The following is a 57,671-nucleotide window of genomic DNA, read 5'->3' as shown; positions in this document are numbered from 1 at the left end:
CCGGTCTTCGGCAGCGCGGGACTCTGCTGACCGTCACCGTCGTAGGCGAAGGCGTTCTTGTCGTACGAGGAGCGGACGTCGGATATCAGTGTGCCGCCCGGAGTCGCTCCGGCACTGGAGCAGTCTTGAGCCGTGGTGACGATCTCGGCCGGTACAACCAGGGTGTCGACGCTGCCGGTGAGGTAGCGGGTGTACGTGCACTTGGCGACATTTCCACTGGCTGCGGTTTCGCCACGGTCGTCGGCCTGCACGGGCATGCCGGTCGTCGCCTCGCCCAGGGTGGTGGTGTAGAAGGTGTCGGCTTCGGTCTTGCGCCAGCCGTACGAGGACGTCTGTCGGGTAAGGGTCTTGGCGGTGCGGGGCATCTGCGCCGTGAGGTCCGGCAGCCCGGTGCGGGATCGGGTGGCGGTGGGACCGATGATGGTGGGTACGGTGACTACGGCCTTGTCGAGACTGCCGCCCGCGGCGGTGTACGTATCGGTCTCGAAGACTTGGCCAGCCAGGGCGTCATTGTCGGCGACGGTGGCAGTGGTGCCGTCCTGACTGGTCAGCGCCGGCACCGAGCGGGTCTTGCCGCCGGGCAGGGTGTCGCCGTTCATGCCGAGGAAGTAGTAGGTCTTCGTCAGCGTCTTCTGGTCGTAGACCTTGGCACCGTTGGTTTTGTGGAAGACGGTCGGATCACCGGTGGTGACGTCCACCTCCGGATAGCCCCGGAACTGGCCCCAGGTCCGGTTCTTGGCCTTGACGACCTCGTTGTCGTCGTAGTGCCATCCCGGGTTGCCCTTGTAGACGTAGTCGGTCTCCAGCTTCGGCTCGGTGCCGTCCTCGTAGGAGTTGTTCGGGTCGATCGTGACGGCCGAGGTGACCTTGTACTTGTAGAACCAGTCCATCCACGGTGCCGGCTGCCCGGTCGGCGCCCAGTACACGGGGAAGCAGGACAAGGTGTTGGTCGACGCGAAGCCCTGCGCCGCCGCGTCCGCCGGGTCGTCGGGGTCGCTTGCCGGTGCACTGGAGCAATCCGGACGGTCATAGGTGACGGTGGTCTGGGCACCGGTCTCGCTGGTGACCGTCTGGATACGGTCGTGGTACATCAGAGGCATCTGCGGGATGGTGCCCACGCGGTTGGGCAGTTGCAGCGGCGGGTCGAAGCTCACTGCCGGTGTCGAGGTGCTGCCCGAAGCACCGCCCAGGGTGTCGAGGCCCATGCGCTGGATCGAGTCCAGCCACAGGGTGGGGGCGTGGTCGCCGCCGTCGGGAAAGGACTGGGTGAACGTATACTTGTCGACCTGCTTGGTCGTGCCACCGACCTGGATCTGGGTCGTGATCGCCGTCAGGCGCTTACGCGACCAGAAGCTGGGTCCGTGATTGGTGCAAGTCGAACCCGAAGTACAGTTGAGGTCGATCGGCACATCCGGCCAGTACGCCGCGTTGGCGGCGGTGAACTGGCTGTCCGCACAGGTGTTGCCCGACGGAGTACCGGCGATGCAGCGCTCCTTCGTGACGTCGAAGAGGATCTGTTCCGGCGCGGTGCCGGAGTAGACCGTCTCGGACGTCATGCCGTAGTCGATACGGGAGAGGGTGCCGCCCCGGGTGTAGGCCACGGCGGTGTCCTTCAGGTCCGCGCCGTAGTAGCCGGTCTCCGGCGCGTAGTACCAGGCCGTGGCGTTGCCGTGCAGGTCCACCGCGTAGTCCAGGTTGAACCGGTACCCGAGCGTGCAGCTGGTGGAGGCGAAGTCGGTGCTGTCCGGGCAGTCGGACACGCCGCTGTGTGCGTGGTAGACCGGTTCGGTCCAGACGGATTTCGTCTCGTCCTTGCCGCTGGTCCATCCCGGAAGGCGGTTGAGGCCGAAGAAGTACTGTACTCCGCCCTCGGTGACCTTGAAATACTCCCCGTTCTTGGTGCCGTTCGTGCCGTTGGCCAGATCTTCGATCTTGGTGGTGGAGTCGTCCGCGGCGGGATGAAATGTCTTCGTGGCGTCGTCGTAGACGATCTGCGTCGACTTGCCGTTCAGCGACAACGTCAGGATCTGTCCTGCCCAGCACTCGTCTCCGTCGCCCTTCGGAGCACCGGACGAGGAGTCGTCGGCGCACGCCTTGTACGTGCGCTCGACGTAGTTCTCCGTCGAGGACCAGCCGTCACCCAGCCATGAGGACTGGTTGTTGGTGCCCTCGGTACGCGCGTCTTCGCTCGACGAGTCGTACGACAGGTCTACGTTCGGGGCCGTGCCTCCGATCGCCGGTGGCACGGAAATGGGGTAGCTGTAGGTGAAGGCGCCGGTGTTTCCCGAGGTCGACCAAGTGCCGCCCGCCGACAGAGCGGTTGCCGAGTAGTCGCCAGAGGAACCGGAGGAGCCTGCGGCAGCGGCCAGCACCACCGTGGCCGTTGCCGCACTCGTCGCCGAGCGCGGAGCTAGCGCGGCGGCGGCACCCGTGAGGGAGGTGCCCGGGACAGCTACTTGTGCTGACAGTGGCTCACCCCGGGGCGTGCGTACCGGAGTCTGCGTCTGGCAGCGCGTCAACTTCGGGGTGGTCAGCGCACACTGAGGCATCTGGACCAGGTGGAGCCGCGAGGCGAAGTCACCGCCGAAGGCGTAGCGAAACGATGAGTCGTCCACCCGTAGCGCAACCTTCCCGCTGCCCGGGCTGGTGCGCTGCAACGTGAACAGCACACCGTGGACACCGGCGGCGCGAGTGGTCTTCTGGTCCAGCATCGTCACCCGCACACGCTGCGAACCGACGACAGCGGCCGGCCGGGGTTGCGCTCCTGCGGCGGCACCGAGCAGGACGGGTGTGGCCCCGGCTCTCACCTGGGGCGCCTTGACACTCACAGAGGTGGGCGCGGTGGGTAGCGTCACCACCGCGCTTCCCGGCGCCGGGAGCTTCGTATGCCCGGTGGGATCGAAGTGCTTGAACTGCTTCGGCGAGGAACGATGCTTAGGCGTGACACGAGTGAAGGGGATCCGCTTGTCGCGCGGAGCGGCGGGAGCCGACACATGCCGCTTCACCGGAGAGGCCGCTGTCGCGATGCCGGCGGGCAGCAGGCCCGCCAACAACACGCCTGCCGTCACCACTGCCGTACGTCGAACCCTCTGGGCGCCCCAAGCCGCCCAACCGCGTCTCCACCCCGTTGTCCGCGCCATGGTGTGCGTTCCCCTCCCCGATCCCAAAGCACCCAAGTCCCCCTCGACTTAGGCGGTTTGAGAGAACGTCAGAACGGAGGCACGCGTCGGTCAAGCCCCCGCGGAGGATCACGCTAGAGCCACAGGCCGACCCTGAAGGCAAAGCATCCTCCGAGGAAAAGCAAAGGAAGCGCACAGACTCAAACGCAATTTGACCTACAAGCATCAAAAACGGACTACACATGGGCACTTGTCGACCAATTGACGATGGACCGGGCTCACACCAGCCACACAGAATGCACACGGCGCGGGGCCCACGGGGGGAACCGCCTGACCCCTCGAAGGACCCCAACCTCGATGTCCTCCTCTCGCACACCCATGCGCGCTTCCAGACGTCCCGCGTCGAAACCGATCGCCGCCGCCATCGTCACCGCCCTGGCGGCGAGTTCACTTGCGGCCGCCGCACCCGCGAACGCTCTGCCGAATTCACCGGCCACATCGCAGAGCGACAATTCCCCGTCCGCCGCCAGGCGTCTCAACCTCACGGAGTCGGCGTCCGCGCAGGCCAAAGCAACAGGCCGGCCTGTGACCATCGGCCAGCTCACCGACACCAGCACGGAGGTGGTGGCCAATCCGGACGGGACCTTCACCTGGACCGAGTCCTCAATGCCGCAACGGGTGCAGCAGCAGGGCAAATGGGTCCCCATCAACACGACTCTGGTGCAGCAGACGGACGGGACCTGGACCCCCAAGGCCACCGTGACACCGGTGGCCTTCTCCGACGGCGGCTCCGGCGCACTGGTCACGATGCGCAGCGGGGCCGACAAGCTGGGCTTCTCCTGGCCAAGCGCGCTGCCCAAGCCGGTGGTCGCCAAGGACACCGCCACCTACCCGGAGGTGCTCCCCGGAGTCGACCTCCAGCTGACCGCTGACGCCTCCGGCTACTCCTCGATCCTGGTGGTCAAGACCGCCAAGGCCGCCGCCGACCCGCGCCTGCGCAGCCTTGCTCTCAACACCACCTCGACCAACCTCAAGCTGGCCACCACCTCCAACGGCGGCGCCCAGGCCAGCGACAGGAACACCGGCAAGACGGTGTTCCACAGCGACACCGCACTGATGTGGGACAGCTCCGGCCAGAAACCCAGCGGCACCACCCCCGCCCGGACAAAGACCGCCTCGGCCGCCCGCGCCGAACACACCGCGGCCGCCGAGGTCGGCAGACACCGCGCCCAGGTCCGTGTGACCCTCAAGAGCGGAAAGCAAGTGCTGGGCTTGGACCAGTCCCTGCTCACCGCCAAGACCACGACCTACCCCGTCTATGTGGACCCGGAATGGAGCGGCAGGCCGTCCCAGCTGGACTGGGCCCGGATCTCCGACAACGGGTGGAACGTCTACAACTCCACGTCCACCACAGGGGCGACCAACGCCCGCGAGGGATGGGACAACAGCACCCCCGGCAACGGTGAACGAGCCCGCACCTACTACCAGATCAACACGGGTGGCATCAAAGGCGCCGTGGTCAGCCACGCCTCCCTGTACGTGAAGCAGCTCTCCGCCGCTTCCTGCGCCGACACCCCGGCCGCCGTCTACGGCACCGACCGGCCCGCCGGGTGGGGGTCGTCCTCGCTGTACTGGGGCCACGAGCCCGGAGGACGCACCGGTGCCCTCGGCACCAACCCCAAGAGCCACGAGGCCGGCACCTGCCCGGTCACCGACGGCTCCAACTCCTATGTCAGTCCGCCGTCGTTGGAGTTCGACGTGACCTCCCGGGCTCAGAGCGCGGCGGCCGGCGGCTGGAGCAGCATGACGCTGATGGTCCAGTCGCCCGACATGAACGATGCCTCCCAGTGGAAGCAGCTCGCCTACGGCGGCGGCGCCACGATGTCAGTCACCTACAGCTACCGCCCGAAGCTCAAGAACGGCACGGGGACGCCCGCGATCAAGCCGTCGATTGTGAGCTCGGGCAAGACGATGACCACCACGCACACCCCGACTCTGTCCGCCCGCGCGGTCGATCCCGACCTGGCAGGTGGCAGCGAACTGCTCCGGGTCGACTACCAGGTCTTCAACTCCTCGGGCACCATGATCCACCAGGGCTACGGCCCGAACCTGGACTCCAGGAAGCGCGCACGCTACAACACCAACGGCAGCGACTGGACGACACCGAGCCTGCCGGACGGCACGTACACCTGGAAGGCCACAGCCCAGAACGCGGCCGGCTACTGGGCCGGCACCGGCTCCGGGATCTGGACCAAGACGCAGACCTTCACGGTGGACACCAGCGCGCCGCCCGCGCCGACGGTGACCTCGAGTCAGTTCCCGGCCAAGCAGATCGGCGCGGCCTTTGGTGACCAGGGCACGTTCGTCCTGGGCAACAACCACACCAACAACGTGACCGGTTACCTGTTCTCCTTGGACGCCACGCTCGGCAACACGGTGTACACCACCAGCGTCACCCACTGGGCGGCGGGCACCAAGATCGTGGCGGGCAAGGTCTATTACGCCACGTCCGACAACGGTTCCGGCACTGGCACCTCGGCCATCAACGGCAGCGCCTCCCCCGCGTTCGCGCCGGCCGTGGCGGGCCCCCACACCCTGTATGCCAAGGCGGTGGACCAGGCCGGATCGACGTCCATCTCCCAGACGGCCTACGCCTTCTACGCCGGAACGAGCACACCGACGTACGCCTACGGCGACAAGATGATCAGCGGCTGGACCGCGACCAACACGGACGGCACCAGCACCGTCGTACCGAAGGCCACGACCACCAGCTCCGGCGGCCAAGCGGTCAGCCAACCCGCCTTCAGCGGCTACGAGTTCGCCGACGGCTACCAGGCCATGCTCGGCAACAAGAGCGCCACGTCGAAGGTCGTCAGCGGCGACAGCGCCACCTTCAGCTTCGACATCCCCAAGGCAGGCCCCTGGGGATTCGGGGCCAACCTCACCAAGGCCAAGGACTACGGCATCTACCGCCTGGTCCTGGACGCGGGCACCAGCACCCAGTCCACCCTGATCAGCGGATTCGACGCCTACAACTCGTACACCACCACCCAGTTCCGCAACCTGGGCATCCCCAAGGACACCAACGGCCAACTGCTCACCCTCAAACAGGGTGTCCACACGCTGACCCTCACGCTCACCGGCAAGAACCCCAGCTCGGCGGGCTACCAGGCCGGCATCGACGTCCTGCGCCTCGCACCGGCGCTGACCTGCGCGATCAACTTCACCGGCAGCTGCCTGAACAACACAGCCACCAGCACCTTCACCACCACGACCAGTACGGCCGACGCCGACGGCTCCGGCGACAGCATCAACTCCGCCGATCTGACCAGCACGTCGGGCTGGCAGAGCGGCAAGACGGTGACCGTCGACGGCGCGACCATCGCCCTGCCGAAGTTCGGCACCGGCACGTACGACAACATGCTGGCCTCCGGCCAGACCGTCACCATGCCGGGCAGCGGAGTCGTGAACACCGGCGACGCCCTGGTCTTCCTCGTTTTCGCCACCGGCGGCCCTGCCAAGGGCGCCACCGGCACCATCACCTACGCCAAGAACAACTGCCTGGATCCCAACGGCGCCCCCTACGACCAGGGCTATCGGCTGGACACCGTGCCTGACTGGCTCTCCGGTCCGGCCTCGGCAGCCTCGATCACCCTGGTCCACGAGAACCACAGCAACAACACGCAGACCAACCCGAGTTCAGGCCCGAAGGTCTACGCAGTCAGCGTTCCACTGGACTGCCCCGGCTCGGTCATCAGCAGCATCTCCCTGCCACTGTTCACCAACGGCGTTCAGGCAGGCCAGCCCAGCCTGCACGTGCTCGGGCTGGGCGTGCGGCCGCTGACTGTCACCGGGAGTGGAACGAGCGCACAGCACTGGGTCGGGACCTGGTCCTCGGTCCAGGACACCGCCAAGGTGCAGCTCTCCAGCGGCAGCACCGCGACCGTCAACGGGCAGACACTCCGCATCCCTGCCCATGTCAGCGTCGGTACCGATGACGGCAACGGAGTGCGCATCCATCTTTCCAACGCCATGGGCACCGCCCCGGTGACCTTCGACGCGGCCTCCGTCGCCCTCCAGGACACCACCGCGGGCGGTGCCACCGCGGCTGCGGCCCCGACGGCACTGAAATTCGGCGGCTCCGCTTCCGTCACCATCCCGGCGGGCGGCGACGCCGCCACCGACCCCGTAACCCTGACCGTCGCGCAGCAATCGACCCTCCTAGTCAGCCTGCAGGTTCACGGCTCGGTATCCGCGATGCCCGGCCATGGCACGGCCCAGACTCCCGTCTGGACAAGCGACGCCGCCAACCGCACCGGTGACACCGCCGCCACCAACTACACTCAGACCACCTACACCGGCCTGCCCTACCTCGCCGGCATCGACGTCACCACACCCACCACCACGCCCACCGGCTCACTGGTCCTCTACGGCGACCAGAGCATCAACGGCGACACAGCAAGCGGCGACGGCCAACACCACCTCAGCGACGCCTTCACCGACGCCCTGGTCAACGACTCCGTCGGGGACAACTCCGTGGACTACGGCGTGCTCAACGCGGGCACCAACAGCTACAGCCTGAGCAACAACCTGCTTCCGCAGATCACCGGCGACACCCCTCCGACCAACGCGCTCAACCCGCAGGACCGCAATGTGCTGGCCCAGGGCAACGTGCGCACCGTCCTCGTGTCCACCGGCGCCACCGACCTGCTCAACTGCACCGGCGACGCCAGAACCTGCGCCACCACCGTGGAAAACGAACTGTCTGCGCTCAACAGCCAGCTCTCCTCGTACTACACCGACGACAGCCAGTCCTACGACGCCTCAGGCCAGCCCATCACCCAGAACGCCAACATCACCGTCTACCTCGCCACCATCCCGCCGTTCACCGCCGCCCACCCGGGCACGGCGACGCAGGAGGCCGCACGCGAGCAGGTGAACAGCGATCTGCCCAACAACTACCCAGGCCAGGTCATCGACTTCGCCTCGGCGGTCTCCACGGACGGCACCGCCACCTCCTCGACCGTCAAGGCGGCCGACCTGTCCAACGGCAACCCGGCCAACGCCTACTACGCCGACCTGGCGGCCCTGTACGTCAGCGACACCGACAACGACAGCTTCACCTTCGCGCCGAACCTGGTCGTTCCGCTCGCCACGGGCAGCGACACTCCCGAGGACGAATGGCAGCTGGACACGGACGGCACCGACAGCCAGACGGACAACCCGTTCACCGCTGTCGGCGGCGCGACGCTCGGCTCCGACGGCCCCGATGCGGTCAACGCCGGTTCCGGCTCGGCCTCCTTCGACGGCAGCACCGGATTCCTGGAGAGCGACCACACCGCCGTCAACACCCTCGGCGACTACACCGTCTCCGCCTGGGTGAAGATCAACTCGGCTACCAGCGCCACCGCCATCTGCCAGGGCACAAGCGAGCACCAGGCGTTCTACCTCGGCTACGACAGCGGCAACAAGGGCTGGATGTTCCAGACCACCACCACGAACGACGCCACCGCCGACTTCCCCACCGCGGAAGGGGACACCAACACCGGTGCCGTGGGCACCTGGGCCCATCTCCTGGTCACCTACACCGCCCCGGTCGACGGCGACTCCAACACCGGCGTGATGTCGATCTACCAGAACGGCAGCCTGATGGGCACGGCCGCCAACCTCACCCCGCAGTACGACTCCTCCATGCCCCTGACCATCGGCGGCTGCGTCAACAGCGTCGATACGACCACGCCGTACTCGGCCTTCCCCGGCTCCGTGGCCGACGTCCACCTCTACCCGTACGCGATGGAGCCGAGTCAGGCGAGCGCCACCAGCGTGATCGTGCCGACGGGTTGGGAGAACGGCATGCCCGAGGACGAATGGAAGCTCGCCGCCAACGGCAGCGACACCGCCACCCTCAACCCGTTCACGGCCTCCGGCAGCGCCACGTACGGAACCGACGCACCGAGCGGCGCCGCCGGCAGCGTCGCCTTCGACGGCAGCACCGGATTCCTCAAGAGCAAACAGAGCGCGGTCAACACCCTCGGCGACTACACCATCTCGACCTGGGTGAAGATCAACTCAGCACTCGGGACCACCGCCGTCTGCCAGGGCACCACCCAACACCAGGCGTTCTACCTCTCCTACGACAAGGCAAGCAGCGCCTGGATGTTCCAGACGACCACCACCAACGACGAGAACGCCGACTTCCCCACCGCAGAGGGAGACAACAACTCCGCACCGACCGGCACCTGGACCCATCTCGTCGCAGCCTTCCGCGCACCGGTCGCCGGAAGCTCCAACACCGGCAACATGGCCCTCTACCAGAACGGCACCCTGGTGGGGACAGCCACCAACCTCAGCCCCCAGTACGACTCCTCCATGCCACTGACCATCGGCGGCTGCATCAACAGCGCCTCCGCCACGACCCCATACCTGGCCTTCCCCGGCTCCGTGGCAGACGTCCACGTGTACCCGCGGACCCTGTCAGCAAGTGAGGTCGCCGCGCTGCACTGATCCCATCAGGCCATGAGCCCCGCCGGCTCCCACAGGGACCGGCGGGGCTCACCCGTCGTAACCACCCACAGCTGTCGGGCGTACATGGACACCGCGTCGCCCGCGCCCACAAGCAGGGTTCTCACTGGGGAGAATTTAGGGAGTCCGGACAGCGCTGGGGAGCGCGTGGGGAGAATCGACTGCGTATCGCGGGACGCGCCCGCTTCAGCTAGGGCGCAGGGAGCTATGCCTCGAACTGCTCGTCGGGCTCGCGCGGCTGGTCGTAGGAGCTCAACAGCCCTTCGATGCGCTGGTTGTTGATGGACTGCCGGTCGTACAGGCACTTCGCGTACCGGCTCAGCAGGACCTCGACGCTGTTGCCGGCCCGCTGGGCGACCTCTGCCGGATCAGCGCCCGCGCACAGCCAGGTGGGACAGCGCCGAGTGCCGCAGGTCGTAGGGCCGTTTCGCGAGCGGCGTGCCGGTGAGGGCGGGCGGCAGGGCGAGGTCGCGGCTCTCGTGCCAGACCCGGTGGTAGGTGCCGTAGCTGATGATCCGCCCCTGTTCGGTGAAGAACAGCCGGCCGTCGTCGGCCGTGCCGAACGTGGCGACGTGCTCGCGCCACTTCGCCACCAGATGCGGGGGCAGCGGCACCACCCGTGTCTCCCCCGGCGGGCGGTTCTTCAGCCCGCGCTCATCATGGAACTCGCTGCTGTCGGTCCACGGTTTGCCCGCCTGCGGCCGAGTACGGTGCAGGATCAACCGCCCCCAACCAGTGCTGGGCAGCCGGCAGTCCGGCAGCGCCACCGCGACCGCCTCCTCCGGACGCAGACCCGCGTAGTACATGCCGGCGAAGAACCCGACCAGCCGACGGCCGCGAGCCCTCCGGTAGCCGCCCACGTAGGAGACGGCATCCAGCAGATCCCGCGCCTGGTACGGATTGGCCACCACCCGCGGATCCACCGTGACCGCCGGTTTGGGCACCCGCCACCGGAGCCGCTTGAGCGGGTGGCTGCCCAACTCGCCCCGCTCCACTGCGTAGTGGAGCGCATGCACCAGCACCTTGCGCTTGCGGCGCATCGTCTCCACCGCCGCCTCACCCCCGTCCAGCTTGCGGCGCAGCGACTCCAGCACATCACGCGCCACGACCGGATCCTGCAGATCCACCAGGGGACGGGACGCCTTCGCCACCCACTGCAGCACCAGCCGATCCTGCGCCGGCATCTCCCCCTGTCCCGGCCCGGGCACAACGAACGCCCAGTGCCGCAAGGTACGGCGCAGCAGCTGTCCGTTCGGGCGCCCCGGAAGGTCCCACAGCATCGCCTGCGTGACGGCAGTCAACGCGTCGCTGACCTCGTCCCGGGTCTTCGCCGCCCGACTCGGCCAGTGAGCCCGCGCGTACTCGGCCGCGAACTCATACCAGCTCAGCTGCGACGGCCCCCGGGCCCCGTGACCAGAGCTGCTCACCTCGGCCAGGCCCACGCGGATGGCCCGCACCAGCTCCGCACCGAACTCGCCCGCCACGCCCGCGACCGCGCTGCCGCCAGCCGGCCGTCCATCTCCGTGCGGCTGGGCCGGGGGCGGGTACAGCAGCTCGCCGGCGTCCGGTGCAGCACCATCGTGACGGTCTTTCAAGTCCATGCCCGCCTCCTTCTGATCGGCGGGAGCATGACTTCCCGGCACATCCAGTCCAACATCCCCCTGCGAGAGGGCACTCGGGCGGCATTCGGTTGACGAGCGCGGATTGTAGGACCTTCGGCACGGCTTGCGTCGCCAGTGGTCGCACCTGGTCCCGGTGTGGCCGGTTGTGGTTCTTGGCTCACCATGCGCACTTGTATGCGCCCCAATGCCTCGAACTACCGTTCCCGGCCAGCCGGGGCACGCGGACACCGTGGGGGAATGTATGGCGAGAACCGCGCGACAGATCCTGAACGCGCTCGGCCGCTCAACGACCGTTCACGTCCACTCGAACGGCAGAGCTGGCCGCTCACGTGGACTACGCGGCGGCGGCCATTGAACCGCCCCGGGTTCGGTAGAGATCTCAGATTGTGGTTATGACCTGGGGTTCGTGGTGGTCAGGTAGTAGTTGGTCTCGTACTCGACGGGCGGGATGTGCCCTATCTCACCGTTGAGTCGGCGGTGGCAGTACCAATCGACCCACTCGGCAGTGGCAAGTTCGACCTGGGACAGCGTCCGCCAGGGTCTCTGCGGTTTGATCAACTCCGTTTTGTACAGACCGATCGTCGATTCCATCAGGGCGTTGTCGTGCGCGTCTCCGACTGATCCAATGCTTGCCGCGATGCCGGCAGTCTCCAGATGTTCGGCGAGCTTGAAACTCGTGTACTGCGAACCGGCATCCGAGTGATGTATCAACTCGCCTTTCTCGTAGGGGATTTGATCCCGGTCCCGTTGCCACAGGGCCATCTCCAGGGCGTCCAGGACGAGCTGGGTCTCCTTGCCGGTGGCGGCCGACCAGCCGGCGGGAGAAGGTGTCCACGACGAACGCGATGTAGACGACGCCGGACCAGGTCTTCACGTGAGTGAAGTCGGCGACCCAGCACCGGTTCGGCGCGCTCGCGACGAAGTTCCGGTCCAGGAGGTCGGGGGCCCGGTCGACCTGGCCGCCAGGGATCGTGGTGATGACCCGTTTGCCGCGGACCGCGCCGGTGATGCCGAGTTCGCGCATCAGTCGTTCGACGGTGCAGCGGGCGACCGGACGGCCCTGCCGGTTCAGTTCCCGCCAGATCTTTCTGGCCCCGTATACGCGGTAGTTGGTGGCGAATATTCCGTGGATGACCGGGTTGAGGTCCGCATCGCGCAGGGTGCGGAGCGAGGGCTCGGCCAGACGTTTATTGTGGGCGTAGTAGGTGGAAGGGGCGATCTTGCAGTCGTACTCGGTGAGCGTCCTGCAGATCGGCTCGACGCCGCCGAAGCGGGCCCGGTGCTCGTCGATGAACGCTACGAGCGTGTGAGTGGCCGGTCGAGCTCGGCCGCGAAGAAACTCGCCGCGGCCTTCAGGATGTCGTTCGCCCGCTTGAGTTCGGCGTTCTCCTTCCTCAGCGCCTTGAGCTGGGCGGACTCCTCCGTCGTCGTCCCCGGGCGCTGGCCCGCGTCGATCTCGTGCTGCTTCAGCCAGTTCCGCAGCGTCTCACGGGAACCGATCCCGAGCTTCTCGGCAACCGCCTGCAGAACAGCCGTCTCGGTCGGGTAGTCGTCGCGCACCTCGGCGACCATGCGCACCGCACGACGGCGGAGCTCAAGCGGGTAACGGGAAGGTCGTGCCATGACTCGATCCTTTCACGAAATCGAGTCTCCATTCGAAGCGGGGCGGTTCAATGTCCAGCCTGCGGGAGCCCAGAACGTCAAACGAGTGTCATGACGCACAGCACATCCCTCCTCTCCGGGACGGAACAGGCGTGCCTGCCGACGCACCGGGTGAAACCGTACCTTCTGCCTCCACCGAGAACGCCAGGGCCTCGGTTCTTCCAGGCTGACGGCTACTTGCAGAGGGACGATGAACCCTTGTCGGTTCGTGAGGCCGGCCTACCGGTAGTTCGCCAACTCCGACGGCGGGTGGATCGGGCCGGTGATCTGGGTCAGTGGCCGGCCTGTGCCGTGGTTGGCCCGGGCGATGATCTCCGCGGTGATGGAGACGGCCGTCTCCTCGGGTGTGGAGGCTCCGAGATCGAGGCCGATTGGGGAACGCAGCCGGGCCAACTGGTTCTCCGTGACGCCCTGCTCGCGCAGGCGGTGCATGCGTTCGTCGTGGGTGCGCCGGGAGCCCATGGCTCCGACGTAGGCGACGGGCAGGTCGAGTGCCAGGCGCAGCAGGGGGATGTCGAACTTGGCGTCGTGGGTGAGGACACATACGGCGGTACGCTCGTCCGCCTCGGTGCGTTCCAGGTAGCGGTGGGGCCAGTCGACCACCACTTCGTCCGCGTGCGGGAAGCGGGCGGGAGTGGCGAAGACGGGGCGGGCGTCGCAGACGGTGACGTGGTAGCCCAGGAAGCGGCCGGCCTGGCTGAGGGCCGCGGCGAAGTCGACGGCGCCGAAGACCAACAGGCGCGGCGGGGACGCGTGGACATGAACGAGGACGGACAGCCGTTCGGGACATTCGTCCGCCTGCCCGCCGATGTCGGTGCGGACGGTGCGGCCCGCCCGCAGCAGGGCCCTGGCCCGGTCGGCCACTGCCCGGTCCGCGGGGCCGCCGTCCACGCGCCCGTAGGCGACACGGCCGTCGTCGAGCACGCTCAGCGTGGAGCCGAGGAGGTGCTCCGGGCCGTCCACGACCTGTGCCACGGCGACCGGTCGCCCTTGAACGATCGCGGAGAGGGCCGTGGACAGGTGCGGCTGGGCTGCGGGATCGATGCGCTGGACGAAGACATCGAGTTCGCCGCCGCAGGTCAGGCCGACGGCGAAGGCGTCGTCGTCGGAGTAGCCGAACCGGGCCCGCCGCGGAGTGCCCCGGTCACGGAGCACCTGCCGGCACACCTCGTAGACCGCTCCCTCGACGCAGCCGCCGGAGATGCTGCCGACGACGTTGCCGTCCTCGTCCACCGCGACCGACGTACCGACCGGCAGAGGGGCGCTGCCGTGCACGTCGACGACGGTGGCCAGGGCGAAGGGGCGTGCCTCGCGGCACCAGCGGCGCAGTGTGTCCGCGATGTTCAGCATGGCAGTTCTCCACGGCGGGACCAGGGTCGGAAGGTGAGCGGGCCGCCGCCACGACGCGGGGAAACGTCACGCGGCGGCGGCCCCGGGAGGTCCGGCTGCCGGACGGGGGCCGGCTGCCGGACGAGCGGTGTGCGCACCGTCGGCCCGATGGCATGGATCAGAGATCAGAGCAGCGCCTCTGCGGTGATGGGTAGTTCGCGGACACGGCGGCCGGTGGCGTTGAAGACCGCGTTGGCGATGGCGGGCGCCACCCCGATCATCACGAGCTCTCCGAGGCCCTTGACGCCGAGCGGGTCGGCCTCGCGGTCGTCTCCGTCCAGGTAGATCGCCTTGAGGTCGGTTATGTCGGCGTTGACGGGGACGAGGTAGTCGGCGAGGTTGGCGTTGACGATGCGTCCGTCGCGGTGGTCGGTGACGGTGTGCTCCAGCAGGGCGGTGCCGATGCCGCCGACCATGCCGCCGAGGGCCTGGCTGTCGGCGAGCTTGGGGCTGATGATGCGGCCCGCGTCGTACACGCCGAGTACGCGCCGTACCCGCACCAGGCCCAGGGCCGCGTCGACGGCCACTTCGGCGAAGGTCGCGTTGTAGCCGTAGAAGGAGTGCCGCTCCGGGCGCGACGGCGGGGCGAAGGAGCCGTCCGCTTCCAGGTGGGTGCGGCCGGTGCGGGCCAGCAGCCGACGGTACGTCTCCCCGCGCACGGGATCGTTCTTCAGGTGCAGTCGGCCGTTGCGTACCACGACGTCGTCGGCCGCCACCCCGTACAGCGGCGACTCGCGGTCCTTGACGGCCAGTTCGATCGCCTGACGGCGGACCTTGTTGCAGGCGTCGAGGGTGGCGGAGCCGACGCTGGCCATGGTCATCGAGCCGCCGTGCGGTGGGGTCGGCGGGTAGAGGGAGTCCCCCAGCCGGAAGGTCACCGTGCGCACGGTCAACCCGAGTGCGTCGGCGGCGACCTGAGTCTGGGAGGTGTACGTACCCGGGCCCATGTCGGTGGCGGCCGCCTCGACGAGCGCGGTGCCGTCGGCGTCCAGACGGGCCCGGGCCTGGGCGGGCATGCGCGCGGTGTCGTAGACGCCGGCGGCCATGCCCCTGCCGATCAGCCAGTCCCCCTCACGCGTCGCGCGGGGCCTGGGGTCGCGGCGATCCCAGCCGAACTCGCGCGCGCCGACCGCATAGCACTCGCGCAGCCGACGGGTGGAGAACGGCAGCCCGGACGACTCGTCCTCGTGCGGCTCGTTGCGCCGCCGCAGCTCGATCGGGTCGACGCCGAGCTGGTGGGCGAGTTCGTCCATGGCCGACTCGATGACGAAGGAGGCCGTCTGGAAGCCGGGGCCTCGCATGTACAGCGGCGTGGGCAGATCCAGCGGCACCGTCCGGTACCTCTGGGTCACGTGGGGCATGCTGTAGAGCATCTGTCCGGCCGCCAGGATGGACTCGGTGAACGTCTCGTACGACGACGTCTCGGCGTCCAGCTCGTGCACCGCGGCGGACAGCCGGCCGCGGCGGTCGCTGCCGAGGCGCAGGTGGTACTCGTACGAGGGCCGGAAACCGGTACCGAGGTACATCTGCTTGCGGCTGAGGACCAGCTTGACCGGGCGCTTCGTCTCGCGGGCGGCCAGCGCGGCGACGACCACGTGTGGCCAGCAGCGCAGCGCTGTGCCGAAACCGCCGCCGACGAACGGTGAGATGACGCGCACCGCGTCCGTCCTCAGGCCGAACACCGCGGCGAGTTCGGTCTGCGTGCCCACCACCCACTGGGTCTTGTCCCACACGGTGAGCTGGTCGCCGTCCCAGCGGGCGATGGTGGCGTGCGGCTCCATCGGGTTGTGGTGGTTGCGGGCCGTGCGGTAGGTCAGGTCCAGCCGTACGGCTGCCGCGCGCAGGGCCGCTTCGACGTCGCCGCGCGCGTAACGGGTCGGCTCGTCCGGCTCGGCCTCGGTCAGGTCGGTCGAGGACTGTTCGGCGTCGTAGCCGACCTTGACCAGGCTCGCGCCGTGCTGTGCGGCCTCCAGGGTGGTGGCGACCACGACGGCGACGGGCTGGCCGTGGAAGCGGACGCGGTCGTCTTGGAAGACGCGGAGTCGCCGGCCGGGCGGATTGTTCGACCCGGAGTTGTCGCGGTACGGCAGCTTCGGCACGTTGCGGTGGTGGAGCACCTTGAGTACGCCCGGATGAGCTTCGGCGGCGGCGCTGTCGATCGACGTGAGGCGACCGCGGCCGATGGCCGCGTCGACGATGACGGCGTGCACGGACCCGTCGACCTCGTGCTCGGCGGCGTACAGCGCCTGTCCGGTGACCTTGAGCCGGCCGTCCACCCGGGACAGCGGCGCGCCCACGGCTGCCTGCGGCTGGGGGCTCACTTGGTACCTCCTACGACGCGCAGCTGGCGTTCGACGGTGCGCTTGAGCAGCTCGACCTTGAAGCGGTTGTGCCGCAGGGGACGGGCGCCGTCCGCCGCCTTCGCGGCAGCGGCCGACCAGAGGGCCCCCGAGGGGCGTTCACCGACAAGGTGCTGTTCGACAGCGGGCAGCTTCCAGGGCACCGTGCCCACTCCCCCTGCGGCGACCCTGGCCTCGCGGATCACCCCACCGCGTACGTGCAGCCCGACGGCCGCCGACGTCAGGGCGAACTCGTACGACTGCCGGTCACGCACCTTCAGATAGCCGGACCTGAGCGGCCGCGGAAGAGCGGGGATCTCCACTGCGGTGATCAACTCACCTTGCTTCAGGGCATGTTCGCGTTGCGGAGTGCTGCCCGGCCGCAAAAGGAAGTCGGCGAAGGGGACTTGGCGTGCCCCGTCCGGGCCCAGCAGGTGCACCCATGCCTCCAGAGCGGCGAAGGCCACGGCGGCATCGGACGGGTGCGTGGCCACACAGGCGTCCGAGGTGCCGAGGATGGCGTGCGAGCGGTTGACGCCGTGCAGCGCGGCGCAACCGGAGCCGGGCTCACGCTTGTTGCAGTCGGCGGTGACGTCCCGGAAGTACGTGCAGCGGGTGCGCTGCATGATGTTGCCGCCGATGGTCGCCATGTTCCGCAGCTGGGCCGACGCGCTCAGCTCCAGCGCCTCGGAGACGACGGGATACAGGGTGCGCACCTTGGCGTGGGCGGCGGCCTCGGACATGGTCACCAGGGCGCCGACGCGCAGGCCCCCGCGCTCGGTGACGGTGATCTCGCCCAGCGGCAGGCCGGTGATGTCGACCAGGGTCTCGGGGCGTTCGACGGTCTCCCGCATGAGGTCGACCAGGGTGGTTCCCCCGGCGATGTAACGCCCGCCGCGGCGACCGGCGTCGAGAGCTTCACGGGTGTCGGAGACACGGGTGTAGGAGAAGGGATGCATGGCGGCCGATCCTCACTTGTGGCCCGCGGTCTGCTCCACCGCGCGCACGATCTTGACGTAACAGCCGCAGCGGCAGATGTTGCCGCTCATCCACTCCCGGATCTCCTCCGGCGAACCGGTGTGACCCTCCTGGATGCAACCCACCCCGGAGACGATCTGCCCCGGTGTGCAGTAGCCGCACTGGAAGGCGTCCTCGTCGATGAACGCCTGCTGCAACGGGTGGAGTCGATCGCCGGCGGCCAGGCCCTCGATCGTGGTGACCTCGGCCCCCTCCAGACGCACCGCGAGCGTCAGACAGGCGTTGACCCGGTGGCAGTCGACCAGCACCGTGCACGCCCCGCAGGCCCCGGCATTGCAGCCCTTCTTCGAGCCCGTCAGTCCGAGATGCTCGCGCAGCAGGTCCAGCAACGAGGTGCGGTTGTCGACCGTCACGCTTTGGCGGGTGTCGTTGACCGTCAGGGAGACACGGCTGGACGGCGGCCTCTCGGCGGCTGCCGCCTCTTCCGCGCCAAAGAGGGAGGTCCCTCCGACGACACTCCCCGCGACGACCGCGCCGCCGACCACGGTACTCGTGGCGATGAAGGTGCGCCGAGTGGGCGAGGACTCGTCGGCTCCGGTGGGGGGTGGAGCGGCAGGTTCGGGGAGTTCAGTTGACATACGTACGCCTTCGTATCGCTGACGGATCGGCCGTACACATCAGCGGGACGCGAGAGTGGATCGTCGTCACCGCGGGGAAGCCGGCAACCGCGCGCTCTGGCAGCGGCTACCGGCCGCCTGGGGAGTCTTGCACCACCGGCAAGCTCGTGGCAGGGAGACTTTCCTCCCCCCTTGCAGCTCCGGCAGAAGTGACTGACCGACGTCATCGGGGGCACTTGCGCGCGCTGCAAGGCAGGCGGCAGTCCCCGGGACGCCGTGACGTCCTGAGCCGGGCCGCGCCGTCGGGAGCCAGGCGCCGGGCCGGCTCGGCGGGGGCGGGCCGCCGGGCGGGGTCCTTCGCGAGCCCCCGATGCGCGTGGGATGGGCCGGGGCTACTGGTCGCGGGTGCGGCGGGCGGCGCGGGTGGCCTGCTGGTCGGTGACCGGCTCGGCCCAGGTGGTCTCGGGGGTGCCGTCGCCCGTGCCCTCCCACAGGGCGATGTGCTCCATGAACCGGTCGGGGACGGCGCCGTGCCAGTGTTCCTCGTTCGGCGGACACGCGACGGTCTCGCCGGGGTGGGCCTCGAAGACGGTGCCGTCCCGGGTGCCGATCAGCGCGATGCCGGAAACGACGTGCAGGGTCTGGCCCACGGCGTGGGAGTGCCAGTTGGTGCGGGCGCCCGGCGAGAAGCGGACCATGTTGGCGCGCATCCTGGACGGGGCCTGGCCGGCCACGATGACGTCCCACCACACGTCGCCGGTGAACCAGTTGGCCGGCGCCTTGCTGCTGGGCTGCTGCTTGATGAATTCCATGGTGTCTCAACTCTCCTTGATGTGTGGGCTGTCGTCAGCGGGCGACGTAGCCACCGTCCACGGGCAGGGCGACGCCCACGACGAAGCCGGCTCCGGGGCTGCACAGCCACAGGACGGCCTGGGCGATCTCCTTGGCGGTGCCGAGCCGGTTGATGGGCTGGTTGGCCTCGGCCTCGGCACGGTCGAGTTCCCCCTTGTCGATCATGTCGCTGACCATGGGGGTGTCGATGGTGCCCGGGCAGACGGCGTTGATGCGGATGCCTCGCGGGGCGTATTCGAGTGCCGCGCTGGCGGTCAGGCCGATCACGCCGTGCTTGGAGGCGTGGTAGGAGGCGCGGCCGGGCAGGCCGACCAGGCCGCCCAGGGAGGAGCAGTTGACGATCGCGCCGCTGCCCTGTGCACGCATGTGCCGCAGCTCGTGCTTCATGCAGGCCCACACGCCGCGCAGGTTGATGGCGTTGACGCGGTCGAAGCGTTCGGCGGGCTCCTCGGCGGCGTCGCTGGGCGGGATCTGGATGCCGGCGTTGTTGTAGGCCATGTCGAGGCGGCCGAAGGTCTCGACCGTGCGGTCGACGGCGGCGGCGACCTGGTCCTCGTCGCTGACGTCGCAGGTGAGGGCGAGGACCTGGTGGCCGGCGTCGGTGAGTTCCTTCGCGGCAGCGTTCAGGGCCGCTTCGTCGATGTCGGTGAGGGCGACGGCGGCCCCGGACCCGGCGAACGCGCGGGCGGTCGCCAGCCCCATACCGGCGCCGGCCCCAGTGACGAGAGCGACCTGGCCGGTGAAGTCGTAGCTGGGATTCACGGGTGTTGCCCCTTCAGGTCAGGAGATGTGACGGCACGACTGATGTCAGGGGTGCCTGGATGAACTGCGGCGGCACGACGCCTTGCGACGACGCCGTCAGACGGTCTGGCCGCCGTCGACGACCAGGGCGTGGCCGGTGGCGAAGGACGCGGCGTCCGAGCAGAGCCAGAGCACGGCGGCCGCGATCTCTTCCGGTGTACCCAAGCGTCCTATCGGCTCGTCCGCGACCAGGGCGTCCCGTCCTCCGGGTGTGCTTTCGGCGAAGCGCTGGATCATCTCGGTGTCGATGATGCCGGGGCAGACAGCGTTGACCCGGACATTGGACGCCGCGTAGTCGAGGGCGGTGGAGCGGGTCAGGCCGATGACGCCGTGCTTGGCGGCGGCGTAGGCCGCCTGTCCCTTGATGCCCTTGACGCCGGTGCCTGACGAGGCGTTGACGATCGCACCGCCTCCGTGCTGGAGCATCAGGGGGATCTCGTGCCTCATACACAGGAACATGCCGGTCAGGCTGACGCCGACGACACGGTCCCACTCGTCCTTTGTGATATCCGCGGCCGATTTGACCGGCTGCTCGACGCCGGCGTTGTTGAAGGCGACGTCCAGTCGTCCGAACGCCTGGATGGTGTGGTCCAGCGCGGACCGCACATCGTCTTCGCTGGTGACATCGCAAGCGAGGGCCAGGGCCTGCCCGCCCGCTTCCTCGATGAGCCGTGCGGTCTTTGGGAGGCCGTCCGCGGACAGGTCGGCGAGTGCGACGCGGGCGCCTGCGCGGGCGAAGGCGACGGCAGTGGTGCGGCCGATTCCGGATCCGGCTCCGGTCACGAAGGCCACCTTCCCGGTGAAGCCCGTGCTGCTCACAGTCATGTGCGGATACCTCTCGCTTGCTGATACGTCGTCGGCCGTACGCGGATCCAGGCTTGAGTCAGTGCTGCGACGGCACCTGCGCGAGTTCGTCGTGTCGTCGTTGCATGGGAGAGCCGCCCCTGGCCACGATCCGGCCCTTGCGGGACGGGCCGTGGACGGCGAGGGCGATCAGGGGCAGCAGTGTGAGGGCCGCGATGACGGTGCCTACCAGGGGCGGGCCGGTCAGGCCGAGGGAGGAGTCCAGGGCCGTACCGGCTATCGCCGAGCCGGCGGCGACGCCGACGTTGAAGGCGGAGGTCGTCAGCGCCGAGGTGAGGGTAGGGGCGTCTCCGGCGAAGCGCATGGCCAGCGAGGTGACGACGGGGTTCACCGTGAATCCGGTCAGACCCATGAGGAAGACAAGGACGGTGGCCGTGACCGCGTTGCCGGAAAGCGGGATCATCAGGAGCAGGACCAGGGCGGTGGCCGCGGCGGCGGTGATGGTGGTGACCATCGGACGCCGGTCGCCCAGGCGGCCTCCCGTGGTGGTGCCGCCCAGGGCTCCGACGCCGAAGGCGATGAGGACGAGCGGTACGGCGCCTTCGGGGATGCCCGCGCGGTCGGTCAGCAGCGGCGTGATGTAGGTGTACGTCGCCAGCACACCCCCCATGATCAGCATCGCGGCGCCGAGCGCCAGCCACAGCCGGCCCTGCCGCAGAGCCCGGACCTCGGCCCGGAGGGACACCTCGGCACGCTGCTCCTGGGCCGGGATGAAGCGGCCGATGAACACGGCGGCGAGCCCGGAGAGGACGGCCAAGGCCCAGAAGGGGCCGCGCCAGCCGGTGAACTGGCCGGCGAACGAGCCGATCGGCACGCCGACGACGTTTGCCAGGGTCAGGCCTCCGATCATGACGCCCGTGGCGCGGGTGGCGTTGTGCGGGCCTGCGGCGGTGGTGGCGACGACGAAGCCGACGGACCAGAACGCTCCGGTGGCCAAGGCTGTGACGACGCGGGCGGCGAGGACGACCGTGAAGGACGTACTGAGGGCGGCGACGAGGTGACCGAAGCAGAACACGGACAGGGCCAGGATCAGCGTCTGGCGCTGCGGAAGCCGCAGGGTCGCCATGGCCATGGTCGGCGCGCCGACGATCATGCCGATGGCGAAGGCAGTGATCAGCAGGCCGGCATGGGAGACGCTGACGCCGAGGTCACCGGCCAGCTCTGGCAGCAGGCCGGCGACGACGAACTCGGTGGTCCCCATCAGGAAGGTGCCTGCGGCGAGCACCCAGACGACGAGGGGGAGCTTGCCGGGGGTAGTCCCGGATGCGGAAGGCATACGTGTGGTCTTTCCTTGCGTGGAAATCGGGGGATCATGGTGGCGGCTGAAACCGTTCGCGGCGGACAGCGGACGGCGTGGCCACGTCTTCGACGGTTCCATACAGCGAACCGGACGAAAAGGGGAGGATCTCCTCCCCCTCGTGCACGAGCGAGCGGTGGGGCGGGTCAGGGCGCTGCTTCGATGGTGATCTCGTCGGCGGTGGCGAGCCACTCCGCGCCGCCGTCTGCCATGTGTCCGAGGATGACCAGGCCGGTCGCGTAGGGGGCGTCGCGGTAGTAGGTGGCGAGCTGGTTCCAGGGGGCGTAGTACGCCAGGTCGCCGACCTCGGGGTCGGCGCCTTCCGGGGCGCCGGAGGTGGACAGCTTCCGGGGCAGATCGGCGGTCTTCTCGGCCTGGTTGAGGTCGCGCAGAGAGAGGGTCAGGGGGAGCTGGGCGGCGAAGTCGCGGGCGGTGGGGCTGTCGTTCAGGGTGGCGTCGATATGGTGGCCGTCGAGGGTGAGCCGGATGTTCATCGCGGTTGTCCTGCCGGTCGGTGTGGTGGCTCCCGGGGCCGTCGAAGCCTGCGGCGACACGGACTCGGAGGAGGGCGGGGACTCGTCGGTGCAGGCGGTCATGACCAGGAGCAGGGCGGCCGCCGGGAACACGCGGGTGAGAGCGCGAAAGGGGGCGGGGTTCACGGGGTCTTCCTGTGGCTAGTCGGGCAGGGGCTCGCAGTAGTGGCGGAAGCCGTCCCGCTTGGTGTGGATGTCGTACAGGCGCTGGGCCAGGACGTCGGGGCTGCTGTGCTCGGCGTCGGGCCGGATGGCTCCGGGGATGATCAGCTGGGCGGCGTGGATGTTCTCCGGGGCGAGCGTGTCGTGGAGCATGCGGGCGTAGGCGCTCTCGGCGGCGAAGGCGATCGATGTGCCGGCGACCTTCGGATTGGGACGTACGGCGCTGGAGCCGTTGACGAACAGCAGGGTGCCGCGGCCGAGTTCGCGCATGCCGGGCAGGACGGCGTTCACCGCCGTGACGGGGCCCTTGACGGAGAAGGCGAGCGGCGCGTCGAGGTCGTCAGCGCCGGTGTCGAGGACCGGCTTCATGAAGTGGGCCTGGGGCACGGGGCTGTACTGGAGGATCTCGACGGGCCCCAGAACGGCCGCGACTGCGTACAGGGCCGCGGTCAGGGACTCGATGTCGAGGACGTCGGCCGTGTAGCCGCGTGCCTGGATGCCGTCACGGGCGAGGTCGGCCGTCAGGCCGTCCAGCTTCTCCGCGTCGCGGGCGATGAGGGCGACGGTGTGGCCGGCGGCTCCGAAGCGGCGGGCGGTGGCCAGCCCGAGACCGGGGCCGGCGCCGATAAGGGCGAAGGTCGTCATGGTCAGTCCTTGTCTGAGTGGAGGTGGTTGCCGTCTTGTGGCCGCACCGCCCCGGTGCCGCCCCGGGTGCGGGCGCGTCAGCGCTCAGGGCTTGAGCAGGGCCTTGACGGCACGGCGCTCGTCCATCGCCCGGTACCCCTCCGCGACCTGGTCCAGGGGCAGGGTGAGGTCGAAGACCTTGCCCGGGTTGATGCGGCCGGTCAGCACGCGGTCGATCAGATCGGGCAGGTAGCGGCGCACGGGGGCGGGACCGCCGCGCAGGCCGACATGGGAGAAGAACAGCTCCTCGCCGTCGATGGCCACCTCGTGCGGGACGCCGACGAAGCCGACGTTGCCGCCGGGCCGGGCGGAGTGCAGGGCCTGCCGCATCGAATCCGCGGTGCCGACGCACTCCAGCACGCTGTCGGCACCGATGCCGCCGGTGAGATCCTTGACGCGGGTGACGCCTTCCTCGCCCCGTTCGGCCACGATGTCGGTGGCGCCGAACTCCAGGGCGAGTTTCTGGCGGGACGCGTGACGGGACATGGCGATGATCCGCTCCGCACCCAGTTCCTTCGCGGCGATGACACCGCACAGCCCGACCGCTCCGTCGCCAACTACTACGGCCGTCGAGCCACGCTTCACCTCGGCTGCGAGGGCGGCGTACCAGCCGGTGCCCATCACGTCGGACACGGCGAGCAGACTCGGCACCATCTCGGCGTCCGGGTGCTCGTCCGCGGCGACCAGGGTGCCCTGGGCGTTGGGGATGCGCACGGACTCGGCCTGGCAGGTGCTCATGAACTCGCGGTGCAGACAGGAGGACTGCCAGCCGTTCAGACAGTTCACGCAGGTGTTGTCCGAGGTGGCGAAGGAACCGACCACGAACTGGCCCGGCGCGACGTCGGTGACCTCGCTGCCGACCTCCTCGACGATGCCGACGTACTCGTGCCCCATCGGGTGCGGGTCGCCGACCGGCTCGAGACCGCGATACGGCCACAGGTCCGAGCCACACACACAGGTGGCGACCGTACGGATCACCGCGTCGGTCGGCCGCTGGATCTTCGGGTCGTCGAGGTTCTCGAGACGCACGTCGCCGGGGGCGTGGATCACTGCTGCGCGCATGGCGATACTTCCTTCGGTGCGGGGATCGGTGAGCCGCAGCCGTCGTGAGGAACGACCGCTCACAATCGAGCCTCACACGCGAGGGCAGGCGCGAAAAGCGGAGAGAAATATCCCAGGAGGGAAACATCCGGGGAGGAAATTCTCCCCCCTTATGCAGGTGCGATCGATGTCATCCTGGGAAACATGACCGCCAATGTTCCCCTCAATGAGCTGGGAGAATTCCTCAAGCAGCGCCGCTCCGAGCTGAGTCCTCGCACGGTCGGACTGCCGGAGACGGACAGGCCCCGCCGGGTGGAGGGGCTGCGCCGCGAGGAGGTCGCCCAGCTGGCCAATATCAGCACCGACTACTACACGCGCCTGGAACAGGGCCGTATGCAGGCATCGGCGCCCGTGCTGGATGTCCTCGCCCGGGTGCTCCATCTGGATGACGACGAGCGGGGCTACCTCTTCCAGCTCGCCGGCAAGACCAGCACCCGCACGCGGCGCCGCGGCCGGCAGAAGGTCCAGCCACAGTTGCAGCGAGTCTTGGACGACCTCACTGCCACTCCGGCCGTCGTGCAGGGCCGGCGCGGGGACATTCTTGCCTGGAACGCGCTGGCCGCTGCCCTGGTCACCGACTTCTCCCGCCTCGCGGAAAGGCACCGCAACTACCCGCGGATCATCTTCACGGACCCCGCCATGCGCACCCTGTACGCCGACTGGGAGAGCTCCGCGCACATTGCCGTCGCCCAATTGCGCATGGAGGCCGCGAGGTATCCCGAAGACCCGCGCCTGATCGAGCTGGTCGGTGAACTGTCCATGAGTGACAAGCAGTTCGCCCGCTGGTGGGGCGATCACCACGTCGCCGCCCGCACCGTGGGCACGAAGACCCTCAACCATCCGGTCGTCGGCGAACTCGTCCTGGACTGGGACACCCTCACCGCCAACACCGACCCCGACCAGAATCTGACCGTCTGGACCGCCGAGCCCGGCTCCCCCACCCACGAACGACTGCGCATCCTGGCATCCTGGGCCGCCGACCAGGACCTGCCGGCCTCCTCCCCGGTCAGCTGACTGCGAGGGGGCGCCGCCACACGACGCCGTACCGGCGGAGCGTGTTGTCCGTCACGACCCGCCTGCAGGGCCCGCGGGGTGCCCCTATGGGTTTGGTCAAGCGCCAGGATCGACACTCGCGGCACTCGACACCCCAGCCTGAAACCGCAGGTGACGGCAGTCAGGACGCTGTCTGTCCTTCCGGCGCGACGTTGGCTCTCGACGCAAAGCGTCGACACCGTGCTACTGCTGATGCAGCGATTGGCGAGGGGAGGCAGCTGACCTGGGGTTCGCCCACCAGTCTCAGTGACTCTCGTCTCGGGTGGGCTCTGTGGCCGACGGTTGTTTGGCTGCCCAACTGGCGAGGAGCTTGAGCCGGTCTTCGGAAGAGGTGCCGGGCTCGGCGGTATAGACAGTCAGGTCGTACACGGCACGGTCGGACAGGGGCAGGTCCATGGATCGGTACGCCAGCTCCAGGCGGCCGACGTCGGGGTGGTGCAGCCGCTTGATGCCGTGGTGGCGGATGCGGACGTGGTGGGCGGCCCACTGGTTGCGGAACTGGATGATGAGCGTGGAGATTCGCCGATGAGTTCGCGCAGGGCCCGGTCGCGGGGTTCGCGCCCGGCTTCGGCGCGCATCAGCGCGACGGTGGTCACGGCGACGGCCTCCCCGTCGACGAATAAATCGGCTGAGCCCGGATCGAGAAAGAGGTAGCGGGCGATGTTCGGCCGGCCGTGCCGATCGCTGGTGTCGCTGTCGATCATCGGCGCGTGCAGAGCACGGAACAGCGCGTTATGGGCGATCACATCGATGCGGCCGTTGCGTACGAAGGACGACGACTTCGTCATGGCATCGAGCATCCACTGGACGGAGGGGGGGCACCTCGACATCCCTGCGGCGGCGAGGCGCGTGCCGGGCAGGACCGGCTGCTTGGGCCAGGTCGAACAGGTACCTGCGCTCGTCCTCGTCGAGTCGCAGGGCCCGGGCGACCGCTTCCAGCACGGGGACGGACGCCCGCATGCGCCCCTGCTCGACCCGGGTGTAGTAGTCGGTGCTGATGGACGCAAGCTGCGCGACCTCCTCGCGCCGCAGCCCGGGCACCCGTCGTGGGCCACTGATGGGCAGTCCGACCTGCTCCGGGGTGACCTGGCGCGTCGGCCGACGAGGAAGTCCCGGATGTCGGCGCGGTGGTCGGCATGGTGGTCAGGGCTGAGGTCCCAGCGATCCACACCATGGGCAGGTCGCCCCCCGGAAGAACTCGGCAATGGGACAGTACGGCGGCCTGGGATGCCGGTCGGCCCGGGGCCGGTCTTACCAGGCATACGCCTGCGGGGCTTCCCCTGGCCCCGGCCAGATGCGGTCGAGGCGTTCCATGACCTGGTCGTCGAGTTGCACGGACAGCGCGCCGAGGTTGGATCGCAGTTGCTCGCTCGTCGCCGCTCCGGTGACCGTGGTGTCGACGGCAGGGTTGCGCAGTACCCAGGCCAGCGCCACGTGCGCCGGCTTGGCGCCCAGCTCCCGGCACAGCCCTTCGTATGCTTCGAGTTGGTCGCGGTGCGCGTCGATGCGCTGCAGCATCGACTCGTCCCGGACGTGTCCCTCGGCGGCAGACTCGAGTGCGCCCGTGAGCAGGCCGGCGTGCAGCGGGCTGTAGGGGATCAGTCCGATTCCGAGGTGGCGCAGCGCGGGGACGAGTTCGAGTTCCACGGCTCGCACGGCGAGGTTGTACAGGCTCTGTTCGGAGGTCAGGCCCAGGAAGTGCCGTGCCGTGGCGGCCGATTGGGCGAGAGCTGCGTCCCAGCCGGCGAAGTTGCTGCTGCCGACGTAGCTGACCTTGCCCTCGCGCACGAGCTGCTCCATCGCCTGCCAGATTTCCTCCCATGGCGTGGCCCGGTCGATGTGGTGCATCTGGTAGAGGTCGATGTGATCGGTCTGGAGCCGCCGCAGGCTCGCCTCGCACGCGCGCCGGATGTGATAGGCGGACAACCGGCGGTCGTTCGGGCCCAGTCCCATCGGCTGGTACACCTTCGTGGCCAGGACGATCTCGTCGCGGCGCCCGCTGCGCCCCAGCCAACGGCCGATGGTCTCCTCCGAGACGCCGTACCCCTTGGCCATGTCCGCCGACTGCGGGCCGCCGTAGACGTCGGCGGTGTCGAAGAGGTTGATACCCGCCTCGATCGCGGTGTCCATGACCGCGAAACTGGTCGATTCGTCCACGGTGAAACCGAAATCCATCGTCCCGAGGCCGATCCGGCTGACCAGCAGACCGGAGCGGCCCAAGTGGCCGTATCTCATCTCGTCGCTCATGCGCCTACCGTGTCCTTTCGCAAGGGATGCCGGGCTTCGGACGAGCAAAGGATGCGGCACCCGGAGGGGCTGAGGTCGTCGCAGGTCGTTACCGGGGCCGCGCATGCTCTGGGGCGTGGTGGCTGGTCAGGGCTTGAGCAGGACCTTGATGGCGCGGCGTTCGTCCATCGCCTGGTAGGCGTCGGCGGCCTGGTCGAGGGGGAGGGTGAGGTCGAAGACCTTGCCCGGGTCTATCTGTCGGGTCCAGATCAGGTCGATCAGCTGCGGCAGGTGCTGGCGGACCGGGGCCGGGCCGCCGTGCAGATGGGCGTGGGAGAGAACAGCTCCTGGCCGTCGAGGGTGACGTCGTGGGAGACACCGACGTAGCCAACATGGCCGCCGGGTCGGGTGGAGCGGATCGCCTGGAGCATCGACTGCTGGGTGCCGACCGCCTCGATGACGGAGTGTGCACCGAAACCGCCGGTCAACTCCTTGATCTTCGCCACGCCCTCGTCGCCGCGCTCGGTGACGATGTCGGTCGCGCCGAACTCCAGGGCCAGCTTCTGCCGGGAGGCGTGCCGGCTCATGGCGACGACCCGCTCCGCGCCGAGCTGCCGTGCGGCCAGCACGCCGAGCAGGCCGACCGCGCCGTCACCGACCACGGCGACCGTCTTGCCGGGACCGGCCTGGGCGGCGACGGCGGCGAACCAGCCGGTGCCGAGCACGTCGGAGGCGGTGAGCAGGCTCGGGATCAAGTCGGCGTCCGGTGTGCCCGGGGGGGGCGACGAGCGTGCCGTCGGCGAGCGGGACACGCAGCCGCTCCGCCTGGGCACCCATCGCGTTCATCCACTCGCGCTGGACGCAGGAGGTCTGATAGCCGGCACGGCAGTTGGCGCAGGTGTTGTCCGAGGTGGAGAAGCCACCGACCACGAACTGGCCGGGCCTGACGGTGGTGACGGCGCTGCCGACCTCCTCCACCACGCCCACTTACTCGTGACCGATCGGGGTGCGTGCCTCGAAGGGCTCGGCCCCGCGGTAGGGCCACAGGTCCGAGCCGCACACACAGGCCGCCGCCACTCGGATGACCGCGTCCGTGGGCTTGAGGATCTTCGGGTCTTCGCGCTCCTCCACCCGGAAGTCACCGGGGGCGTGCATCACGACACCGCGCACGAGGGCTGCTCCTTGCATACGGGGAAACCGGCCGCGTCGGACGGCCGGGCAGGCTGAGTGCCACGCCCTCCAGGTAACCGGTGTTCCGGGCGGTCAACCAGTTGCTGTCGAAGCATGTACTGCCAGTACATGCCTCCGTCCGAGCGGGCGGCGTACGGTCGGGGCGTGGACAACCGTGACGAAGTCCGCGAGTTCCTCACCTCGCGGAGAGCCAAAATCACCCCGCAGCAGGCAGGACTGCCAGCCGGCACGCGGCGCCGCGTGCCCGGACTGCGCCGCAGCGAAGTCGCCACGCTGGCCGACGTCAGCGTCGACTACTACGGCAAGCTGGAACGCGGCAACCTGGCCGGTGTCTCCCCCGCGGTGCTCGAATCGGTCGCCCGCGCACTCCAGTTGGACGAGATCGAACGAGCCCATCTGCTCCACCTGGCGCAGGCTCAAGAAGGCTCCGACACACTGGCCCGCCCACGGTCACGTTCCAGCCGGCAGCGGGCCCTGCCCAAGAACCTGCAGTGGACCCTGGACGCCGTCACCGCCGGGCCCGCGTTCGTGACGAACGGCAGCCTGGACCTGCTCGCCGCCAACCGGCTCGCCCGCGCCTTCTTCGCCGACCTCTACGACAGCGGCGCCCAGCCGCCGAACATGGCCCGTTTCCAGTTCCTGGACCCGGCGGCCCGCAGCTTCTACCCTGACTGGGACCTCATCGCCGACATGACCGTGGACGTGCTGCGCACCGAGGCAGGCCGCAACCCCCACGACAAGGACCTCCACGATGTGGTGGGCGAGCTGTCCACCCGCAGCGACGCCTTCCGCACCCGCTGGGGCGCCCACAACGTGCGCCGTCACGGCACCGGCTCCAAACGCTTCCACCACCCGGTCGTCGGCGACCTCACCCTCGCCTGGCACGGCTCGGCCGTGGACGACGACCCCGGTCTCACCCTCCTCATCTACACCGCCGAACCCGGCTCATCCTCCGAAGAAGCCCTGCGCCTCCTCGCCTCCTGGGCCGCCTCCCAGGACGGTGCCTCCCCTGCCGACAGCTTCCAGCGAGGTAGCTGATCTGGGCAACGCCTGCTGCTGTGTCTGTCACGACGACCCGCACGGCAGCCCGTTCCGCGGTGCGCTGACGGCAGACATCGACCAGCAGCCGCGCCACCGACGCCTATAGCAAGCAGGCGGATGCCCGGCCGGGTTGGCATAGCGCATAGCCGGCTGACCGCACCTGAGGATCGGGACGACGGGCCAAGCCGCGTCAGGTTTTAACGTGGCGGCTGTTCGTGCTCCGCAGCTCACCGCGGACATCGTTTCCCTGGATCAAAGATCTTCTGCGCCTGCTGCGAGCAGGTGCGGCCGGCAGAAGGAGTACTCATGCGCGCAGTCGTCTACCGTTCGCTCGGTGGGCCGGACGTTGTCGAGGTCGCCGAGGTCGACAAGCCTGTTCCTAGTTTGAGCGAGATTCGCATCAGGTTCAGGCGGCCGCGCTCAACCCGACCAATGCGGCGGCCTGGAGCGGGGGCTTCTTCCCGGCTCCGCCCGAGGGGAGTGCCTATGGCCACGGCTGGGACATCGCCGGCGTTGTCGACGCCGTCGGCCCCTGTAGCCACTGGATGCCCGGGCAGCCGGTCATCGCGTTGAGCTACGGCGTGCCCCCAAGGTGGCGGGGGCCGACGTGTACGTGCCGGCGTCGTAGGAGCTGGCCGAGGCCGTCGGCAAGGTTCGTCCCGGAGGAGTCGACGCCGTTCTGGCCACGGCCAGGCTGGGGCAGGCCCTCATCGGGACGGTGGCGGACGGCGGCAGGTTCGTGACCACCCCGCTCGACGCCCTGCCGCAGACCGAGCGGGGCATCCGGATTCTGCTGACGCAGGTCGGCCCTGACGGAGCGATGCTCACGACGCTGTCCGATCTGGCTACGGCGGGAGACCTGGCATTGCGCGTGGCCGAGACCTATCCGCTGCAGGACGCCTCGAAGGCTTCAGGCTGGATGCCGCACAGGCGAGCGCAACGACTATTTCATCCTGGGATAATTTCGTCTTGGGACGGCTCTGCCCGACCGGGCGTGTACCGCCCGCCGCAGGCGCCTCAGACTGCGGCTCGCACCAGGCGAAGATAGCGATCCCAGTCCCAGTACGGGCCGGGGTCGGTGTGGTCGGTGCCAGGAACTTCGTGGTGCCCGACGATGTGCTCGCGATCCACCGGGATCCCGTAGCGCGCGCAGATGGCAGCGCACAGTTGGGCGGAGGCGCGATAGGAAGCGTCGGTGAACCAGCGGTCCGGTGCGTCGACGAACCCCTCGTGCTCGATGCCGATGCTGCGCTCGTTCCACTCGCGGTTGCCAGCGTGGTACGCCACGTCCAGCTCACGGACCATCTGTGTGACATGGCCGTCTCGGGCGCGCACCACGTAGTGGGCCGCGGCGCGATGGCCCGGGTCCTCGAACACCTTTAGGGCGACGGGGTACGTGCTCTGGGTGACGTGGATGACCACCCGGTCGATCATGTAGTCGTCCGGCCGTTCGGCAATCCGGTAGTTCGCATCCGAGGCCGCGATCCACTCGGCACCTGTCTGGTCCACCTCCCCCTCCTTGCGAGCTGGCAGAGGGCCTCGCAGGGTGCTGGGCAGGGTGCGGGAGATCTTGTCGGTCGCGCTGGCCGCCGCGATGCAGACTCCGCCGAGTACGACGGCGCCGGCACCGAAGAGGAAGGCCCTGCGAGTCCGGGCCGAAGCGCGGTGCCGGTGACGCGGCGGGGGATGATCCTGATCTTCCATGCCTCAGTCTCGTGAGCGTTGGGGGCGGGGTGCGGAGCGCAGTCAGCCGCCGAAGAGGGGGGCGTCTGCCGGACCGGGCGCGATGAGCACCGGACGGGGGTGGACGCGCCCGATCCTCGCGCCCCGGCCGTGGGCCGGGACACGAGGACGAGGAGCGGGTGGGGCGGTAGCCTCCCGGTCAGACGGCTTCCGCGAGGGTCTTGAACTCCCTGTCGGTGAGCTCGGCGAGCGCGGCGTAGGTGTTCTCCTCCAGATGCACGACGCTTGACGTGCCAGGGATCGGCACCATCACCGGGGAGCGCTGCAGCAGCCAGGCCAGGGCGAGTTGTGCGGGAGTCGCGCCATGTTGCCGGGCCGCGGCGTCCAACGGGCCTCCCGGGCGGGCGAGTTCGCCGGTGGCGATCGGGAACCACGGGATGAACGCGATGTTCTCCGCCTCGGCGTACTCCAGGACGTCCTCAGCCGACCGGTTGACGAGGTTGTAGAGGTTCTGCACGGAGGCGATCCCGGCGTAAGTGCGCGCCTCCTCGAGCTGTGCGACCGACACCTCGGACACACCGATGTGGCGGATCTTGCCCTCCTGCTGGAGCCGGGCAAGTTCACCGATCTGCTCGGCCAGCGGCACCTTGGGGTCAATGCGGTGCAGCTGGTAGAGGTCGATACGTTCGAGCCCGAGGTGACGCAAGCTCAGCTCCACCTGCTGGCGCAGGTATTCGGGACGGCCGACCGGGGTCCAGTTGCTCGGTCCCGGCCCCTGGCGGGTCTGGCCGCCCTTCGTGGCGATGACCAGGTCATCCGCGTACGGGTGCAAGGCCTTGTGGATCAGCTGCTCGTTGACGAACGGTCCGTAGGCGTCGGCGGTGTCGATGAAGTTGACGCCGAGCTCGACGGCGCGCCGCAGCACACGGACGGCCTCGTCCGGGTCACGTGGGTCGCCCCAGACGCCGGGGCCCGTCAGCTGCATGGCACCGTAGCCCAGACGGTTGACCCTCAGGTCGCCTCCCAGGTCGAAAGTGCCGGACGCGTCAGCGGGACGTGCGGTGGACTGCGTACTCATAGAGTCTCCTTGTCGGCTGATCATGTGAGAACTGAACGGGGCACGGATCCGGGACGGGGAAGATTCCTGCCAGCCCTGCGCCTGCGGCGGCCTGACCTCACCTGGGGCAGCCCCGGTGGATTTGTGTGCGAGGTCGGCGAAACGGCCGGGCCCCGGCGCCGCAGGCCCTGTGGCCGATCACGCTGACGAGCCTGTCACTCGCGCGGCAGACCGAAAATGGGAGAAATCCGTCCGGGGAGGAATCCCTCCCCCTCTCACCCGGCCTGCCTCCAGTCCCGAGCAGCGGCCCTGGCACGACCTCCCGCGCGGCCACCACGTCTCGAAGAGCCACACGAGCGGGAGTCGGCGGCCCCTGCATCGGTCCGGGCGGCCGGTACCGCGCTCACCAGCGGTGGTCTCCTCCATCGGAGTGCGCTCCCCCAAGGGTGCACACCCAACGTGCCCCGGGAGGCTCCCGCATGGCCACCGAGCCCGAACTCGCATCCGTCGTCGATTTCCTCTGCGAGCACCCCGCCGGCAAGAGCGAGTCCTGGCTCTGATGCTGCGCCGTGCGCCGGCTTCCCGCGACAGAGCAACCCACTTGTGACACGTCGACTCCAGTGGCGACCCGGATGGATGCCGCAGGCATGGACATCTACGGTGAGTCCACGGTCATCCGTGACGTCCACCAGATCCGCTCCACCGCCCACCGGGACACCGGTGATGCCCTGAGCGCCGACCAGCTGCGCGCTCTCGACCAAGGGGTCGGGGCGACGGGCCTACTGAGTCGAGGACCGCGACCACGTTCCCACCGCCTTGCATGCGGTAAAGGGGGAGAGGTCGCTACCTGGATGATTTTCTCCCCTTTTGGTGCCCGCGCCCTCGTGTAAGGGTCGGCATCGAGTATTTCTCGCCCGTGGATCACGAAGTGGGAATTCCTGCGCGTGGTCGTTGAACTGCTGACAGGACGCAAAGAACATGAGCAAGGCAAGCTTCATCACCGGCGCCGATCGAGGTTCGGCGAGGCGCCCGTGACAACGTCGGTGCTGGACCGGCCCGCTGCCACGGTCCTGCCGGACCGTCAACCAGTTGTTCCCGAGCGACAATTGCCCGTCTCGCGCCCTGGGAACCGGAGAGTCCGCAGGGTGTTGTGGTGGACCGCATGCCTGATCTGTGGCGGCCTGGTGGGTCTGGTCCTTGCCGTGGTCGGCACCCTGCGCGGGCGGGTGCCGTCCCGGTGCCGCCTGGCAACGGTCGGAGCGGGCGCGGCGCTGCAACTGGTGTTGGCCGGCTTCTTCGTGGTGACCGGGCCCAGCGGCGGCGGTGGCGCGTGGGAGACCACGCGCGCCATGGTCAACGCACCGGTTTCCGAGGCGGCCCTGCTGTACGGCGTCAGCAAGGGCGGAGGCGTGTATCAGAACGACAACGGGACCACCGCCGTGACCCTGGACGGCGGGGTCGTCCGTGCCGGCACCATGTTCGGCACCGTCTTCCTGACCGACCAGCGCATGGAAACGGAGACGCCGCGTACGGACCGCCTCTCGAAACACGAGGCCCGGCACTCCGACCAATGGGCGGCCTTCTCGATCGCCGCCGGGCCCGCCGCCTTCCCCACGTTGTACGCCCTCGACGAGACGTTCTTCCCGGGCGCGTTCAACCACTTCGAACGCCAGGCCGGCCTGAAGGACGGTGGTTACGACACGCCGTCGGACTGTCCGTCCATCGCCGGCCAGTTGACCCTCGGCTCCCTGGCCCTGCTCGCCGGCTCGGTCCTGGTCCTTCGGCGCAGATTCCGCACCCCGGCTTCGCCCCGTAAGGGCTGTTCCGTAACCGCTGGTCGAGTGCCATGATCTTGCCGTGTCTGGTGCGATCACGGCGTCAGAGCCGTCTTGGACGGCCCCGTTCACCGGACTGAGCCCACAGCAGTTCTGGCGCTGAACTTCATCGCCCAGTCCTCCCTCGGTCTGGCCCGCTCCTGCTGACCGTCCGGCACCGTGAGAGAACGCCATGGCCGTCGAACTCGTCTTCCGTCGTTCGGCCTGTGAGATCGGTCTGCGGAGACTCTGCGACGCCGCCATGCATGGGGTACACCCCGGCTTCAAGCTTCAGATGAGTGGCTGTGACGCGGACAGGTTCTCGTCGGCGGCCCAGGAGGAGAGGATACGCAGCCGCTCCTGGGAGGGGGAGCCGGGTTCGGCGGCCCACACGGTGAGGTGCTGGTCGGAGTCGGTGTTGGCGGTCAAAGTGTCCCAGCCGAGGATGAGTTCGCCGACAACCGGGTGGTTGAGAGTCGTGGTGCCCGCAGTTCGGGCCGCGACCCGTTGGCCGCCCCACCAGCGGGCGAACTGCCGGTCCCGTGTGGACAGTTCACCGACGAGCTCGATCAGATGGGGATCCTCGGAATACTGCGCCGCCTCCATCCGTAGCTGAGCCACGGCCAGCCGCGCAGAGGTCCTCCAGTCGGCATGGAGCCCGCGCATCGCCGGATCGGTGAAGATGATCCGCGGGTAGTTGCGGTGCTTTTCCGGGAGGCGGGAGAAGTCGGTGACCAGGACGGCGGCCAGGGCGTTCCAGGCGAGGATGTCCACGCGCCGGCCCTGCACGATGGCTGGGGTGAAGGTGAGGTCGTCCAGGACGCGTCGCAGCTGCGGCTGGACCTGCTGCCGACCACGACGCCGGGTGCGGGTGCCAGTCTTGCCCGCGAGCTGGAACAGATAGCCCCGCTCGTCGTCGTCCAGGTGGAGGACGCGGGCGAGGATATCCAGTACGGGAGCGGACGCCTGCGTGCAGCCTTGCTCGAGCCGGGTGTAGTAGTCGGTACTGATGCTGGCGAGTTGGGCTACCTCTTCGCGGCGCAGCCCGGCCACCCGGCGAGGCCTGCCGTTTTCGGGCAGGTCCACGGTGCGGGGGCTCAGCTTTGAGCGGCGCTTCTTGAGGAATTCTCCCAGCTCATTAAGGGGAACGTTGCTGATCATGCTTCCCAGCATTACATCGATCGCACGTGGGGAAGGGGAGAGGATTTCTTCCCTGGATGTTCCACTCCCCGGATGCATTTCTCCGTTTTTCATGCGAGCTTATTGCGTGTGAGCCTTGATCGTGAGCAGTCGACCATAACCGTGGCTGGCACCCCCCGGATCATCAACACCAGGATGGGGAAGTCATGCCGGACCCGAAGGCCGGAAGCCCCGTTGCGGAGCCACGAAAACCGCAACGGGGGGCGCTACTGCGCGCCCGCGCCCTGGGCGCGGATGTGGACTCCGGGCAGCCCGTGGTGCACGGCCCGCCCAGAGTCCCCGCAGGTCGGCGGTCGTCCCGCGCGTCAGACGACCATCCACTGCTGGTCGGCGCCGGCGGTGCACGTTGCCTGGTCCAGGGCGGCGCCATTGGCGGTCGACGCCCCGGCGACCTCCAGGCACTTGCGGCTGCGCACGTTGGTGAAGGTGACGTAGCCGCCGATCACCGCCGTCCTCTTCCACCGTTGGTGCGGAGCCCCGGTGCACGTCGACTGGACGGCCACCGCATTGTCGGCGGTGGAGGCGCCGGAGATCTGCAGACACTTGCCGCTGTTGACGTTGACGAGTTCGTAGGCGGTGCCCACCGCGGTGGGCACCCACTGCTGGTTGGCCCCGGAGTTGCAGTTGCCGGAGTTCACTGCCGCCCCCTCTGTCGTACTCAGGGACCAGACGTCCGCGCACTTGGCGCTGGTGCGGTTCAGCAGGTGGTTGTTCGAGGCCCCGAGCGGACTGGCGATGACCGGCCAGCCGGCGGCGAAGGTCACCTGCCGGATGTCGAGGGTCTCCTGCCCGGAGTTGTCGCCGTCGTAGTAGTGGTAGGCGAGGAACTTGGACGTGCCGTCGTCGTAGGCGTCGGCGCCACCGGCGGCCACCCTGGGGTAGGCGCCGGTCAGGACGGTGGTCCCGCCACCGGAGGCCATGTCGGTGCCGTTCTGGTCCAGGTACGGCCCGGTGATGCTGCGGGAGCGGCCGACCACGGTGTAGTAGGTGCTGTTGACGCCGCTGCAGCAGCTGCCCTTGGAGCCGAAGAGGTAGTAGTAGCCACCGTTGCGGATGATCGTCGGGTTCTCGATGCCGACGGCGATGTGCCACAGGTTGTGGTCGGTGGTGGACAGCTTGCCTGTGGTCTGGTCCAGGACGTGCAGGTAGGTGCCGCTGCCGGTCCAGGAGCCCCAGGAGATGTACAGCCGACCGTCCGGCCCCCACTCGACGTTGGGGTCGATCGGGTAGTTGACATCCGTGACCATGCCCTGGTCGGTCCAGGGGCCCTCGATGTTCGTGGCGGTGGCCAGGCCCATCACCGCGTAGTTCGAGCCCCAGAGCGAACCGGCGTAGTACAGGTGGTAGACGCCGTTGAAGTACTTGATGTCCGGGGCCCAGATGTTCGGCGGGGTCGAACCGAGCTTGGCGGTGATCCAGGACGGGGTCGACGACCAGACGTTGCCGACCTTGGTCCATCCGGAGGCCGCGGTGCCGGCGCACGTCTTGCGGAGGGTGATGGATCCGCTGGGGTTGAGCGGGTCGTTCTCGAATCCGGTGGAGAAGCCGTAGTAGCAGCTGCCCACCTTGATGACACTCGGGTCGTGCATGCGGAGATCACCGCTGAGTGCCTGTGCGGGGGAGGCGGTGATCAAGCCGAGAACCGTCAGGAGGGTGACGACGATCGTGGCGAGGACGGAACGCTGCCGATGTCTGCGTATGCCGGGGCGGGACCCGTCGGCGGCGTGGTGGCTGCTCATGCGAGACTCCTTTGTTCTGCTGTTTTGTTCTGCTGTGGTTGGCGCGAACCAACCGGGATCATGGACGGGTCAGTGGGAGTCGGAGCCGGGACACGGTCGGCGGGTGGTGGTGGTCCCGGTCGGCAGGGTGCTCACGCCTCCGTCTGGCCACTCGATCCGTCCGGTGGCCCCCGTGGGCACGGTCGTTTCGACGGCGAGGTCCGCTTCCTGCAGCTCCCATCGGATCGCCACCCGCCCGTACGGTGACTCGTGGGCGGCGCTCGCCCACGTGAGGCCGCCGCCCGGCCGTGGGCGAAAGACGATGTCTCGGTAGCCCGGCGCACCCATGGCCAGCCCGGCGACGGTGGTGTGCAGCCACTGGGCGACGGCGCCGAGAGCGTAGTGGTTGAACGAGGTCATCTCGCCGGGATTGACGGTGCCGTCGGGCAGCATGCTGTCCCAGCGTTCCCAGATGGTGGTGGCGTCGTGTGTGAGCGCGTACAGCCACGAGGGGCACTCCTGCTGGAGGAGCAGGGCGTAGGCGGTGTCGTCATGGTGCGTGGTACTCAGCGCGGGTGCCACGAGCGGAGTACCGATGAAGCCGGTCTGGATGGTGTGCCCGCCCGCCTCGACCAGTTCGGCCAGGCGATGTCCCGCGGCGACCCGGGACGCGGCGTCGGGGAGGAGGTCGAACTGGAGGGCGACGGCGTAGGCGGTCTGGGTGTCGCTGGTCATCAGGCCGCCGGGCAGCACGTACGCGTCGGCGAACGCGTGTTGGACGCGTCGCGCGAGTTCCCCGTAGCGGTCCCGGTCGTCCTCGCGCCCGAGGACGTCGGCGGTCCAGGCCACATGCCGCAGGGACCAGGCGTAGTACGCCGTGGCGATGAGGTGCCGGTCGGTACGGCCGGCGCCGGGATCCTCGGGGGGTGCGAACGGGTCGAGCCAGTCGCCGAGTTGGTAGCCGCGATTCCACAGGCCCGACTCGTCGGCGAGTTCGGTGATGAGGTCGACCCATCGCCGTGCGCTCTCGTACTGGGCGGCGAGCAGAGCGGTGTCGCCCGACGCCCGGTAGAGGTCCCACGGAGTGAGTGCCACGACGTCGCCCCAGCCGGCGCCCGGTCTGGAGGGGGTCCACTGCTCGCCCCCCGGGATCTCCGGTACGTACCAGGGGACGGTCCCGTCGTCGTGCTGTTCCACGGCAACGTCGCGCAGCCAGGAGGCGAGCATGCCGTGGCAGTCGTACAGGAAGGCGGCCGTGGGCGCGAAGACCTGGATGTCACCGGTCCAGCCGAGCCGCTCGTCACGTTGCGGGCAGTCGGTGGGAAGGTCGACGAAGTTGCCGCGCAGGCTCCACACCACGTTCTCGTGCAGGCGGTTGACCTGCTCGTCGGAGCACTCGAACCAGCCGGTGCGGGCCATGTCGGTGTGGTGGACGCGGGCGACGATGTCGCGGTCCGGGAAGCCGCTGCCGCGCCAGCCGGTGATCTCGGCGTATCGGAAGCCGTGGAGGGTGAAGCGCGGCTCCCAGGTTTCGGGGGCGCCGCCGCGCAGGGTGTACCGGTCGGTGGACACCGCATCGCGCAGCGGGCGCACGCACAGCTCTCCGTCCTGGAGCACCTCGGCGTGGCGGATGACGACGGTGTGCCCGGCCGGACCGGACATGGTGATGCGGACCCTGCCGACCAGGTTCTGCCCAAAGTCCACCAGGAACCGGTCGCCGTCGAGAGGGGTCACCAGAACAGGGCTGATCTCCTGCGTGCAGCGCACCGGCGGGCCGGTGGGCGCGACCAGGGTCGCCGGGTCCCGCTCGACGATGTCCACCGGCGACCAGTCGCCGTCGTCGAACACCGGACTCGACCAGCCGGGCAGTTCCTCGCGCGCGTCGTACGTCTCGCCGTCGAGCAGTCCCGAGGAGAGGACGGGGCCCTGGCCGGCGTGCCAGGAGGTGTCGGTGCCGACGACGGTGACGGTTCCGTCGCGGTGGACGATCTCCAGTTGGGCGATGAGCGCGACCCGGTCGCCGTACAGGTCGGCGTGGCCGCCGCCGAAACCCAGCCGCCCGCGGTACCAGCCGTCGGCCAGCCACGCACCGATGGCGTTGGCACCGGCGCGCAGGTGGTCGGTGACGTCGTGGGTCTGATAGCGCAGCCGATGGTGGTAGCTGGTCCAGCCGGGCGCGAGGGCGTGGTCGCCGACCCGTCGGCCGTTGATCTCGATCTCGTACAGGCCGTGGGCGGTGACGTACAGTCGCGCACGCTCGATGTCCGCGGCGACGGCGAACTCCTTGCGCAGCAGGGGCGGCCGGCGCTCGGCGTCCTGCCTCTCCGGCCTCTCCTGCCTCTCCGGCCGGTGTGGCTCGTGCGGCGAGATCGCGCGGGCCGTCCAGTCCGTCGGTGTCAGCAGGCCCGTCTCGATCCGCAGCGGTCGACTCCAGTCGCTGCTCACCTGGTCGGTTCCGCGGACCCGCACCCGGACCTCGCAGGCTTCTCTGGACGCCAGTGGCCGCAGGGGCCAGGGGACGAGCACGGAGTCCCGGGAGGTCAGCCAGTGCGTGCGGCACGTCCCGTCGGCGCGGGTGGCCTCGATCTGGTACGCCTGCTGCGTCCAGCCGACAGGTGCTGCGGTCTTCCAGGAGATCCGGGGCGACGACTCGCCGATGCCGAACGGCTCCCGATGATGTTCCGCGGTCGGGACGTCCACCGCGGGTGTCCGCTCGTCGCTCATCCCTTCACCGCCCCGGCGGTCAGGCCCTTGATGATGCGCTGGTTGATCAGCAGGTAGAGCACCAGGGCGCCGACCACGTTGATGCTGATCGCGGCGAACAGCGGTCCGTAGGCCGTCTCGCCGTACTGCCCGGTGAAGTTGAGCAGCCCCACCTGGATGGTGCGCAGGCTGTCGTCGGTGGTGAAGGTGAGCGAGACGAGCAGGTCGTTCCAGATGAAGAAGAACTGCACCAGCGCGACCGTGAAGACGGCGTTGCGGACGACGGGGAACCCGATCCGCCAGAACGCGGTGAGCATGCTCGCCCCGTCGAGGGTGGCGGCCTCGAAGATCTCGCGCGGGACGGCCCGGAAGTAGGTGGCCATCATGAAGACGGTGAGCGGGAGGCCGACCGCGGTGTAGGTGATGATCAGCGGCCACATCGTGCCGGAGAGCCCGCTCTGGAAGTACAACCGGAACAGGGGCAGCAGGATCATCTGGCTGGGCACCATGATGCCCAGCAGGAAGACGAGGAGGACCTGGTGGCGTCCGCGCCAGATCATCACCTCTAGGGCGAAGCCTGCGGCCGTGCCGAGGACGATGATGAGGGCGAGCGAGGGCGCGGTGGCCAGGAGGCTGTTGCGGATGTAGAGGCCGACGTGCCCGCTCGTCCAGGCGTCGGCGTAGTTGTGCAGGTCCCACTTGCCCGGCAGCGACCAGGCGGGGTCGTTGACGAACTCGGACTGGGTCTTGAAGGAGCTCAGCAGCAGCCACAGCAGCGGCGCCACCTCGACGACGACCAGCAGTGCGACGAGCAGGTTCCGCGTCAGACGCCGGGCGTTCGCTCGCCCTCGGACGGTACCCGGCCGGGGACGGGCCAGGTTTTCCCGCGGCGGTGCCGTCATGGTGTCGGTCATGGAGGTTCAGCCCTTGGTCAGGTCGCGGCGCGAGAGGCGGAAGATGATGAGGGTGACCCCGAGGCATACGACGGTGAGCAGCGAGGCGATGGTGCTGCCGTAGCCGTAGTCGCCGTAGGAGAAGGCGGTGCGGAACATGTAGAGGGTCAGTGGCGTCGTGTCGCTGCCCGGTCCGCCGTTGGTCAGGGCGAGGACCGAGTCGAAGACCTTGAGGGTGCCGTTGATGCTGAAGACGACCGAGGACAGCAGCACGGGCGCGGACAGCGGCAGGACGATGTGCCGGATCAGCCGCCATCCGGTGGCGCCGTCCATCCGTGCCGACTCGAGGGTCTCGTCGGGGATGTCGAGGAGCCCGGCGAAGATGAGGACGCCGTAGAAGCCCATGGAGCGCCATACGTCCATGACGACCAGGACGATGAAGGAGCCGCCCGCGCCGGCGAACCAGTCGCCGTGCTGGATGCCGAGCCCTTCGAGAGCGACGTTGGCCAGGCCGTTCTGCGGCGCGACGGCGAAGAGCTTCTGGAACATCAGGGCCACGGCGACCGTCGGAAGGATCACCGGGAAGAACACCAGCGTCCGCACAACCGCCGACGACTTGCGCAGGACGAACACGTAAAGCAGTGCGAGCAGGTACCCGCAGAAGATCTGCCCGGCGCTGACGGCAATCCCGTACTTGAACGTGAACCACAGCGCCGAGTGGGCCTGCGGGTCGTTCCAGAGCTTGTCGAAGTTTCCGAGCCCCCCGAAGGTGAAGCCCTCGATGACGTTGCCTCTGAAGAAGGTGTATCCGAGGGACCAGCCCATCGGTACCAGCATGACCAGTGTGTACACCAGCAGCGCCGGGCCCAGCAGGACGGCGATGGCACGGCGGTCTCCCAGAACGGAACGCATGTCGGCTCTCTCACGAAGGGGGTTGGCGCAGATCACGGTGGTGCGGACGGGTCAGCCGTTGTCGAGGTCCGCCTGGATCTTCTGCATGAAGTCCTTGGCCGAGAGGGATCCGGTGACGAGCGACGCAGCGTTCGTCTGGCTGGTCTCTGTCGCCTTCGTGGTGAAGAGCGCCTCGAACCACAGGGTGCTGGTCCTGGTCCTGGTGATGGTGTCCTGGACGGTCTGGGTGAGCGGAGGCAGCGTGCCGGTGTCGCCGCCCGGCTTGAACCCGGAGACCGTGCCCTGGTCCTTCAGCGAGGCGGCGCCGTAGTTCTTGCTGATGCAGGAGAGCCAGTCGCCGACCTTGGCGTTGTAGGACTTCGCGGAGACGGCCACGGGGAGGCCGACGTTGGCCGGGATCTGGTCCGCGCTGCCCTTGCCGCCCGCAACGGCCGGGAACGGCATGAAGCCGACGTCGTCCGCGCCGATCTTGTTCTTGGCCGGGTCGTTGAAGTCGCCGAGCGCCCAGCTGCCCATGTAGTACATAGCGGCCTTGCCGGTCAGGAACTGCTGTGCTGCTGTGTCGTAGTCGATCGATCCGACGCCCTTGCCGAAGTAGCCCGCCTTGCCCAGGTCGGCGATGGCCTGTGCGGCCTTCACGTAGGCGGGGTCCGTCAGCTTGGCCTTGCCGTCCGCCACCGCCCGCAGGGCGTCCGGTCCGAGTTCGCGGTAGATGTAGCCGCTGATCAGACGGGTGAGGGGCCAGCCTTCCTTGCCGTCCGCGGAGAATGCGGTGACACCGGCGCCCTTGAGCTTCGCCGCCGCCGCAACCAGCTGGTCGTACGTGGTCGGGACGGCGATGCCGTGGTCGGCGAAGAGCTTCTTGTTGTACCAGATGCCCTCGATGTTGAACTGGTAGGGCATCACGTTGAACTTGCCGTACAGGTTCTCCACGGTCTTGACGGCGGCCGGCTGGAGGTCGTCCCAGACACCGAGGTCCTTGAGCGTCTTCTCCAGGTCGAGGACCTGCCCGGCCTTGTCGAGGGTCTTGGTGAGCTGCGGCGTGCCTCCCGCCGCGAACTGCACCGGCAGGGCGTTCTGGCCGGCGAGAAGCTGCACCTTCTGGTCGACGTTGCCGATCGGCAGCGTCTGGATCTTCAGCGGCAGCGCCTTGTTCTGTGACGCGCACGAGCCCTTGCCCAGGGTGGTGAGCTCCTGCTGCACGATGTGGTTGTCGTCGTTGATGGTGAGAGTGAACGCCTTGACGTCGCCGCCCGAGGCGCTCCCGCCGCCGCAGGCGCTCAGCAGCAGGCTCCCGGTGGCAGCGGTCGCCAGGAGGGCGATACGGCGGGTTCTGAATGTCTTGTGCACAGGTGCTCCTCGGCGCGGGCGTGTTGAAACGCTTCAATGGAGGGATGCCGGGAACCTATGACCCGTTTTTGCGTGTGTCAAGGATCTGTCGGGGATGTTTCCGAACCGCAGCTGCGGGCGTCGGGGCGGCCGACGGGGGCTGCCACGAGCGCGAGCTGATGAACCGCCGGTCAGCGTGGCAGGCTGACGCGGACGATCAGATTGCGGACGGGTGAGCAGGTCAGGCGATGTCGGCGGCGGTTCGGCAACGGCTTGAAGAGCGCTGGGACTGCCCGCCCGGTCGCTTGGTGCCGCGGAGTGCCGACAACACATCGCGGCACTGCCGGCGGAGCGCTTGGCGCGGTGTCAGCGCACCGGCGCGGACGATCAGTTCCGCGCGCTGGCGCGGACGATCAGCTCGGCGCGCTGGCGCGGACGATCAGCTCGGGCTCCAGCACGACGGTGGCATGCCGGTGCCGGCCGTCCGAAGCCACCTCGTCCATCAGCAGCCGGATCGCTTCCTGCCCCATCATCCGGCCCGGCATGTCCACCGCGGTCAGCGGTACCGCCGCGGTGCCGGCCGTGCGGTTGTTCTCGCAGCCGACGACCGCGATCTGGTCGGGCACGCGGATCCCCGCCACGGTGTGCAGCTCATGAATGATGGCGTTGGCCAGCTCATCGGTGACGGCGATCAGGCCGTCCGGCAAATCTCCAGGGGTTCGTCGCGCGAGATCCTGCCCGACCACATGGCCGTGGGGCGCGGTCAGGCCGAAGCTGTCGATCTCCTCCAGGCTGACGCCGGGTCCCGCCTCCTCGACCGCCGCACGCACCCCCCTGCGCCGGTCGCGCACGGGCTGGTAGTCGTCGTGCGCCACCACATAGGCCAGTCGCGTACGCCCGGTGTCGATGAGATGGCGGGCTGCCAGATATCCGACGTGCTCATTGTTGACCAGCACCGAACAACAGTTGCCCGGTTTCGGAGCGTAGTTGAGGAGCACGACCTGGCGCCCATGCGAACGGATGCGCGCGATACCGGCCGAGGAGTCCTCCATCGGAGCCAGCAGCACGCCGGTGACCCGGGACTCGTCGAAGAGGTCCAGGTAGTCGTCCTGAAGGGTCATGTCGCACGCCGTGTTCGCGAGCAGCAGGTTCTGGCCGACCGCGCGAGCGGCGTCCTGCGCACCGTGCGCCATGTCGATGAACAGGGAGTTCTCGATGTCGGCGAGCACCATGCCGACGCTGTTGGTCGATCCCGACACCAGCGACCGGGCGGCGTCATTGCGCACGAAACCCAGTCGGCCGATGGCTTCGCGGACTCGTTGCGCCGTCGCCGGGCTCACCTTCGCCGGATGGTTGAGGACGTTGGAGACTGTGCCGACCGAGACGCCCGCGGAGTCGGCGACGTCCTGCATGCTCGGACCGGCATGCCCCTGTACTCGCGGACGGGCGGTTGCCACAGCGCTCCTCGACCTCCGGCCTCATTCAACCCCGGACCGCACGGCACTCACAGTGACCAGGCTGTCGCGGACAAGCCGCAGGATACATGACGCGCGTTGAAGCGTTCCAAGTCCTCGTGTCCAGTCAGACATCAAGGACGGATAGGACCATCGGATAACAGCAGGTCACAGCGTAGCTCCGACATCCTTCGGCACGATCACCGGTCAGTGCCCGCCAACCGAAATGGACGACCTTCAGGGATTGTGGGTCTCCTCCGCCAGCCTGATTGAAGCGCATCAATCAGGCTGACACCGCACGCGGCGGCCCCCCAGGGGCCGCACCACCCCGCGGCCTCCACCCGGTTGCTGCGCAACTCAGACCACGAGCCGCTGCACATCCGTCAGGCCGCGCTCACCGGTGCGGTGTTCCGCAGGCAGGATGTAGGTGCGCAGACCGCAGGCGGCCGCGCCGCCGTCGCGGACCGGGTTGTCGCCGACCATGAGGGTGGCGCGGGGGTCCGCGCCGAGGTCGGCGCAGGCTTTGAGGAACAGTTGCGAGTCGGGCTTTTCGCGGCCCTGCTCGTAGGAGATCACGCAGGTGTCGTACAAGGCGTCCAGCCCGTGGTGGGCGAGGTGGATGCGCAGGTCCCAGGCAAAGTCGCTCACGATGCCGACGCGCAGTCCGCGCTGGTGCAGGGCACGCAGGACCGGTTCGGTGTCGGGATAGGGAACCCAGGCGTCTGGAGCGGTGAGCTCCCGGTAGGCCGCCTCCTCCGCACCGCGCAGAAAGTCCACCTGCCCCCACCATCCCCACATGGCGCGGCGGTGCTGTTCGGAAGATAGATCGCGGCCTTCCTGGAGGGCTACGACTGAGGGCAGCCGGAAGGCGGCGCGCAATTGGTCGGCGATCCCGGCCACTGAGCCGGGCTCGTGGAGCACGGCGTGGCGGCCGGCGGCGGAGCCGACCCGGCGCAGCCACGTCTCCAGGTCGATCATCTGGAAGAGGGTGTTGCTGAAGTCGAACAGGACGGCCTGGACCGGGAGCACCGGCGCGGCCATCTCGGCGTCGCTGGGGCGGTAGGCGCTCGGTGTTTCGAATAGGGTGTGGATCACGGGGAAGGCTCTTCGGGTTCGACCGTCTCGACGGGGACTTCGAGGTCGCGTATGGCCGCGAGTTCCGTGTCGGGGGTGCCGGTGTCGGTGATAACGGTGTGGTAGTCGGCCATGGTGCCATATGCGTACGTGGCGGTCTTGCCGAACTTCGAGTGGTCCACCAGAAGTAGCGCCTGTTCGGCGGAGGCGAGCATGGCCAGCTTCACCTCGACGTAGTCGTTCAGGGGGTGGAAGAGGCGTCCTTCCAGGACGGCGGTGGCGGACATCAGGGCGAGATCGGCCCTGATGTGGGACAGGGCGCGGGTGACGGTGGGGCCGGTGCAGGAGTTGAAGTCGCCGCGGTAGTGGCCGCCCAGCAGGGTGACGTTCACCCCGGGGGCGGCGGACCCGAGGCGCTGGGCGAGGCCGACCGAGTTGGTGACGACGTGCAGCTGATCCACCGCGGCCAGCGCTGGGACCAGGGGGAACAGGGTGGTCGAGTCCTCCATGAGTATCGTGCTGCCCGGCCTGATCCGGCTGGCGACGGCCGCGCACAGCGCGTTCTTGGCTGCTAGGGCGCTGTTCTCCCGGAAACGGGTGGCCGTCTCCATGGTGAGGGCGGGGAACGCGACGGCCCGCCCGCGCTCCTTGCGCAGCAGATGCCTCCCGGTGAGGTCGTCGAGGTCCCGGTGCATCGTCATCAGGCTGACGTCGAAGTGCCGGGCGAGGTCGTCGATGCGGGTCTCGCCGTGGTCGGCGACGTACCGCAGCACGGCCTGGCGCCGCTCCTCGACGGCCGCCTGTGACAGTCGCGTACGGTCGGTCACGGCGCCCCTCCTTCCCGGTTGCTCCGGTCTCGCAGTTTCCCACACGGGGCGGTGCGGGTCGGATCCCGTTCCGGCTCGCGGGCCTCGGGTCGCTCGTGCGGCAGCGGCTGCGTACGACGTGCGTGTCCGCTTCCCTGCCTGCGCGGGTGTGGGCTACCGGCCGTCCACCGTGACCAGCACCTTGACCTGCTCTGGGTCGACGGATGCGGCGAAAGCCTTGGCGGCGTCCTCAAGCGGGTAGGTGGCGGTGACGATCTCGGCGGTGTCGATGACGCCAGAAGAGATCAGGGACATGGCGGTGCGGTAGTCGTCGCCGGTGTACATCAGGGTGCCCTCGATGCGGATCTCCCGGTCCTGGATCAGGTCCAGACGGACGGGGGTGGTCCCTGCGGCTCCGACGCCGACGACGATGATCGTGCCGCCCTTGGTGACCAGGTCGGTGGCCTGGGCGATGGACTGTTCGCGCGCCACGCAGTCGAAGACCACGTCCGCCGGTCCGCCGAGCGCCGCGTGGGCCTGGTCGGCGAGGTCGGTGGCGTCGGCGGGCAGGGCCGTGTCGGCTCCCAGACGCAGGGCGCGGTCCCGCTTGCCGGGCAGCAGGTCGGTGACGGCGATCCTCGCGGCGCCCGCGTGCCGGGCGGCGGCAAGGACGAGCAGACCGATGGGCCCGGCGCCGAGTACGGCGACTGTGCGGCCGGTGAGGTCACCTGCCTTCGCCACGGCGTGCACCGGGGTGGCCAGGGGCTCGACGAGGGCGGCCTCGATGTCGGTCATGCCGTCGGGGACGCGGTGGACGCGGTCGGCCGTGATGGTGAACAGGTCGGCCATGGCACCGGGCGTCTGGCAGCCGAAGACCTTCAGTTCCTGGCAGATGTTGTAGCGGCCGGAGCGGCACTGGGGGCAGCGGCCGCAGTACAGGTTGGGCTCGATGATCACCCGGTCGCCGGGCGCGAAGTCCTCGGCTCCCTTCCCTGCTGCGGCGACGACACCGACCGCCTCGTGGCCTGGGTGGTAGGGCAGGTCGATGAAGGGGTGGTGGCCGGCCGCCGCATGGGTGTCGGAGCCGCACACGCCGACGACGGTGGTGCGCACCAGGAGTTCGTCGTCTCCGGGTACGGGGGCAGGCACCTCCTCGAGGGTGATGTCGTCGAGGGAGCGGACGAGAACGCGGCGGATCTGCTCGGTCATGGGGGGATTCCGTTCGGTTCGGGCGTTCACGCGGTGGCGAGGCCGGGCTGGATCTGGATCTTGCGGCCGATGCCTGCCTGGAAGCGGGCGACCGCGTCCGGGAACGCCACCAGGGGAAGGCGGTCACTGATGAAGACGCGCGGGTCGATGACACCGGTGGCGAAGAGGTTCGCGGCACGTTCGAAGCTGTGCAGGACAGCCATGGAGCCGGTGATCGTGATCTCCTGGTTGTAGATCTTGTACGGCTCGATGGTGGCCCGGGTGGCGTAGTCGGCGACTCCGAACTGCAGGTACGTGCCGCCTTTGCCCACCCGGCCGAGGGCGTCCTGGATGGCTTTCGCGTTGCCTGTGGCGTCGATGACCAGATCCCATCCGTAGGGCGGCGGGTCGATTTCCTCCGCGGACGCGGCACCGGCGGAGCAGCCCAATTGCCATGCCGTGGCCAGGCGTTCGGCGTTGAGGTCGACGACGTCGACGCTCGCGGCGCCGGTGGCCTTGGCGAGCTGGAGCATCATCAGGCCCATGGTTCCGGCGCCGTAGACGAGCACGCGGGAGGCGAGGCGGCTGCGCAGGACGTCGTAGCCGCGCACCGCGCAGGACAGCGGCTCGATCAGGGCCGCGTCCTGGGCGTCCACGTGATCGGGCAGTCGTACGCAGTTGGCGGCGGGCGCCACGGCGTACTCGGCGGCGGCGCCCGGGTGCGTGACGCCGATGGCGGCCCAGCGTTCGCAGAGGTTGTTGTGGCCGAGGCGGCAGTAGTGGCACTCGAAGCAGTACAGCGACGGGTCCACGGCGACCTGGTCGCCGAGCGCGAGTTCGGTGACCTCACTGCCGCGGGCCACGACCTCCCCGGCGAACTCGTGGCCGGGGATGATGGGCAGTTTCGGGGCGAACTCCCCCTGGAGGATGTGCAGGTCGGTGCCGCACAGCCCGGTGGCCGCGACCTCGACGACAACCTCGCGCGGGCCGGGGGCCGGGTCCTCGACGGTGGCGATTTCGACGCTGCCGGGCTGGGTGATGACGGCCGCCCTCACTTCACCGCTCCCAGGGACAGGCCGCGGACCAGTTTGTCCTGGGCGGCGAAACCGGCGATGAGGACGGGCAGGGAGACCAGGGTGGCCGCCGCGCACAGCCGGGCCAGGAACAGGCCCTCGTTGGTGATGAAGCCGACCAGGAACACCGGTGCGGTGGACGCCTGCGTGGCGGTGAGGTTGACGGCGAACATGAACTCGTTCCAGCTGAAGATGAAGCAGATCAGCGAGGTGGCGGCGAGTCCGGGCATGGCGACCGGTGCGACGACCCGCCACAGCACGGTGAGCAGGCCCGCGCCGTCGACCTCGGCCGCCTCCAGGATCTCCTTGGGGACCTCGGCGAGGAAGGAGCGCATCATCCACACGGCGATCGGCAGGTTCATGGCGGTGTAGAGGATGGCCAGCGTCCACACGTTGTCCAGCATCCCGGCGTCCTTGACGATCAGGTACACCGGCAGGAGGGCCGCGATGGCCGGGAGGAACTTGGTGGACAGGAAGAAGAACATCACGTCGGTCCACTTCTCGACCGGCTTGATGGACAGCGCGTAAGCCGCCGGCACCGCTAGGGCGAGCACGAGCAGCGTCGAAAGGATGCTGGCCATGGCCGAGTTGAGGAGGAAGGGCGTGATGTCCCGGCTGAACAGGAGTTTGTACTGGTCGAAGGTGACTGCGGCGAAGGGCGTGGGCGGATTGGTGGCCGCGTCGGCCTCCTGGTGGAAGGAGGTGAGCACCATCCAGGCCACCGGCGCGAAGAACGCCAGGGTGGCGAGCCAGGCGACGAAGGTCCACAGGGGAGAGAGCCGGGGCTCACCGCCCTGGTCCTGCTTGCGGTGGAAGAGCTTTGTGAACCTCGCCCCGGGCGCGGCGACTGCTGCGTGAGCGGTGGTCATCGGGATGTCTCCTCGCGGAACAGCGACGCGATGGTGCGCAGCGCGAAGGTCGCGATGACGAACGCGCCGAGGACGACGACGACACCGGCGGCGGCTGCCTCGCCGTACTCGTACTTGCGGAACATGGTCAGGTAGATCTCGTAGGGCAGGTTGGTGGTCTGGGAGCCGGGGCCGCCCTGGGTGATGGTGAAGACCGCGTCGAAGGTCTGTACGACGTAGATCGTGCCGAGCAGGACGCCCAGTTCGATGTACTGGCGCAGGTGCGGCAGGGTGATGTGGCGGAAGGTCTGCAGCGCGGAGGCGGCGTCCATGCGGGCTGCCTCCAGGACGTCTCCGGGCTGCGCCTGGAGGCCGGCCAGGAGGATCAGCATCATGAACGGGGTCCACTGCCAGACCAGCGAGATCACGACGGCGGGCATCGGGTAGGAGGAGATCCAGTCGACCGTGGGGCCGTTGTCCGCTCCGAAGAACCTGTATACGGCGTTGAGGGTGCCGTTGAGCAGGCCGTAGTCGGGGTTGTAGATGGCGTGCTTCCACAGCAGCGCCGCCGCGACCGGCATGACCAGGAACGGGGCGACGAGCAGGGTGCGCGCCAGCCCACGGCCGGCGAACCGGCGGTCGAGGAGCATCGCCAGACCGAGTCCGAGGATCACGCTGATGATCACCACCGACGCCGTGAGCACGACGGTGTTGAGCACGGCCGTACGCAGCCGCTCGTCGGTGAAGACGAACGAGAAGTTGGACAGCCCGACGAAGTGCCTCTCGCCCGGCTTGAGGATGTTCCACTGGAACGTGGAGATGATCAACGTGGCCACGAAGGGCAGTTGCGTGACGACGATGGTGAAGATCAGCGCTGGCAGCAGCGGGATGCGGCGCTTCCACTTGGCCGCCGCGCCCGAGGACTTCCGGGTACGGAGGGGTGGTGTCTTGGGGGGTGCGGTGAGCGTGGTCATGAGTGGTTCCTCTGCCGGTGAGGGCCGGGGTCGGGGAAGCGGCGCCCGGCCGGCAACAGGGGCGACCGGGCGCTGACGGTCACTTCTGGTAGGTCTTGGCGACGTCCTCGGCCAGCTTCTGGCCGTCGTCGAGCGCCTTGTCCACGCTGGTCTTGCCGGCGATCGCTGCGGAGATCTCCTGGGTCACCTTGGTGCCCAGGTCCTGGAACTCGGGGATGGCCACGTACTGGATGCCCACCGTCGGCCTGGGCTGGACGCCCGGGTTGGCCGGGTCGGCACCCTCGATGGACTTCAGAGTGATGTCACCGAAGGAGGCTGCGGCCTTCTTGTACTGAGGGATCTCGTACGTGCTGGCCCGCTTGCCCGCCGGGACACGCGCCCAGCCGAGCTTCTCGCCGACGAGGTTCTCGTACTTCTTGCTTGAGGCCCACAGCATGAACTTCGAGGCGGCGTCGGCGTTCTTCGTGGTCTTGGGCATGGCCCACGACCAGGCCCACAGCCAGCCGCTGCTGTCCGTCCTGACGGTCGGTGCGTAGGCGTAACCGACATGGCCGGCGATCTTGCTGGCGCTCGGGTCCTCCAGCGAGCCGGCCGCGCTGGTCGCGTCGTACCACATCGCGACCTTCTTCTGGCTCAGCGCGTTCAGGCACTCGGTGAACCCGGCCTGCGGGGCGCCGGCCTCACCGTGCTTGCGGACCAGGTCGACGTAGAACTTCGTGGCGTCCTTGAAGCCGCCGCTGTTGACCTGGGCCTTCCAGTCCTTGGTGAACCAGGTGCCGCCGAAGGTGTTGACCATGGACGTCAGCGGCGCACCCAGCTCACCCCAGCCGGCCAGACCGCGCAGGCAGATGCCCTTCATCCCCGGCTCGGCGCCGTCGACCTTGGCCGCGATGTCGGCGATCTGCTGCCAGGTCGGATGTTCGGGCACCGTGACGCCCTTGGCCTTCATGACGTCCTTGTTGTACATGAGCATCGAGGACTCGCCGTAGAACGGCAGGGCGTAGAGCTTGCCGTCCGAGCCGGTGAGCGACTGCACCATCGGCTTGAGCAGGTCGGCCTCGTCGAAGCCCTTGTCCTTGTCGGCGTAGGAGCCCAGGTCGTGCAGCCAGCCGTTCTTCTCCCAGATGGGCACCTCGTAGGCGCCGATGGTGGCGACGTCGTACTGGCCGGCTTGGGTGGCGATGTCCTGGGTGACTTTGTCGCGCAGCTCGTTCTCGGGAAGGATCGTGAAGTTGACCTTGATCCCGGTGTCCTTGGTGAAGTTGTTCTTGGTCAGCTTCGCGATGTCCTCCATCTGCGGGTTGCCGACCATCAGCACGTTGATGCTCTTCCCTCCATCCGAGGACCCGCCGGCTCCGGCTCCGGAACAGGCTGTGGCGAGCAGGGCGGTGGCGGCGGCGCCGGCTATGAGGGCGTATCTGGTCGATGCCATGTGACGGGGGGACCTCTCGTGCGGGTTCGCCGGGATCTCGACTGAGGCGCGGCGGGTCGAGCAGGGGTGTGGATGCGTCCTTGGGGAGTCGGGCGCGTTTCGTTGGCCGAATTATTAGCAGGAGACTGCACCGTTGTTAACACATCTTGCGAGAAATTCTCTGCGGACTTATCGTCAAGCGGGCGCTGCGTGGGGCTACGCAACTCCGCCGAACAGCCCAGCCCCAGCCCCTCGACCTTGCCGCCGCCGTCCCCGAGGAACCCACATGAACGCCAGACCGGACCCCGCAGACCAGCCTGCCGTCGTCGTCGCCGGCGACGCGCTGGTGGACCTCACCCCGGCCCGCACGGCCGATGGTGCCGCGGCCTTCCAGCCGCGCCCGGGCGGCTCCTGCCTCAACGTCGCTGCCGGTCTCGGCCGACTCCAGGTCCCCACGGCACTGCTCGCGCGCATCTCCGACGACCACTTCGGCGATCTCCTGCGCGCACACCTCGCGGCGTCCGGCACCCGGCTCACCCATGCGCTGCCTGCGTCCGACCCCACCACTCTCGCCGCCGTGCATCTGCGCGAGGACGGGTCGGCCGCCTACTCCTTCCACGCGAACGGCACCGCCGACCGCGGCCTGCTCCCTGAACACCTCGCCGCTCTCCCGGACGGCGGCGCGCTGCCCCCGGGGACGGCTCTGCACCTGGGGTCGCTGGGTCTGCTGCTCGAACCTCTGGCCTCCACGCTCGACGGACTGATTCGCCGGGAGGCGGGCCGGCGACTGGTGTCCCTCGACCCGAACGTGCGGCCGAACCTGGTCACCGACCGCGCCGCCTATCTCCGGCGGTTCGCCGAGTGGGTGGCGCTCGCCGACGTGGTGAAGGCGAGCGACGAGGACCTGGCCTGGCTCCACCCCGGTGAGTCGTATGAGGCAGTGGCCGAAGGCTGGCTCGCGTCCGGGGCGGGACTCGTCCTGATCACGTTCGGCTCCAAGGGCGCCTGGGCCGCCCGCCGCGACGCCCGTGTCCATGCGCCGGCCCCGGCGGTCCGGGTCGTCGACACGGTCGGAGCGGGCGACGCCTTCACCGCCGGAGTGCTCGCCCATCTGCACCACACCGGCCACCTCAGCCGCGACGGTGTCGACCACCTCGGCGCCGGGGAGCTGGCCCGGCTACTGTCGTACGCCGTGGAAATCGCGGCCGACACCTGCACCCGCGCCGGCGCCCAGCCGCCGTACCGCTACGACGGAGTGACGCCCCCCGTGTAGCAGCAGTGGCCGTGCCTGGATGCCCGTCGATCCCTCATGTCGCCGGCTCGTCCGGCACTCACTCCGGAGCCTCGGGCGCGTCCAGACGGGCCAGACCGGTCCGAGAGCCTCCAGCGCCTCCCGGTACACCGCGTACGCCTCGTCGAGTACGGCGACCCGGTCGGGGCGGGGTTCGTGGCGTCTGAGTACGGCGGCGGTGGCGCGCGGGTCCGTCACGTCGTCGAGCAGTCCGACGGCGGTGGCGGCGAGCAGGGCCGTTCCCCGGGCGGCGCTCTCCTGCACATCGGTCACCACCACCGGTCGTCGCAGCGCGTCGGCGAACATCTGGCTCCACACCGCACTGTGTGCGGCGCCGCCGGTCAGCCGGGCCGCCGCCCCGGTGACCGGCAGCTTCGAGCAGAGCGCGTCGACGTGCCAGCGGTGATTGAGAACCACCCCTTCCATCAGGGCCCGCAGCAGGTGGCCGCGGCCGTGCCAACCGCGAAGGCCGAGGAACGTCCCGGACGCGGGATACGGGTGCGGGGAGCCGTGGACGAACAGGTGGAACAGCACCTCCGACGGACCGTCCAGGCATGCCTCGACCTCTCGGCCGATCGCCTCGTGGATGTCGTACCGCTGGTCGGCCGGCGCGCTCGTGACCCGCAGAGACCACTCCAGGTTCGCCACCGAGGCGGGTGAGGTGGACATGCTCATCCATTGGCCCGGTCGGACGAAGTGCCGGACCTGCCAGCGCGGATCGACGACCGGACGCTCGCTGACCACCTGGTTGATGCTGAACGACCCGGCGATCACGCACAGCTCGCCCGGCGTCGTGCCGCCGATCCCAAGCGCGGCGGCATCGACGTATGGGCGCCCGTGACGACGGGCGTACCGGCGATGAGCCCGGTGAGAGCCGCGGCCTCACGGGTGACGGTTCCGCTCACCGCGTCGCTGGCCAGCACGGGCGGCAGCAGGCGGGCGAGCGCGCCGAGGCCGTACAGATCGAGCAGTTCCGGCGAGTAGCCGCCCGACGCATGTCGGTGAACGAGGCACTGGCGTCTGTCGGATCGGTGGCCACCGCGCCCGTCAGTCTCAGGCACAGCCAGTCCTTGCAGGACAACAGCCAACGGGCCTGCGCAAGCGCTCCCGGCTCGTGGCGGGCGAGCCAGGCCAGCAGGGCGGCCGGGAAACCAGCGAACGGCACAGTGCCCGACAACTCCAGGGCGCGCGACCAGACCGGAGTGCCCCGCCACTGCACCAGCATGGGTTCGGCGCGCGTGTCCATCGCCACGATCCCGGCGCGCACCGGCCGGCCGAGCTCGTCGACGGCGTACAGGCCGTCGCCGTGCCCGGCCAGTCCCACCGCGGCGACGGCTCGCCCCGCGTCCGGTCCCACCTCGGCGAGGCAGGCGGCGATGGCCTGGAACGCCGCCGTCCGCCACACACCGTCCATGTCCCTCTCCACCCAATGGGGTCGAGGGGTCTTCAGGGGCACTGTGCCGCTGCCCCGCGCCACCGCTCGGCCGGTGGCGTCGAACAACACGGCCTTGGTCACGCTGTGGCCCGCGTCGACACCGAGCACCAGTTCACGCGCCACAGCTCACACCCGCCTCAGGCCGCAGGCAGTGTCCGTCGCGGCGGACCGGCCCGTCACCGCGAGTCCGGCGACGAGCCGCGCCGAACGCCGCGTCGTGGTCGCGCCGGAGCCCTTTGGTTGCCGCTCAGTCAACGCCGCGCCCCGGTCCGAAACGGGCCGCACACCTCTGCCAGGACGTCGACGTACCCGGCGGGGACCACCGATCACCGTTGACCAGAACGCGCACCGGGGTCTCCTCCCGTGCCGAATCCACCATCCACCGGGCCGATCGTCCCACGTAGCCGGTCGACGCGCCCTGACCGTCATCTGTCCGACGGCGTTGCTCTTTTTCCTTCAGGAGTGGTCGGCGGCCGATACGGCCCGCTCGCGCCGATGCGGGGCGGGGGCCCATCCGCGGATGACTGCATGCGAGCGTGAGGGAGGCGACCGACAGTTCCTGGCCAGCCCTCACCGATGCCTAGTGCTCCAGTAGCGGTTCGCTATCTGGCCTGGTCAAAGGGCATCGTCGGGAGTGTAGTTGGCTGATGTTCCATCAGGGGTGGTCTTGCCGGAGCGCCCCTCCAACGAGTGGCACCGAGCACTGCCCGAGCTGTGACGAGGGCAGCCTCCCAGCGTGATCGATGACCTTGCTGACGCGAACTGGGACCGTGAACTCGACGACCTCTTCCTGCACATCGGCCACCGTTTCAGCCGCGCCGACCTGCGACGCCGCATGCGCGACTACGTCCGCGCACTGCTCGGCCCGGTCGGCCGCAAAAACGGCTGGCGACTGGCCGAGCACGCCGGCCACCACACCCCCGACGGCCTGCAGCGACTACTGAACGGGGCCATCTGGAACGCCGACGCCATCCGCGATGACCTGCAGACATACGTCGCCGACAACCTCGGCGAGGGCGGCGGAATGCTCATCCTCGACGACACCGGCTTCGTCAAGAAAGGCACCACCTCCGCGGGCGTGCAGCGCCAGTACTCCGGCACCGCCGGGGCTTGTTCATGAATAACTGTCAGAGTTGATCTGCGTGGGTGTTCTCCGCGGTCGTGAGATGAGTTTGCAGTTGCTGGAGCGTGCGTGCGGGTGAGCCAGGCATCGGTGTGACGGTGGTGCGGTGCAGGTCGAGAATTCGGTGGCCGTCTTGGAACTGGTTGGACAGGTTGGTGCGTGTGACGCCCAGCATCTGGGCCATCAGGGTGCTGGTTGCGGCCTTGCGGCGGCGCAGGAGGGCGGCAAGTAATCGGTGGAAGTGGTCCAGGCTGCTGGTTTGCAGGTGGAGGTAGCCCCGTGGTCGGTGGAAGCGACGCTGGAAGGCCGCCTCTGCCAGGGCGTCCCAGTAGGGCTCGGAGACCGCCACGAGTTGTGCGAAATCCGAGCGTGCCATGCCGGTCAGTGTCGGATCGGTAAGCATCCGGGTCACGGCGGGGTCGATGGGGCGGCGAGTCGCCGGTTCTTCGGAAGGGCTTGGGGGGTCCGGGGCCTGGGTGTAGTTCCAGTTGCCGTGGAATGCATCGGGTGTGATCGGTAGGGCGTGGAATCCGGCGGTCGTGACGGTGGTGCCGAGGGGGTAGTAGCCGGTGTCCAGCTCGGCGTCGATCTTCAGCCCGGTCGCGGTGGTCGTTGCGGCGATTGTCTTGAGCACGACTTGGTAGCTGGTCAGCGGCCGGCCGCGCCAGTTGGCAGTGATGTGGCAGAACATCCGGTGCTCGATCTTGTTCCACTTCGAAGTACCGGGCGGAAAGTGACACACTGTGACCTCCAGTCCACTCTCGCGGGCGAAGGTGTGCAGCTGCTTCCTCCAGGTCCAGTAGCGGGGATTGTTCGATCCGCCGGCGTCCGCGGTGATCAGTAACCGGTCCGCGTCCGGATGGTCCACCCGCCCACGACGGCGCCACCAGCGGCGAATGGACTCCGTGGCGAACTCGGCGGTGTCGTGGTCGGTCCCGACGTTGACCCAGCCGGTGTTGGTGGCCAGGTCGTAGACCCCGTAGGGAATGGCAGCCGTGGGCGTCGCGGTCCGGGTGGCGTGCACCTTCAGTGGTTTTCGCCGTGCCTTGCAGGCTATAGCCCATCGCGTGCAGCAGACGTCCAACAGTCGCGTGGCGCCGACCGGGTGCCCCAGTGAGGCTGCGCCATGCTCGTTTCCGCAGTTCAGTGGGGCTGGTGTGATGCGCCGGTGCGGGCCTCACGCTGGCAGGTGGGGTGATCGTTAGCACGAGATCGTCTGGCGTGGGCGTTCTCGCGGGTTCTGGCGTGAGGTTCGGGGGCTGCTGCGTAGGTTCCGCGTCGGGAGGGATGTTCATGACGGACGTACTCACGTGGACGATCGAGCGGCGGCTTGAGCTGGTGAAACGTGCCGAGCTGCTGCGCAAGGAGCTGGGCGAACTCGAGCTGGAGGTGGCCCGGTTGGAGGCCGCCGAGGTGGTGTTCGGGCAATGGCTTGAGGCCACCGATGGTGGACGGCGACCGCCGGGCATTCTGTCGCCGGAGCCGGAGCCGGAGCCGGAGCCGGCCGTTGTGACGGTGGGTCCGGGTGCGGGCGGGATGTGAGGCGTCCCCCGGAGTGTGGACACGGGGGTTCATGCTGCGAGTGTGAGTTTACGTGCTCTCTGTTGTTGTTCGAACTCGACTGGTGAGAGG

General features: G+C 68.8%; 41 protein-coding genes and 6 pseudogenes (1 of these 47 running past the window's edge). 9 read left to right on the top strand and 38 right to left on the bottom strand.

Translation table 11 applies throughout. The features are described from left to right. Positions 1-3,071, bottom strand: the 5' portion of a protein-coding gene (locus tag ABZT12_RS28290) for a polymorphic toxin-type HINT domain-containing protein (RefSeq protein WP_356389717.1). It extends 3,952 nt beyond the left edge of the window; the window shows 3,071 of its 7,023 coding nt (coding positions 1-3,071); its start codon is at positions 3,069-3,071; the stop codon falls past the left edge of the window. Between the two features lie 426 nt (positions 3,072-3,497). Here ABZT12_RS28290 and ABZT12_RS28285 point away from each other — a divergent pair, with 426 nt between their 5' ends. After that, a complete protein-coding gene (locus ABZT12_RS28285) occupies positions 3,498-9,623 on the top strand; it encodes a LamG-like jellyroll fold domain-containing protein (protein WP_356389715.1) in 6,126 nt (2,041 codons plus the stop codon). 386 nt (positions 9,624-10,009) lie between these two features. On the opposite strand, the gene ABZT12_RS28280 is transcribed toward ABZT12_RS28285, so the two are convergent. From ABZT12_RS28280 to ABZT12_RS28220, 13 genes and pseudogenes are all read right to left on the bottom strand, one after another. Continuing rightward, positions 10,010-11,242 carry a site-specific integrase gene (locus ABZT12_RS28280; RefSeq protein WP_356389713.1) on the bottom strand — a complete coding sequence of 411 codons (1,233 nt, stop codon included), beginning with the start codon at positions 11,240-11,242 and terminating at the stop codon, positions 10,010-10,012. 411 nt (positions 11,243-11,653) lie between these two features. Continuing rightward, positions 11,654-12,886: pseudogene (locus ABZT12_RS28275) on the bottom strand (IS3 family transposase). A 258-nt stretch (positions 12,887-13,144) separates the two neighbouring features. Beyond that, positions 13,145-14,275 carry an XdhC/CoxI family protein gene (locus ABZT12_RS28270; RefSeq protein WP_356389711.1) on the bottom strand — a complete coding sequence of 377 codons (1,131 nt, stop codon included), beginning with the start codon at positions 14,273-14,275 and terminating at the stop codon, positions 13,145-13,147. A 164-nt stretch (positions 14,276-14,439) separates the two neighbouring features. Next, positions 14,440-16,635: a xanthine dehydrogenase family protein molybdopterin-binding subunit gene (locus tag ABZT12_RS28265; RefSeq protein ID WP_356389709.1), complete on the bottom strand. Its 2,196-nt coding sequence runs from the start codon at positions 16,633-16,635 to the stop codon at positions 14,440-14,442. Further along, positions 16,632-17,612, bottom strand: a complete 981-nt coding sequence (locus tag ABZT12_RS28260) for a xanthine dehydrogenase family protein subunit M (protein ID WP_356389707.1) — start codon at positions 17,610-17,612, stop codon at positions 16,632-16,634. The genes ABZT12_RS28265 and ABZT12_RS28260 overlap by 4 nt, the downstream gene beginning before the upstream one ends. Before the next feature lie 12 nt (positions 17,613-17,624). Next, the gene (locus tag ABZT12_RS28255) at positions 17,625-18,269 is read right to left on the bottom strand and encodes a 2Fe-2S iron-sulfur cluster-binding protein (RefSeq protein ID WP_356389704.1); all 645 of its coding nucleotides are present in this window, start codon (positions 18,267-18,269) and stop codon (positions 17,625-17,627) included. Positions 18,270-18,640: 371 nt separating this feature from the next. Next, entirely contained in the window at positions 18,641-19,060 is a 420-nt protein-coding gene (locus ABZT12_RS28250) for a cupin domain-containing protein (protein WP_356389702.1), read from the bottom strand. 34 nt (positions 19,061-19,094) lie between these two features. Beyond that, on the bottom strand, positions 19,095-19,862 hold the full coding sequence (locus ABZT12_RS28245) for a glucose 1-dehydrogenase (RefSeq protein ID WP_356389700.1): 768 nt from the start codon (positions 19,860-19,862) through the stop codon (positions 19,095-19,097). A 96-nt stretch (positions 19,863-19,958) separates the two neighbouring features. After that, entirely contained in the window at positions 19,959-20,726 is a 768-nt protein-coding gene (locus ABZT12_RS28240; protein ID WP_356389698.1) for an SDR family oxidoreductase, read from the bottom strand. A 58-nt stretch (positions 20,727-20,784) separates the two neighbouring features. Continuing rightward, positions 20,785-22,041, bottom strand: coding sequence for an MFS transporter (locus ABZT12_RS28235; protein ID WP_356389696.1), 1,257 nt, complete (start codon positions 22,039-22,041; stop codon positions 20,785-20,787). 167 nt (positions 22,042-22,208) lie between these two features. Beyond that, positions 22,209-22,721, bottom strand: a complete 513-nt coding sequence (locus ABZT12_RS28230) for a cyclophilin-like fold protein (RefSeq protein ID WP_356389694.1) — start codon at positions 22,719-22,721, stop codon at positions 22,209-22,211. Positions 22,722-22,736: 15 nt separating this feature from the next. Further along, positions 22,737-23,402: an SDR family NAD(P)-dependent oxidoreductase gene (locus ABZT12_RS28225; protein WP_356389692.1), complete on the bottom strand. Its 666-nt coding sequence runs from the start codon at positions 23,400-23,402 to the stop codon at positions 22,737-22,739. 84 nt (positions 23,403-23,486) lie between these two features. Next, positions 23,487-24,503: a zinc-dependent alcohol dehydrogenase family protein gene (locus ABZT12_RS28220; protein ID WP_356389690.1), complete on the bottom strand. Its 1,017-nt coding sequence runs from the start codon at positions 24,501-24,503 to the stop codon at positions 23,487-23,489. 183 nt (positions 24,504-24,686) lie between these two features. Between ABZT12_RS28220 and ABZT12_RS28215 the strand changes: the two genes are divergently transcribed. Beyond that, a complete protein-coding gene (locus ABZT12_RS28215) occupies positions 24,687-25,556 on the top strand; it encodes a helix-turn-helix transcriptional regulator (protein WP_356389688.1) in 870 nt (289 codons plus the stop codon). 282 nt (positions 25,557-25,838) lie between these two features. Here the strand turns inward: ABZT12_RS28215 and ABZT12_RS28210 are convergent, their stop codons facing one another. The 5 genes and pseudogenes from ABZT12_RS28210 to ABZT12_RS28190 form a co-directional block, all read right to left on the bottom strand. Beyond that, positions 25,839-26,216, bottom strand: a complete 378-nt coding sequence (locus tag ABZT12_RS28210; protein ID WP_356389759.1) for a DNA-binding protein — start codon at positions 26,214-26,216, stop codon at positions 25,839-25,841. A 47-nt stretch (positions 26,217-26,263) separates the two neighbouring features. Beyond that, positions 26,264-26,383: pseudogene (locus tag ABZT12_RS28205) on the bottom strand (transcriptional regulator); the annotation flags it as partial. Next, positions 26,328-26,636, bottom strand: a complete 309-nt coding sequence (locus ABZT12_RS28200; RefSeq protein ID WP_356389686.1) for a helix-turn-helix transcriptional regulator — start codon at positions 26,634-26,636, stop codon at positions 26,328-26,330. The pseudogene ABZT12_RS28205 and the gene ABZT12_RS28200, both read right to left, overlap by 56 nt. 210 nt (positions 26,637-26,846) lie before the next feature. Further along, positions 26,847-27,830: an aldo/keto reductase gene (locus tag ABZT12_RS28195; protein WP_356389757.1), complete on the bottom strand. Its 984-nt coding sequence runs from the start codon at positions 27,828-27,830 to the stop codon at positions 26,847-26,849. Positions 27,831-27,968: 138 nt separating this feature from the next. Continuing rightward, a pseudogene (locus ABZT12_RS28190) lies at positions 27,969-28,991 on the bottom strand (zinc-dependent alcohol dehydrogenase family protein). Positions 28,992-29,156: 165 nt separating this feature from the next. Here ABZT12_RS28190 and ABZT12_RS28185 point away from each other — a divergent pair. Together ABZT12_RS28185 and ABZT12_RS28180 are read left to right on the top strand one after the other, a co-directional pair. Then, positions 29,157-30,050 (top strand): helix-turn-helix transcriptional regulator, encoded by an 894-nt coding sequence (locus tag ABZT12_RS28185; protein ID WP_356389684.1) that lies wholly within the window; start codon positions 29,157-29,159, stop codon positions 30,048-30,050. Between the two features lie 634 nt (positions 30,051-30,684). Next, the gene (locus tag ABZT12_RS28180) at positions 30,685-31,101 is read left to right on the top strand and encodes a zinc-binding dehydrogenase (protein ID WP_356389755.1); all 417 of its coding nucleotides are present in this window, start codon (positions 30,685-30,687) and stop codon (positions 31,099-31,101) included. On the opposite strand, the gene ABZT12_RS28175 is transcribed toward ABZT12_RS28180, so the two are convergent. Both ABZT12_RS28175 and ABZT12_RS28170 read right to left on the bottom strand, forming a co-directional pair. Then, on the bottom strand, positions 31,071-31,757 hold the full coding sequence (locus tag ABZT12_RS28175) for an N-acetylmuramoyl-L-alanine amidase (protein WP_356389682.1): 687 nt from the start codon (positions 31,755-31,757) through the stop codon (positions 31,071-31,073). The genes ABZT12_RS28180 and ABZT12_RS28175 overlap by 31 nt on opposite strands. Before the next feature lie 178 nt (positions 31,758-31,935). After that, on the bottom strand, positions 31,936-32,814 hold the full coding sequence (locus ABZT12_RS28170) for an aldo/keto reductase (protein WP_356389680.1): 879 nt from the start codon (positions 32,812-32,814) through the stop codon (positions 31,936-31,938). 1,124 nt (positions 32,815-33,938) lie between these two features. Here ABZT12_RS28170 and ABZT12_RS28165 point away from each other — a divergent pair. Then, positions 33,939-34,643, top strand: coding sequence for a hypothetical protein (locus tag ABZT12_RS28165; RefSeq protein WP_356389678.1), 705 nt, complete (start codon positions 33,939-33,941; stop codon positions 34,641-34,643). Between the two features lie 7 nt (positions 34,644-34,650). Continuing rightward, positions 34,651-34,728: pseudogene (locus ABZT12_RS28160) on the top strand (IS5/IS1182 family transposase); the annotation flags it as partial. A 170-nt stretch (positions 34,729-34,898) separates the two neighbouring features. Here the strand turns inward: ABZT12_RS28160 and ABZT12_RS28155 are convergent. From ABZT12_RS28155 to ABZT12_RS28090, 14 genes are all read right to left on the bottom strand, one after another. Further along, entirely contained in the window at positions 34,899-35,780 is an 882-nt protein-coding gene (locus ABZT12_RS28155; protein ID WP_356389676.1) for a helix-turn-helix transcriptional regulator, read from the bottom strand. Between the two features lie 332 nt (positions 35,781-36,112). Beyond that, positions 36,113-37,546 (bottom strand): family 43 glycosylhydrolase, encoded by a 1,434-nt coding sequence (locus ABZT12_RS28150; protein WP_356389674.1) that lies wholly within the window; start codon positions 37,544-37,546, stop codon positions 36,113-36,115. A gap of 69 nt (positions 37,547-37,615) precedes the next feature. Further along, entirely contained in the window at positions 37,616-40,249 is a 2,634-nt protein-coding gene (locus ABZT12_RS28145) for a family 78 glycoside hydrolase catalytic domain (protein WP_356389672.1), read from the bottom strand. Next, positions 40,246-41,142 carry a carbohydrate ABC transporter permease gene (locus tag ABZT12_RS28140; RefSeq protein WP_356389670.1) on the bottom strand — a complete coding sequence of 299 codons (897 nt, stop codon included), beginning with the start codon at positions 41,140-41,142 and terminating at the stop codon, positions 40,246-40,248. The genes ABZT12_RS28145 and ABZT12_RS28140 overlap by 4 nt, the downstream gene beginning before the upstream one ends. Before the next feature lie 6 nt (positions 41,143-41,148). After that, positions 41,149-42,033: a sugar ABC transporter permease gene (locus tag ABZT12_RS28135; RefSeq protein ID WP_356389668.1), complete on the bottom strand. Its 885-nt coding sequence runs from the start codon at positions 42,031-42,033 to the stop codon at positions 41,149-41,151. A gap of 51 nt (positions 42,034-42,084) precedes the next feature. Beyond that, complete coding sequence (locus ABZT12_RS28130) at positions 42,085-43,383, bottom strand: extracellular solute-binding protein (RefSeq protein ID WP_356389666.1); 1,299 nt, start codon at positions 43,381-43,383, stop codon at positions 42,085-42,087. A 392-nt stretch (positions 43,384-43,775) separates the two neighbouring features. Next, complete coding sequence (locus ABZT12_RS28125) at positions 43,776-44,774, bottom strand: LacI family DNA-binding transcriptional regulator (protein WP_356389664.1); 999 nt, start codon at positions 44,772-44,774, stop codon at positions 43,776-43,778. A gap of 399 nt (positions 44,775-45,173) precedes the next feature. Continuing rightward, a complete protein-coding gene (locus ABZT12_RS28120) occupies positions 45,174-45,911 on the bottom strand; it encodes an HAD-IA family hydrolase (protein ID WP_356389662.1) in 738 nt (245 codons plus the stop codon). Continuing rightward, entirely contained in the window at positions 45,908-46,717 is an 810-nt protein-coding gene (locus ABZT12_RS28115) for a DeoR/GlpR family DNA-binding transcription regulator (protein ID WP_356389660.1), read from the bottom strand. The genes ABZT12_RS28120 and ABZT12_RS28115 overlap by 4 nt, the downstream gene beginning before the upstream one ends. A 153-nt stretch (positions 46,718-46,870) precedes the next feature. After that, positions 46,871-47,905, bottom strand: coding sequence for an alcohol dehydrogenase catalytic domain-containing protein (locus ABZT12_RS28110; protein ID WP_356389658.1), 1,035 nt, complete (start codon positions 47,903-47,905; stop codon positions 46,871-46,873). 26 nt (positions 47,906-47,931) lie between these two features. After that, positions 47,932-48,939 (bottom strand): zinc-dependent alcohol dehydrogenase family protein, encoded by a 1,008-nt coding sequence (locus tag ABZT12_RS28105; protein ID WP_356389656.1) that lies wholly within the window; start codon positions 48,937-48,939, stop codon positions 47,932-47,934. Beyond that, positions 48,936-49,826, bottom strand: coding sequence for a carbohydrate ABC transporter permease (locus tag ABZT12_RS28100; RefSeq protein ID WP_356389654.1), 891 nt, complete (start codon positions 49,824-49,826; stop codon positions 48,936-48,938). Before ABZT12_RS28100 ends, ABZT12_RS28105 begins: the two co-directional genes overlap by 4 nt. Then, positions 49,823-50,779 (bottom strand): sugar ABC transporter permease, encoded by a 957-nt coding sequence (locus tag ABZT12_RS28095; protein WP_356389652.1) that lies wholly within the window; start codon positions 50,777-50,779, stop codon positions 49,823-49,825. The genes ABZT12_RS28100 and ABZT12_RS28095 overlap by 4 nt, the downstream gene beginning before the upstream one ends. Positions 50,780-50,858: 79 nt before the next feature. Continuing rightward, on the bottom strand, positions 50,859-52,211 hold the full coding sequence (locus ABZT12_RS28090) for a sugar ABC transporter substrate-binding protein (protein WP_356389650.1): 1,353 nt from the start codon (positions 52,209-52,211) through the stop codon (positions 50,859-50,861). A 265-nt stretch (positions 52,212-52,476) separates the two neighbouring features. On the opposite strand from ABZT12_RS28090, the gene ABZT12_RS28085 reads away from it, so the two are divergent. Further along, complete coding sequence (locus ABZT12_RS28085; RefSeq protein WP_356389648.1) at positions 52,477-53,463, top strand: carbohydrate kinase; 987 nt, start codon at positions 52,477-52,479, stop codon at positions 53,461-53,463. Here ABZT12_RS28085 and ABZT12_RS28080 read toward each other — a convergent pair. Further along, complete coding sequence (locus tag ABZT12_RS28080) at positions 53,368-54,255, bottom strand: FGGY-family carbohydrate kinase (protein ID WP_356389646.1); 888 nt, start codon at positions 54,253-54,255, stop codon at positions 53,368-53,370. The two genes, ABZT12_RS28085 and ABZT12_RS28080, sit on opposite strands and share 96 nt — an antisense overlap. A gap of 127 nt (positions 54,256-54,382) precedes the next feature. After that, positions 54,383-55,039 (bottom strand): FGGY family carbohydrate kinase, encoded by a 657-nt coding sequence (locus tag ABZT12_RS28075; protein ID WP_356389644.1) that lies wholly within the window; start codon positions 55,037-55,039, stop codon positions 54,383-54,385. A gap of 667 nt (positions 55,040-55,706) precedes the next feature. On the opposite strand from ABZT12_RS28075, the pseudogene ABZT12_RS28070 reads away from it, so the two are divergent. Continuing rightward, a pseudogene (locus ABZT12_RS28070) lies at positions 55,707-56,024 on the top strand (transposase); the annotation flags it as partial. Positions 56,025-56,502: 478 nt separating this feature from the next. Here ABZT12_RS28070 and ABZT12_RS28065 read toward each other — a convergent pair. Then, positions 56,503-57,127 (bottom strand): annotated as a pseudogene (locus tag ABZT12_RS28065) (ISAzo13 family transposase); the annotation flags it as partial. A gap of 205 nt (positions 57,128-57,332) precedes the next feature. On the opposite strand from ABZT12_RS28065, the gene ABZT12_RS28060 reads away from it, so the two are divergent. After that, positions 57,333-57,581: a hypothetical protein gene (locus tag ABZT12_RS28060; protein ID WP_356389642.1), complete on the top strand. Its 249-nt coding sequence runs from the start codon at positions 57,333-57,335 to the stop codon at positions 57,579-57,581. Positions 57,582-57,671 lie beyond the last annotated feature (90 nt).

It is taken from the genome of Streptomyces sp. NPDC005423 (assembly GCF_040606415.1).
GTDB lineage: Bacteria > Actinomycetota > Actinomycetes > Streptomycetales > Streptomycetaceae > Streptomyces.
The sequence above is the reverse complement of the archived record's forward strand: the minus strand, read 5'-3'. Positions and strand labels throughout refer to the sequence as shown.

What these genes read in the sequence shown, in the direction of transcription:
- ABZT12_RS28235 (WP_356389696.1), bottom strand. Translation starts at nt 22,041, where the DNA reads ATGCCTTCCGCATCCGGGACTACCCCCGGCAAGCTCCCCCTCGTCGTC.
- ABZT12_RS28090 (WP_356389650.1), bottom strand. Translation starts at nt 52,211, where the DNA reads ATGGCATCGACCAGATACGCCCTCATAGCCGGCGCCGCCGCCACCGCC.
- ABZT12_RS28135 (WP_356389668.1), bottom strand. Translation starts at nt 42,033, where the DNA reads ATGCGTTCCGTTCTGGGAGACCGCCGTGCCATCGCCGTCCTGCTGGGC.
- ABZT12_RS28240 (WP_356389698.1), bottom strand. Translation starts at nt 20,726, where the DNA reads ATGACTGTGAGCAGCACGGGCTTCACCGGGAAGGTGGCCTTCGTGACC.
- ABZT12_RS28155 (WP_356389676.1), bottom strand. Translation starts at nt 35,780, where the DNA reads ATGCTGGGAAGCATGATCAGCAACGTTCCCCTTAATGAGCTGGGAGAA.
- ABZT12_RS28060 (WP_356389642.1), top strand. Translation starts at nt 57,333, where the DNA reads ATGACGGACGTACTCACGTGGACGATCGAGCGGCGGCTTGAGCTGGTG.
- ABZT12_RS28125 (WP_356389664.1), bottom strand. Translation starts at nt 44,774, where the DNA reads ATGCAGGACGTCGCCGACTCCGCGGGCGTCTCGGTCGGCACAGTCTCC.
- ABZT12_RS28150 (WP_356389674.1), bottom strand. Translation starts at nt 37,546, where the DNA reads ATGAGCAGCCACCACGCCGCCGACGGGTCCCGCCCCGGCATACGCAGA.
- ABZT12_RS28145 (WP_356389672.1), bottom strand. Translation starts at nt 40,249, where the DNA reads ATGAGCGACGAGCGGACACCCGCGGTGGACGTCCCGACCGCGGAACAT.
- ABZT12_RS28260 (WP_356389707.1), bottom strand. Translation starts at nt 17,612, where the DNA reads ATGCATCCCTTCTCCTACACCCGTGTCTCCGACACCCGTGAAGCTCTC.
- ABZT12_RS28250 (WP_356389702.1), bottom strand. Translation starts at nt 19,060, where the DNA reads ATGGAATTCATCAAGCAGCAGCCCAGCAGCAAGGCGCCGGCCAACTGG.
- ABZT12_RS28225 (WP_356389692.1), bottom strand. Translation starts at nt 23,402, where the DNA reads ATGACGACCTTCGCCCTTATCGGCGCCGGCCCCGGTCTCGGGCTGGCC.
- ABZT12_RS28170 (WP_356389680.1), bottom strand. Translation starts at nt 32,814, where the DNA reads ATGAGTACGCAGTCCACCGCACGTCCCGCTGACGCGTCCGGCACTTTC.
- ABZT12_RS28255 (WP_356389704.1), bottom strand. Translation starts at nt 18,269, where the DNA reads ATGTCAACTGAACTCCCCGAACCTGCCGCTCCACCCCCCACCGGAGCC.
- ABZT12_RS28110 (WP_356389658.1), bottom strand. Translation starts at nt 47,905, where the DNA reads ATGACCGAGCAGATCCGCCGCGTTCTCGTCCGCTCCCTCGACGACATC.
- ABZT12_RS28085 (WP_356389648.1), top strand. Translation starts at nt 52,477, where the DNA reads ATGAACGCCAGACCGGACCCCGCAGACCAGCCTGCCGTCGTCGTCGCC.
- ABZT12_RS28175 (WP_356389682.1), bottom strand. Translation starts at nt 31,757, where the DNA reads ATGGAAGATCAGGATCATCCCCCGCCGCGTCACCGGCACCGCGCTTCG.
- ABZT12_RS28285 (WP_356389715.1), top strand. Translation starts at nt 3,498, where the DNA reads ATGCGCGCTTCCAGACGTCCCGCGTCGAAACCGATCGCCGCCGCCATC.
- ABZT12_RS28195 (WP_356389757.1), bottom strand. Translation starts at nt 27,830, where the DNA reads ATGAGATACGGCCACTTGGGCCGCTCCGGTCTGCTGGTCAGCCGGATC.
- ABZT12_RS28100 (WP_356389654.1), bottom strand. Translation starts at nt 49,826, where the DNA reads ATGACCACCGCTCACGCAGCAGTCGCCGCGCCCGGGGCGAGGTTCACA.
- ABZT12_RS28215 (WP_356389688.1), top strand. Translation starts at nt 24,687, where the DNA reads ATGACCGCCAATGTTCCCCTCAATGAGCTGGGAGAATTCCTCAAGCAG.
- ABZT12_RS28280 (WP_356389713.1), bottom strand. Translation starts at nt 11,242, where the DNA reads ATGGACTTGAAAGACCGTCACGATGGTGCTGCACCGGACGCCGGCGAG.
- ABZT12_RS28095 (WP_356389652.1), bottom strand. Translation starts at nt 50,779, where the DNA reads ATGACCACGCTCACCGCACCCCCCAAGACACCACCCCTCCGTACCCGG.
- ABZT12_RS28220 (WP_356389690.1), bottom strand. Translation starts at nt 24,503, where the DNA reads ATGCGCGCAGCAGTGATCCACGCCCCCGGCGACGTGCGTCTCGAGAAC.
- ABZT12_RS28140 (WP_356389670.1), bottom strand. Translation starts at nt 41,142, where the DNA reads ATGACCGACACCATGACGGCACCGCCGCGGGAAAACCTGGCCCGTCCC.
- ABZT12_RS28270 (WP_356389711.1), bottom strand. Translation starts at nt 14,275, where the DNA reads ATGCTGAACATCGCGGACACACTGCGCCGCTGGTGCCGCGAGGCACGC.